Source organism: Mycobacterium sp. (assembly GCF_040398885.1).
Taxonomy (GTDB): domain Bacteria; phylum Actinomycetota; class Actinomycetes; order Mycobacteriales; family Mycobacteriaceae; genus Mycobacterium.
In genome coordinates this window covers 1-45190 of the sequence record NZ_JBBATF010000004.1, presented here as the reverse complement: position 1 = coordinate 45190, position 45190 = coordinate 1, and the positions used below count along the sequence as shown (strand labels likewise).

The 45190-nt window shown below is 69.3% G+C and carries 46 protein-coding genes and 1 tRNA gene; 16 read left to right on the top strand and 31 right to left on the bottom strand.

What is annotated here, in order from left to right; translation table 11 throughout:
- The 3 genes from ADBZ5U_RS00975 to ADBZ5U_RS00965 all read right to left on the bottom strand — a co-directional run.
- On the bottom strand, window positions 1-754 hold a 754-nt coding region (locus tag ADBZ5U_RS00975; RefSeq protein WP_526261426.1), incomplete at its 3' end, for an acyl-CoA dehydrogenase family protein.
- A 42-nt stretch (window positions 755-796) separates the two neighbouring features.
- Entirely contained in the window at window positions 797-1078 is a 282-nt protein-coding gene (locus ADBZ5U_RS00970; protein WP_526261423.1) for a helix-turn-helix transcriptional regulator, read from the bottom strand.
- 58 nt (window positions 1079-1136) lie between these two features.
- Window positions 1137-2414: an ATP-binding protein gene (locus ADBZ5U_RS00965; protein WP_526261421.1), complete on the bottom strand. Its 1278-nt coding sequence runs from the start codon at window positions 2412-2414 to the stop codon at window positions 1137-1139.
- Between the two features lie 130 nt (window positions 2415-2544).
- Between ADBZ5U_RS00965 and ADBZ5U_RS00960 the strand changes: the two genes are divergently transcribed.
- Both ADBZ5U_RS00960 and ADBZ5U_RS00955 read left to right on the top strand, forming a co-directional pair.
- Window positions 2545-4824 carry a carbon starvation CstA family protein gene (locus ADBZ5U_RS00960; protein ID WP_526261419.1) on the top strand — a complete coding sequence of 760 codons (2280 nt, stop codon included), beginning with the start codon at window positions 2545-2547 and terminating at the stop codon, window positions 4822-4824.
- The gene (locus ADBZ5U_RS00955; RefSeq protein WP_526261417.1) at window positions 4824-4961 is read left to right on the top strand and encodes a CstA-like transporter-associated (seleno)protein; all 138 of its coding nucleotides are present in this window, start codon (window positions 4824-4826) and stop codon (window positions 4959-4961) included. The genes ADBZ5U_RS00960 and ADBZ5U_RS00955 overlap by 1 nt, the downstream gene beginning before the upstream one ends.
- Window positions 4962-5027: 66 nt before the next feature.
- Here the strand turns inward: ADBZ5U_RS00955 and ADBZ5U_RS00950 are convergent, their stop codons facing one another.
- Window positions 5028-5810: a bestrophin-like domain gene (locus ADBZ5U_RS00950; protein ID WP_526261415.1), complete on the bottom strand. Its 783-nt coding sequence runs from the start codon at window positions 5808-5810 to the stop codon at window positions 5028-5030.
- Window positions 5811-5902: 92 nt separating this feature from the next.
- Between ADBZ5U_RS00950 and ADBZ5U_RS00945 the strand changes: the two genes are divergently transcribed.
- From ADBZ5U_RS00945 to ADBZ5U_RS00935, 3 genes are all read left to right on the top strand, one after another.
- A complete protein-coding gene (locus tag ADBZ5U_RS00945) occupies window positions 5903-6544 on the top strand; it encodes a GyrI-like domain-containing protein (protein ID WP_526261413.1) in 642 nt (213 codons plus the stop codon).
- 1031 nt (window positions 6545-7575) lie between these two features.
- Window positions 7576-8466 (top strand): CPBP family glutamic-type intramembrane protease, encoded by an 891-nt coding sequence (locus tag ADBZ5U_RS00940; protein ID WP_526261411.1) that lies wholly within the window; start codon window positions 7576-7578, stop codon window positions 8464-8466.
- A 14-nt stretch (window positions 8467-8480) separates the two neighbouring features.
- Window positions 8481-9131 carry a M15 family metallopeptidase gene (locus tag ADBZ5U_RS00935; RefSeq protein ID WP_526261409.1) on the top strand — a complete coding sequence of 217 codons (651 nt, stop codon included), beginning with the start codon at window positions 8481-8483 and terminating at the stop codon, window positions 9129-9131.
- 27 nt (window positions 9132-9158) lie between these two features.
- On the opposite strand, the gene ADBZ5U_RS00930 is transcribed toward ADBZ5U_RS00935, so the two are convergent.
- Together ADBZ5U_RS00930 and ADBZ5U_RS00925 are read right to left on the bottom strand one after the other, a co-directional pair.
- Window positions 9159-11243: a hypothetical protein gene (locus ADBZ5U_RS00930; RefSeq protein ID WP_526261407.1), complete on the bottom strand. Its 2085-nt coding sequence runs from the start codon at window positions 11241-11243 to the stop codon at window positions 9159-9161.
- A gap of 88 nt (window positions 11244-11331) precedes the next feature.
- Window positions 11332-12858 (bottom strand): flavin-containing monooxygenase, encoded by a 1527-nt coding sequence (locus ADBZ5U_RS00925; RefSeq protein ID WP_526261405.1) that lies wholly within the window; start codon window positions 12856-12858, stop codon window positions 11332-11334.
- Between the two features lie 86 nt (window positions 12859-12944).
- Between ADBZ5U_RS00925 and ADBZ5U_RS00920 the strand changes: the two genes are divergently transcribed.
- Entirely contained in the window at window positions 12945-13577 is a 633-nt protein-coding gene (locus tag ADBZ5U_RS00920) for a TetR/AcrR family transcriptional regulator (protein ID WP_526261403.1), read from the top strand.
- Here ADBZ5U_RS00920 and ADBZ5U_RS00915 read toward each other — a convergent pair.
- Together ADBZ5U_RS00915 and ADBZ5U_RS00910 are read right to left on the bottom strand one after the other, a co-directional pair.
- A complete protein-coding gene (locus tag ADBZ5U_RS00915) occupies window positions 13522-15138 on the bottom strand; it encodes a WS/DGAT domain-containing protein (protein WP_526261401.1) in 1617 nt (538 codons plus the stop codon). The two genes, ADBZ5U_RS00920 and ADBZ5U_RS00915, sit on opposite strands and share 56 nt — an antisense overlap.
- Window positions 15138-15329, bottom strand: coding sequence for a hypothetical protein (locus tag ADBZ5U_RS00910; protein WP_526261399.1), 192 nt, complete (start codon window positions 15327-15329; stop codon window positions 15138-15140). Before ADBZ5U_RS00910 ends, ADBZ5U_RS00915 begins: the two co-directional genes overlap by 1 nt.
- Window positions 15330-15339: 10 nt before the next feature.
- Between ADBZ5U_RS00910 and bsh the strand changes: the two genes are divergently transcribed.
- On the top strand, window positions 15340-16737 hold the full coding sequence (bsh, locus tag ADBZ5U_RS00905) for a bile salt hydrolase (protein ID WP_526261397.1): 1398 nt from the start codon (window positions 15340-15342) through the stop codon (window positions 16735-16737).
- Window positions 16738-16749: 12 nt separating this feature from the next.
- Here the strand turns inward: bsh and ADBZ5U_RS00900 are convergent, their stop codons facing one another.
- From ADBZ5U_RS00900 to ADBZ5U_RS00875, 6 genes are all read right to left on the bottom strand, one after another.
- Window positions 16750-17430 (bottom strand): TPM domain-containing protein, encoded by a 681-nt coding sequence (locus ADBZ5U_RS00900; protein WP_526261395.1) that lies wholly within the window; start codon window positions 17428-17430, stop codon window positions 16750-16752.
- Window positions 17431-17555: 125 nt separating this feature from the next.
- On the bottom strand, window positions 17556-18275 hold the full coding sequence (locus ADBZ5U_RS00895; protein ID WP_526261393.1) for a M15 family metallopeptidase: 720 nt from the start codon (window positions 18273-18275) through the stop codon (window positions 17556-17558).
- A 37-nt stretch (window positions 18276-18312) separates the two neighbouring features.
- Entirely contained in the window at window positions 18313-19278 is a 966-nt protein-coding gene (locus tag ADBZ5U_RS00890) for a PE-PPE domain-containing protein (protein WP_526261391.1), read from the bottom strand.
- Window positions 19279-19355: 77 nt separating this feature from the next.
- Complete coding sequence (locus ADBZ5U_RS00885; RefSeq protein ID WP_526261389.1) at window positions 19356-20042, bottom strand: response regulator; 687 nt, start codon at window positions 20040-20042, stop codon at window positions 19356-19358.
- Entirely contained in the window at window positions 20039-21697 is a 1659-nt protein-coding gene (locus tag ADBZ5U_RS00880) for a sensor histidine kinase (protein ID WP_526261387.1), read from the bottom strand. The genes ADBZ5U_RS00885 and ADBZ5U_RS00880 overlap by 4 nt, the downstream gene beginning before the upstream one ends.
- A gap of 20 nt (window positions 21698-21717) precedes the next feature.
- Window positions 21718-23136, bottom strand: coding sequence for a condensation domain-containing protein (locus ADBZ5U_RS00875; RefSeq protein ID WP_526261385.1), 1419 nt, complete (start codon window positions 23134-23136; stop codon window positions 21718-21720).
- 282 nt (window positions 23137-23418) lie between these two features.
- Between ADBZ5U_RS00875 and ADBZ5U_RS00870 the strand changes: the two genes are divergently transcribed.
- Entirely contained in the window at window positions 23419-24240 is an 822-nt protein-coding gene (locus ADBZ5U_RS00870) for a hypothetical protein (RefSeq protein WP_526261383.1), read from the top strand.
- Here the strand turns inward: ADBZ5U_RS00870 and ADBZ5U_RS00865 are convergent, their stop codons facing one another.
- Window positions 24241-25116: an alpha/beta fold hydrolase gene (locus ADBZ5U_RS00865; RefSeq protein WP_526261381.1), complete on the bottom strand. Its 876-nt coding sequence runs from the start codon at window positions 25114-25116 to the stop codon at window positions 24241-24243.
- A gap of 72 nt (window positions 25117-25188) precedes the next feature.
- Between ADBZ5U_RS00865 and ADBZ5U_RS00860 the strand changes: the two genes are divergently transcribed.
- Window positions 25189-25572: a hypothetical protein gene (locus ADBZ5U_RS00860; RefSeq protein ID WP_526261379.1), complete on the top strand. Its 384-nt coding sequence runs from the start codon at window positions 25189-25191 to the stop codon at window positions 25570-25572.
- Between the two features lie 30 nt (window positions 25573-25602).
- On the opposite strand, the gene ADBZ5U_RS00855 is transcribed toward ADBZ5U_RS00860, so the two are convergent.
- The 4 genes from ADBZ5U_RS00855 to ADBZ5U_RS00840 all read right to left on the bottom strand — a co-directional run bounded on the left by ADBZ5U_RS00855 (window position 25603) and on the right by ADBZ5U_RS00840 (window position 28427).
- Window positions 25603-25860: a DUF3297 family protein gene (locus tag ADBZ5U_RS00855; protein ID WP_526261377.1), complete on the bottom strand. Its 258-nt coding sequence runs from the start codon at window positions 25858-25860 to the stop codon at window positions 25603-25605.
- Between the two features lie 51 nt (window positions 25861-25911).
- Window positions 25912-26268: a hypothetical protein gene (locus ADBZ5U_RS00850; protein WP_526261375.1), complete on the bottom strand. Its 357-nt coding sequence runs from the start codon at window positions 26266-26268 to the stop codon at window positions 25912-25914.
- A 638-nt stretch (window positions 26269-26906) separates the two neighbouring features.
- Window positions 26907-26979: transfer RNA gene (locus tag ADBZ5U_RS00845), tRNA-Ala, on the bottom strand.
- 188 nt (window positions 26980-27167) lie between these two features.
- Window positions 27168-28427 carry an MFS transporter gene (locus ADBZ5U_RS00840; protein WP_526261373.1) on the bottom strand — a complete coding sequence of 420 codons (1260 nt, stop codon included), beginning with the start codon at window positions 28425-28427 and terminating at the stop codon, window positions 27168-27170.
- 60 nt (window positions 28428-28487) lie between these two features.
- Here ADBZ5U_RS00840 and ADBZ5U_RS00835 point away from each other — a divergent pair, with 60 nt between their 5' ends.
- Window positions 28488-28865: a DoxX family protein gene (locus ADBZ5U_RS00835; protein WP_526261434.1), complete on the top strand. Its 378-nt coding sequence runs from the start codon at window positions 28488-28490 to the stop codon at window positions 28863-28865.
- Window positions 28866-29013: 148 nt separating this feature from the next.
- Here ADBZ5U_RS00835 and pgm read toward each other — a convergent pair whose 3' ends face one another.
- A complete protein-coding gene (gene pgm, locus ADBZ5U_RS00830) occupies window positions 29014-30648 on the bottom strand; it encodes a phosphoglucomutase (alpha-D-glucose-1,6-bisphosphate-dependent) (protein WP_526261371.1) in 1635 nt (544 codons plus the stop codon).
- Between the two features lie 60 nt (window positions 30649-30708).
- On the opposite strand from pgm, the gene crcB (ADBZ5U_RS00825) reads away from it, so the two are divergent.
- A complete protein-coding gene (gene crcB / locus ADBZ5U_RS00825) occupies window positions 30709-31080 on the top strand; it encodes a fluoride efflux transporter CrcB (protein WP_526261432.1) in 372 nt (123 codons plus the stop codon).
- A complete protein-coding gene (gene crcB / locus ADBZ5U_RS00820; RefSeq protein ID WP_526261369.1) occupies window positions 31077-31448 on the top strand; it encodes a fluoride efflux transporter CrcB in 372 nt (123 codons plus the stop codon). The genes crcB (ADBZ5U_RS00825) and crcB (ADBZ5U_RS00820) overlap by 4 nt, the downstream gene beginning before the upstream one ends.
- Window positions 31449-31484: 36 nt before the next feature.
- On the opposite strand, the gene ADBZ5U_RS00815 is transcribed toward crcB (ADBZ5U_RS00820), so the two are convergent.
- Entirely contained in the window at window positions 31485-31916 is a 432-nt protein-coding gene (locus tag ADBZ5U_RS00815) for a hypothetical protein (RefSeq protein WP_526261367.1), read from the bottom strand.
- A 204-nt stretch (window positions 31917-32120) separates the two neighbouring features.
- Here ADBZ5U_RS00815 and ADBZ5U_RS00810 point away from each other — a divergent pair, with 204 nt between their 5' ends.
- Complete coding sequence (locus tag ADBZ5U_RS00810; protein WP_526261430.1) at window positions 32121-32651, top strand: hypothetical protein; 531 nt, start codon at window positions 32121-32123, stop codon at window positions 32649-32651.
- Here ADBZ5U_RS00810 and ADBZ5U_RS00805 read toward each other — a convergent pair.
- The 3 genes from ADBZ5U_RS00805 to ADBZ5U_RS00795 are packed head-to-tail and all read right to left on the bottom strand — an operon-like array spanning window position 32593 to window position 34452.
- The gene (locus tag ADBZ5U_RS00805; protein WP_526261365.1) at window positions 32593-33621 is read right to left on the bottom strand and encodes a cation diffusion facilitator family transporter; all 1029 of its coding nucleotides are present in this window, start codon (window positions 33619-33621) and stop codon (window positions 32593-32595) included. The two genes, ADBZ5U_RS00810 and ADBZ5U_RS00805, sit on opposite strands and share 59 nt — an antisense overlap.
- On the bottom strand, window positions 33618-34016 hold the full coding sequence (locus ADBZ5U_RS00800) for an ArsR/SmtB family transcription factor (RefSeq protein ID WP_526261363.1): 399 nt from the start codon (window positions 34014-34016) through the stop codon (window positions 33618-33620). Before ADBZ5U_RS00800 ends, ADBZ5U_RS00805 begins: the two co-directional genes overlap by 4 nt.
- A 49-nt stretch (window positions 34017-34065) precedes the next feature.
- The gene (locus tag ADBZ5U_RS00795; RefSeq protein ID WP_526261428.1) at window positions 34066-34452 is read right to left on the bottom strand and encodes a DUF2237 family protein; all 387 of its coding nucleotides are present in this window, start codon (window positions 34450-34452) and stop codon (window positions 34066-34068) included.
- A gap of 53 nt (window positions 34453-34505) precedes the next feature.
- Here ADBZ5U_RS00795 and ADBZ5U_RS00790 point away from each other — a divergent pair, with 53 nt between their 5' ends.
- Both ADBZ5U_RS00790 and ADBZ5U_RS00785 read left to right on the top strand, forming a co-directional pair.
- Window positions 34506-36095 (top strand): S53 family peptidase, encoded by a 1590-nt coding sequence (locus ADBZ5U_RS00790; protein ID WP_526261361.1) that lies wholly within the window; start codon window positions 34506-34508, stop codon window positions 36093-36095.
- Window positions 36092-36808: a hypothetical protein gene (locus ADBZ5U_RS00785; protein ID WP_526261359.1), complete on the top strand. Its 717-nt coding sequence runs from the start codon at window positions 36092-36094 to the stop codon at window positions 36806-36808. Before ADBZ5U_RS00790 ends, ADBZ5U_RS00785 begins: the two co-directional genes overlap by 4 nt.
- 26 nt (window positions 36809-36834) lie before the next feature.
- Here ADBZ5U_RS00785 and ADBZ5U_RS00780 read toward each other — a convergent pair whose 3' ends face one another.
- From ADBZ5U_RS00780 to ADBZ5U_RS00755, 6 genes are all read right to left on the bottom strand, one after another.
- A complete protein-coding gene (locus ADBZ5U_RS00780; RefSeq protein WP_526261357.1) occupies window positions 36835-37068 on the bottom strand; it encodes a hypothetical protein in 234 nt (77 codons plus the stop codon).
- Window positions 37069-37124: 56 nt separating this feature from the next.
- Entirely contained in the window at window positions 37125-38294 is a 1170-nt protein-coding gene (locus ADBZ5U_RS00775; RefSeq protein ID WP_526261355.1) for a zinc ribbon domain-containing protein, read from the bottom strand.
- 5 nt (window positions 38295-38299) lie between these two features.
- Entirely contained in the window at window positions 38300-39013 is a 714-nt protein-coding gene (locus ADBZ5U_RS00770) for a DUF305 domain-containing protein (protein WP_526261353.1), read from the bottom strand.
- 124 nt (window positions 39014-39137) lie between these two features.
- The gene (locus tag ADBZ5U_RS00765; protein ID WP_526261351.1) at window positions 39138-39827 is read right to left on the bottom strand and encodes a hypothetical protein; all 690 of its coding nucleotides are present in this window, start codon (window positions 39825-39827) and stop codon (window positions 39138-39140) included.
- Window positions 39828-39932: 105 nt separating this feature from the next.
- Window positions 39933-40988, bottom strand: coding sequence for an esterase/lipase family protein (locus ADBZ5U_RS00760; RefSeq protein ID WP_526261349.1), 1056 nt, complete (start codon window positions 40986-40988; stop codon window positions 39933-39935).
- A gap of 158 nt (window positions 40989-41146) precedes the next feature.
- Window positions 41147-43306, bottom strand: a complete 2160-nt coding sequence (locus ADBZ5U_RS00755; RefSeq protein ID WP_526261347.1) for a glycoside hydrolase family 3 protein — start codon at window positions 43304-43306, stop codon at window positions 41147-41149.
- A 198-nt stretch (window positions 43307-43504) separates the two neighbouring features.
- Here ADBZ5U_RS00755 and ADBZ5U_RS00750 point away from each other — a divergent pair, with 198 nt between their 5' ends.
- A complete protein-coding gene (locus ADBZ5U_RS00750; RefSeq protein WP_526261345.1) occupies window positions 43505-43711 on the top strand; it encodes a hypothetical protein in 207 nt (68 codons plus the stop codon).
- Window positions 43712-43947: 236 nt separating this feature from the next.
- Here ADBZ5U_RS00750 and ADBZ5U_RS00745 read toward each other — a convergent pair whose 3' ends face one another.
- The gene (locus ADBZ5U_RS00745) at window positions 43948-44952 is read right to left on the bottom strand and encodes an alpha/beta hydrolase (RefSeq protein ID WP_526261343.1); all 1005 of its coding nucleotides are present in this window, start codon (window positions 44950-44952) and stop codon (window positions 43948-43950) included.
- Between the last annotated feature and the right edge of the window lie 238 nt (window positions 44953-45190).

The following is a 45190-nucleotide window of genomic DNA, read 5'->3' as shown; positions in this document are numbered from 1 at the left end:
TGGCGCAGTGGTGCTTGACGGCCTGGAAGGTGGCGATGGTGCGGCCGAATTGCTCGCGCACCTTGGCGTATTCGACGGCGGCGTCAACGCAGTCCGAGGCCCCGCCGGCGGACTCGGCGGCCAACAGCGTGCGGGCCCGGGCCAGCGCGGCGTCACGCGCGCCGGGCAGCACGTCGACGACAGCCCCGGAGAGCGCGACGGTGCCCGAACGGCGGCCGCGGTCGAGGTTTCTCGGGACCTGAACCGTCACGCCGTCCGCGGCGCGCTCGACCAGCAGCATGTCCCGCCCGGCCGCGAGCAGCAGCACATCGGCCAGTCCGGCGCCGAGCACCACTCCGGCTTCTCCGGATCCCAGGCCGTCGGAGACCGTCACAGCGCCGCCGAAACCCACTGCGCCGGTTCGGGATCCGTCCACCAGACCGGGCAGCAGCCGGGCCTTCTGCTCATCGGTGCCGACCGCGTCGATGACCGCCGAGACCACCACGGTCGGCACGAACGGCCCGGGCGCCACCGCACGGCCCAGTTCGTCGACGACGACGACCAGTTCGGGCAGCCCGAAACCCGAGCCGCCGTAGGCCTCGTCGACGTGCAGTCCCAGCCAGCCCAGTCCGGCCAGCTCCCGCCAGAACGGCGGCCGGGTCTCCTCGTCGGCGTCCAGCAGTTCGCGCCCGGCCCATCGGGCCTTCTGCGCCGTCAGGAAGGAACGGGCGACCTCGCCGAGTTCGCGGTGGTCGTCGGTCAGTGCAATCGGCATGATCGGACGTTACCGCCCGCCGGCGGCGGCCGGTCGGCAGGGCTAATCCAGAGCGGTGATGAGCTGACCGACGGTGTGGTGCGCCTCCAACGGATGGCGCAGCCGCCCTTCGGTGTTGACGGTGTAGAGGTTGCGCCGGCCTTCCCTCTTCTTGTTCAGGTAACCACTCTCGGTGAGGTCGGCGAGGATCGCCTGAACGGCGCGTTCGGTGATGCCGATACGCAGGCCGAGCTCGCGGGCGGTCAGCGACTCGCCCCGCGACAGGCACAGCAGCACATGTGCGTGATTGGTCAGGAACGTCCATCCGCGTCCCTCGGCAGCCATGCGTCTGTTGTATCACTCAGATGATTCACGTATGGCGAATCGTGACTGGAGATGTCCTCTACAGGCGCGCGAATTCGGCCTTGCCGCGTTCGAACTCCTCGAGCATCGCCGGGGTCAGGGTCGGCCGGACCTCCCCGATCGCCCGCAGGTAGTCCTCGGTGACCGCCGGCATGCCCTTCCGGTCCCGCATCTCGCGCTCGAAGGCGGCCTGGGAACCCTTGCGCGCGGCGAACTCGATGTCGGCCGGGGTGAACAGTTCCGAGGCGCTGACCAACCGGTCGACGTCGACCCCGCCGTTGGCCGCCCCGAGGTAGCGCCGCCACACCGCGTGGCGGGCCGGCTGGTCGGGCGGGCCGACCGGGATGACGTAGTCGAAGCGGCCCGGCCGCAGGAACGCCGAATCCAGCGAGTGCACCGCGTTGGTGGCGCACACCAGAAGCCGGCTGTCGTGCTGGCGGAACGCCGGGATCAGCTTGAGCAGTTCGTTGGTGACGCCGAGTTCGGCGGTGGAGGCTCCGGCGCGGGCGGTGGCGATCTCCTCCACCTCGTCGATGAACAACACCAATTCGTCGAGTTCGGCCAGATCCGCGAAGGCCTCCCGCAGCGAGGCCGCCAGGCCGCCGGTGCCGGTGGCCGCCAGCCGGGACGGGAACAGCTCGACGAACGGCCAGCCCAGCCGCGACGCGATCGCTTTGGCGAAGCTGGTCTTCCCGGTCCCCGGCGGGCCGAACAGGATGACGGCCTTGGGCGGACTGACGCCGTAGCGTTCGGCCACCTCGGGGTGGCCCAGCGGGTCGACGATGCGCCGCTCGATGATCTGCTTCTCGGTCTCCATGCCGGCCATGTCGCCCCACAGTCCCGGTGGCAGCATCAGGCCGCCGAGTTCGTCGAGCAGGTTGGCCTGTTCGGGTCCGAGGTGCTCGAGCAACTCGAAGTACGCCAGCCCGTCGTGGCGGCCGTACCCCGAGTTCTCAAGCGCCGCGACGCCCGTCGCGCCATCAGGCAGCACCGCACAGATCCGGCGCACCCCCGCCGACCGCAACCGCCGCTCCAGGTCGGCCAGCAACGCCGAGCCGATCCCCCGGTCTCGCCACCGCGAACCGATGGCCAGCAGCAGGATCCACGCCCGCTCGCCCTGGATCTGGGCCACCGCCAGGCCGACCACCTCGTCGCCCACCTCCGCCACCACCGCCGGCTCGCCGGACTGGGCGGCGGCCATCACCTCGGCGACGCTGAACACCGGTTCGGCCGAGCCCGCCCCACGACTCTGGTCCCATACGCCGATGGCCTGGTCGAGGTCCTCGTCGTGGTAGTCGCGCAGGCGCCACACCGGCATCGGACTCACCTCCTCGCGGTCTGCCCCGAAAACCCGGGAAAGCAGATCCTGCCGGGATCGACCCCTAAAGCATCCCCCATCCAGTGGATGTCGGCGGGGGATTCCGGCCGGGGTGGGAGGATTCCCGTCTATGACATGCATCGAGGAGGTCCGCGGCGACGTCACCCTCGTCCGCACCGACCCGGACCTGCCGCCGGTGGCGATCATCGACCGCTCGCCGATCACCACCCGGCACAAACTCGTGTTCGGCGCCGTCGCGGTTCTGGGGGCCGTCGCCTGGGCGGTCATCGCGTTCCTGCGCGGTGAGACGGTCAACGCGGTGTGGTTCGTGATCGCGGCGATCTGCACCTACGTCATCGGGTTCCGGTTCTACGCCCGCCTGATCGAGATGAAGATCGTGCGTCCCCGCGACGACCACGCCACCCCGGCGGAGATCTACGAGAACGGCACCGACTACATGCCCACCGACCGGCGGGTGCTGTTCGGCCACCACTTCGCCGCGATCGCCGGGGCCGGACCGTTGGTGGGCCCGGTGCTGGCCACCCAGATGGGCTACCTGCCGGGCGCCATCTGGATCATCATCGGCGCGGTGCTGGCCGGGTGCGTGCAGGACTATCTGGTGCTGACCATCTCGACGCGGCGGCGGGGACGCTCGCTGGGCCAGATGGCGCGCGACGAACTCGGCCCGGTGGGCGGGGCGGCGGCGATCATCGGGGTCCTGGTGATCATGGTGATCCTGCTGGCCGTGCTGGGCCTGGTGGTGGTCAACGCCCTGGCCGAAAGCCCCTGGGGTGTCTTCTCCATCGCGATGACGATCCCCATCGCCATCTTCATGGGCCTGTATCTGCGCTACCTGCGGCCCGGCCGGGTCTCGGAGGTGTCGCTGATCGGGGTGGCACTGCTGCTGCTGGCGGTGGTCGCCGGCGGCTGGGTCGGCCACAGCGACTGGGGTCAGCAGTGGTTCACCCTGTCCAAGGTCACGCTGTCGTGGTGCCTGATCCTCTATGGCCTGGCCGCCTCGGTGCTGCCGGTGTGGCTGCTGCTGGCCCCGCGCGACTACCTGTCGACGTTCATGAAGATCGGCACCATCGCCCTGCTGGCCGTGGGGATCCTGTTGGCCCGGCCGGTGATGCAAGCTCCGGCCATCTCCCAGTTCGCCTCCTCCGGCGCGGGTCCGGTGTTCGCCGGGTCGCTCTTCCCGTTCTTGTTCATCACCATCGCTTGCGGGGCGCTGTCGGGCTTCCATTCGCTGATCGCATCCGGCACCACGCCGAAGCTGCTGGAGAAGGAAAGCCAGATGCGGCTGATCGGCTACGGCGGCATGATGACCGAGTCGTTCGTGGCGATCATGGCGCTGATCACCGCCTCAATCCTCAACCAGCACTTGTACTTTGTGATGAACGCGCCGACGGCGGCCACCGGCGGGACCGCTGAGACCGCGGCGGCCTACGTCAACAAACTCGGCCTTTCCGGGCCCCCGATCACGCCCGCGGAGATCACCGACGCTGCCTCCGGCGTGGGCGAGCAGTCCATCGTGTCGCGCACCGGTGGGGCGCCCACCCTGGCGTTCGGCATGGCCCAGGTGCTCTCGGTGTTCGGCGGCAGCGGCTTGAAGGCGTTCTGGTACCACTTCGCGATCATGTTCGAGGCGCTGTTCATCCTCACCACCATCGACGCCGGCACACGGGTGGCCCGCTTCATGCTGTCCGACGGACTGAGCAACCTCGGCGGCCCGCTGCGCCGACTGCACGATCCCAGTTGGAAGGTCGGGGCGTGGGTGTGCAGCGTCGTCGTCGTCGCGGCCTGGGGGTCCATCCTGCTGATGGGCGTCACCGATCCGCTCGGCGGCATCAACACCCTGTTCCCACTGTTCGGCATCGCCAACCAGCTGCTGGCGGCCATCGCCCTGACCGTGGTGACGGTGGTGGTGGTCAAGATGGGGTTGCTGAAATGGGCCTGGATCCCGGGCATTCCGCTGCTGTGGGATCTGGTCGTCACCCTGACCGCGTCGTGGCAGAAGATCTTCTCCGGCGACGCCAAGCTGGGCTACTGGACCCAGCATTTCTCCTACCGCGACGCCCGGGAGGCCGGCAAGACGGCGTTCGGCGCCGCCAAGAATCCCGCACAGCTGGACGACGTCATCCGCAACACGTTCATCCAGGGCACGCTGTCGATCATCTTCGCTTCGGTCGTGCTGATCGTGGTGGCGGCGGCCGTGGTCATGTCCGTCCGCTCGATCCGAGGCCGCGGGTCGCCACTGGCCACCGAGAATCCTGTTCCCTCAGGGATTTTCGGGCCGTCCCGGCTCTTCGCGACTCCACTGGAGAAGGAGGTGCAGAAGCAATGGGACGCCTTGGCCTCTCCGGGGGCCGATTCGCCCACCGGATCCGTTGGTACGTCGGCGCGCTGATGGGTGACAGCCACTACCAGCGCTACCTGGCGCACCGGCGCCGTCTGCATCCCGGCGAGCCGGTGCTCAGCGAGTCGCAGTACTGGCGGATGCGGCACCGGCAGGCCGAGCTCGATCCGGGGGCGCGCTGCTGCTGAGACTCCGCGGTGGCGCCTGACCGCGCGGTTCGAACTCGACCCTGACGATCGTCTCCAACCAACCTCTCAGGGCTGGGCCAACTGCTCCGCGACCGCCCGGATCGGCACCAGATTGCCGCCGGAGCGGGTGGCGAACGGGTAGGCCAGCGCCAGCACCGTCGTGATCGACACCGCCGGGATCAGACACCAGACGAGGATCAGCGAGGGCCGGCTGTAGATGACCGTGGAGATGCCCATCAAGACCGACGTCAGCACACCGACCACCAGCAGCAGTGCGGCCAGCGGCCGGGGAAGGGACCGGTTGGCCACCACCGCGACGGCGGCCGAGGACGTGCTGAGGTTGGACGCCGCGGCGGTCAGCGCGGAGGCCTGCCGGTCGGGGGTTCCGGGGGCGTAAGCGTAGGCGTGCAGAGCGTTCTCGAAGGCGTCCAGCGGGACGGCCGACGGCATATCGCCGGTCTGCCCCTTTCGCAGAAAGTCGTCGTCCTGGTTGGCCGCGGTCGTCGCATAGGTCCGTAGCTTGTCCATCAGCGCCGCCGACGCCGCCTGGTCGGTGATGTTGTTGAGTTCCCAGGCCATCTGGTGCACGGCGGTCGCCTGCTGTTCGACGGCGTTCAGCGCGGCGGTCACCGCCCCCCAGCAGATCGAGATGGCGAAGCCGACGAAGAAGGCGAAGGTCGCCGCCACCCCGGTCAGCAGGTTGCCGGCCTGCTCGGCCAAGGCCTCGCGGGCGTCGGCGTCGCGCCATCGGAGCACGGCCTTGCGCGCGGCGGTGGTCACCGCCCAGAAGAAGAGCGTCATCAGGGCGGCGATCGCCCACAGCGGCAGAGTGACGATGAGAACCCTCACGCTGGGCAAACTAGCAGCAAGCCGGGCCGGGGAACCCGGTCTTCGCCGCCGCGCGTTGAATGATCGTCAACGAACACGGGACAGGAGTCGTCATGCTGAATAAGATCGCCGGCGCGCTGGGGCAGGTCGCCGAAGGGGCGGGCACCATCGTCGGAATCCGGCACGGGACCGAGGAACCGTCGTTCACGGTGGAGCGACGGGTGGGCGACGTCGAAATCCGCAGTTACGGCCCGCGGATCGCGGCCGAGACCACCATCAACGCCAACGAGGAGTCCGCCCGCAACGAAGGCTTCCGCAGACTGGCCGGCTACATCTTCGGCGGCAACCGGGGCAACACCAAGATCGCCATGACCGCACCGGTCGCCCAGGAGAGCGCGGCCGGCTCCGGAAAGGGCCGGAAGATCGCGATGACCGCACCGGTCGCCGCGCAACGCGGCGACGCCGGCCAGTGGGTGATCCGGTTCTTCATGCCGTCCGAACACACGCTGGACACGCTGCCCACCCCCAACGACGAACGGGTCCGGCTCGTCGAGGTCCCGGGCGAGCGGGTGGCGGTGCTGCGTTTCTCCGGGAACTACAGCCCCGAGGTGATCGCCGGTCGTACCGAGGAGCTACTGAAGACCCTGCAGGACAACGACATCCGGCCCGTGGGCCAACCCTTCTCGTGGTTTTACGACCCGCCGTGGACGATCCCGTTCCTGAGGCGCAATGAGGTCGTGGTCAGCCTGGGCTGAGCGGCTCAGCCTGCCGCCGAAGCCGGAGCGGCCGGAGCCGAAGCCGGAGCGGCCGGAGCCGAAGCCGGAGCGGCCGGAGCCGGAGCCGGAGCGGCAGGAGCCGGAGCCGGAGCGGCCGAAGCCGGAGCCGGAGCGGCAGGAGCCGGAGCGGCAGGAGCCGCGGGGGCCGGAGCCGCGGGTCGGCCCGCCGGCTGTGCATCCGGTGCCGACGCAGGGGCTGTCGCGGCCCGAGCGGGCGCCTCGCCGGGTTTAGCCGACCCGGCCGGAGCCGCGGCGGGTGCCGCGGCTCGGGCAGTGGCATTCGGCACGGCCGGAGCCGAGGGAGCGTTGCCGGGAACCGCGGCGGGAACCGGGCCCGCTTCCGGCGCCGGCGGGCGAGGCGCCACCCCGGCCGGCGGGCCCGCGGGGCCGGACTGGCTCAGCGGGACGCTGCCGGCGATCCTGGCGTCGTCCACCGGCCGCTGGGCCAGGAGCAGCAGGGCTTCGCTGGTCGACACCTCTTTGGTGCGCAGAGCGTTCCACACTTCCTTCAGGTACCCCACGGTGGGATTTTCGTCGGGGGCGGTCTGGGTGGTGCCCGGCGGCAGACTGTCCGGACTGGGCAGATGCGACATGCCGTCAGGCGGGGTGATCGGGGCCGGCGCGGCAGCCTGCGTCCCGCCGGCCGGGGCACCCGGTACGGCGGCCGGGGCGGCCGGAGCAGGGGCCGGGGCGGCCGGAGCAGGGGCAGCGGGGACGACGGGCACCGCCGGGACCACCGGATCCGCGGCCGCGATCGGGACGGCAGCGACCGCCAGCCCGACACCGAGGGCCGCAATTCCGGCAAGGGAGCCGGGGCCAACCATTACAAGACGCACGTCCCACCTCCGCGCAGATCACGCCTCCACACAACCTTTCCGATCATGCCGTTGAATCGTTACACGCGCCAGTCGGAACACGGATCAGGGGCGATCCGGCGATAAGCTCGGCGGCACCGGACCGTAACCGAGGTGGGGGTGCGAAATCGTCGCCATCGCGAAGCGTGAGCCCACGTGAGGGACCTGCTGCGAGCCCGTCCGCTGGCTTCCTTCTTCGTTCTGTCCTACGCGATCACATGGATGCTGTGGGCTCCGATGGTGGCCGCCGGCGTGCCCGCGTTCTCCCAGACCCGCCACGTTCCGTCGATCTACGCGCTGCCCGCCGTGGCCGTGGGCGTGACCGGCACGGCGTTTCTCATGACGGCCGTCACGCAGGGCCGCCCCGGGGTGCGCCGCCTGCTGCGGCGGCTGACGTTCTGGGACGTCGGCCTGCGCTGGTACCTGGTGGCGCTGTCGCTGATCCCGCTGGGCGCATGGCTGATCAGCGCGGCGTTCGCCGGCCCGCAGGTGCTGCCGGCACTGAGCGCCTCGGCGCTGGCGCTGTACCCCGCGGCGTTCCTGGCCCACTTCGTCTTCGGTCCGCTGTTCGAGGAGACCGGGTGGCGCGGCTTCGCGCTACCCCGCATGCAGCACCGCTTCGGCCCGCTGCGCGGCAGCCTGCTGCTCGGATTGCTCTGGGGCGGTTGGCATTTCTTCCTGTATGTGCCGGTCTGGATCCATGACGGCGCGCTCTCAGGGGTGGTCGACGCCGCGAGCTTCGTCGCGTTCACCGTCGCAATCTCGGTGGTCTTCACCTGGTTGTCGAACAACACCCGGGCCAGCCTGCTGCTGGCCATGCTGTTGCACGGATCGGTCGACGGAACCGCCACCTACGTCCAGGTCCTCGCCGACCGCGGCGTGATCCCCCGCGACGCCGCGGCGTTCACCGCCGGATTCGCGATCTTGTCGACCGCCGCACTGGCCGCGGCCGCCATCGTCGGGTTGACCCACCGGCGGCTGAGCTATCCGCGGTACCGCTACGAAGCCGAGCACCTGGACCTGGGCCGCCCGGTGGGTTCGCGGTAGCCGACAATGCAGGGATGCGACGAATTCCGGCTGCGGTGGTCCTCGCCGGCGCTCTGGCTTGGACCCCGGCGGTGAACGCCGCGCCCGGCGTTCCGCCGGTGAGCCCGCAGGCCCGCGCCGCCGGGCTGATCGACGTGCGCAGCGTCGTTCCCGACGCGATCGTGGACCTGCGCTACGCCACTGCCGACAACTTCGTCGGCGTGCCGTTGTATCCGGCCGACGCACGCTGCCTGGTGCACGAGTCGCTGGGGCCGGGGCTTGCCGCGGCGGCGGCGGAGCTGCGCCGGCAGGGCTACCTGCTGGTGTTCTGGGACTGCTACCGGCCGCACGAGGTGCAGGTGCGAATGTTCGACGCGGTGCCCGATCCGGCCTGGGTGGCCAGACCGAGCGGATACGCGCGCAGCCACGAGGCGGCCCGGTCGGTCGACGTCACCCTGGCCTCCGCGGGCCGTCTGGTGGACATGGGCACCGACTTCGACGAATTCTCGCCACGCGCCACCGCCTACGCCACCGAGGGGGTCAGCGCCGCGGCGCGGGCCAACCGGGCGGTACTGCGCGATGCCATGGCTGCCGGCGGTCTGGCCGTCTACCCCGGCGAATGGTGGCACTTCGACGGCCCCGGCGCCGCGCAGCCGCGCGCGATCCTGGACGTGCCGGTGAATTGAGCGCGCGGTTCCGCAGCCGCCGCCGACTCAGACGACGAGGAACGGGTTGAACAATGTGACGCTCTCCAACCCGGCGGAGGCGTCGTACCTCGACCAGGTCGGGATGTCGACGAGCGGTGTCAGGATCTTGTAGGCGATCTCGGTGCCGTCCGGCGAGGGCAGGGACCAGTAGGACGTTCCGAACCCGGCGTCGCCGAAGTAGACGTAGTTGAAGACCGAGCCGACCGGGGGGATCTCGCCGGGGGCGGTTCCAGCCGTGCCGTCGGAGACCCCGGTGACCATGATCGCGTGGCTGTGGAAACCCAGCAGGTCCCACTGGTCGGTGACGATGGCGTCGAAGCTTCCCCGCTGCACGCCGTCCGGGTCGTAGACGCCGAATTGCCGATAACCCTGGATCTGGACGTCCCGCGGCGGCAGTCCGTTGACACCGCTCGGGATCAGATCGGAGGTGGGAAGCAGGGCGTAACCGCCGGCGATCGGCAGCCGTCTGACGGGGGGCGGTGCCGCCGCATTGAGCCGATTCACCGGGAACGTAAGGACATTCGAGACCTTGCCGTCCTCGCCCTCAATCAGCGAGACCACGTCACCCGACGGTGACGGCATCGAGGTGGACAGAACATAACTGGCGTCCCTGCCGGCGTAGGAGACGTTGTACACCGTGCCGGTCGGGGGGACCTGCCCGACGCCGGTGCCCACGTTGTCTCCGTCGCTGTCGGTGACCAGGATCGCCTGGGTGTAGGCGCCGAGTGCGTCCCAGGTGGTGGTCACCTCGCCCTCGAAACTGCCCACGGTGCCGCCGGCCGAGTCGCGGACGTCGAAGACTTCCCGGGCCTGAACCGTTTGGAACAAGGGCAGGAATCCGCTTGTGCCGGTGAAGGTCTCGCCCTCCGGATCGGACGGCACGATGAAGTACCCGTTGCCGAGGTCCACCGGTCTGTTGTCCACGGTGCGGTCGGCGATGCCCAGGGCGGCGTCGAAGCGCTCGAAGAAGCGGATCGGGATGTCACCGAACGGCGTCGTCAGGGCTGCCGAGATCACGTCACCCGACGGCGACGGCGTCGCGGAGTAGGACCACCCGAACCGGCCGATCAGTTTCATGCCGGCGATCACCGAGCCGACCGGCGGGACCTGCCCGGCGGCCGTGCCGACGTCCCCGTCGGCGGAGGTGACGATGAGTTCGACATACTCGCCCAGGCCGAACGGGGTTCCCGTGGACACCAGGGCGCCGAAGGATCCCGCCGTCTGCTCGGTGACGGGGTCGACGACGTCGTACCGCTGCTGTCCCTGAACCATGTTCAGCCCACCGGGCCCGTACGTCCACGGGCCGTAGAAGGAGGTCACCAGTTCGGTGGAACCGGGCACCAGCCTGCTGCCGTTGAAGTCGACCGTCTGGTTCAACGTCGGCTTGGGGGCTCCGAGGTAGAAGGCGATCGAGAACTGCTGATACACCGAGGCCAGGAAGGTGACGGTGGTCGACAGCGCCGTGATCCCCAGCACCTGGGCGGACGGGTGCGGTGCCAGCGCGTCAGGGTTTGCCAGCGCCGACAGTGCCGCCGCCGGTGCGGTCGCCGCCGCCGGCCCCGGCGACGCGGTCCCGAACGGGCCCGGGTTGGGATTCGTCGCGACAGCAGCCGTCGGCGCGACAGGCGGGGACGCCGCCGCCGGAGACATCGGTTCCGCCCCGGGGGGGATCGCATCGGCCGCCCCGGACATCACCGCGTCGCGGCCGGGCGACCTCACCCGGTCAGCCGGTGCGCCCGATCGCCGCCGAGGGCCGTCGGCGCTCGGGACGGGAGTCGTGTCATCGGCCCCGAGGACCGCGGGGGACAGCGCCGAAGCCGCGGCGCGCGGCGTGGCAGGCCTCGCCACCGGACTCGACGGGGACTCGCCGGTGTTCCGGGCTTGCGCCGGAGGGGATTTCGCGGCCCGCGCCGGACCGGTCCGACCCGCGCCGCGCGCCGGCGGGTCGCCCGCCGACGAGTCCGCCGAACCGGTGCCGCCGGAGTCGGCGCGGTCGGCGGCGGCGACCGCACATCCGCTGAACAGGGCCGTACCGATCCCGAGCGCGACCGCGAGTCCGCCCACGCGGCCGACGAAGTGCGAACTGTCCATGATCTCCCCGGTGACGGCCCCGAAATTTTGGCTGCGCGGAAATCTAACACGGCCCGACGGGCGCTCTATTCGGCGCGGGGCGGGTGCCTCACTCGGCGGCTGACGCGGCGACGGCGACGGCCGGCTTGGCCGTGCCGAACCGCAGCGCCGAATCCTCCACCGGACCCTTGCGCAACCGCTGATGGTCGGCCCAGTAGTCCATCTCGATGGTCCACGGACCGCTGGTCCCCTGCCGCGGGAACGTGTCGATGGAACGTTGGAGGTAGCCGGCCGCGAAGTCCAGCATCGGAAGCCTGCCGATGTCCGGGTCGTCGCAGACCGGCACCACTGTGGTGTAGCCGTGGGCGTCCATGTAGTCCATCAGCTTGCACAGGTGCTCGCAGAGCAGGTCGATCTTCAGCGTCCACGACGCGTTGATGTAGCCGAACACGAACGCCATGTTGGGGATGCCGGAGAGCATGAAACTCTTGAACACCAACAGGTCGTTGGCCTTCTTCGGCTCGCCGTCCACCGACACCGTGATGCCGCCGAGGAGTTGCAGGTTAAGGCCGGTGGCGGTGACGACGATGTCGGCCTTGAGTTCCCTGCCGGAGGCCAGCAGGATGCCGTCGGAGGTGAACCGCACGATCTTGTCGGTGACCACCGAGGCCCTGCCCTTGCCGATGACCTTGAACAGATCGGCGTCGGGCACCGCGCACAGCCGCTGATCCCACGGGTTGTAGGTGGGATTGAAGTGGGTGGCGACGTCGAAGTCCTTGGGCAGGAACTTCACATTGGCCGAGCGGATGAGGCGACGGGCCAGTTCGGGACGCTTCTGGCACAGCCGGTAGATGAACCTGCCCTTGCCGATGTTGAACCGCCGGGTCGCCGCGTAGGCGGCCTTGGCGGGCAACACCTTCCGCAGATTGTTGGCGATCGGGTCCTTGCGCGGCAGCGGCATCACATAGGACGGCGAACGCTGCAGCATGGTGATGTGCCGGGCCTTGTCGGCCATCGCCGGAATCAGCGTGACAGCGGTGGCGCCGCTGCCGATGACGACGATCTCCCTGCCGGCGTAGTCCAGATCCTCCGGCCAGAACTGCGGGTGCACGATCTGGCCCCCGAAGTCCTCCTGGCCCTCGAAATGCGGGGCGTATCCGCTGGCGTAGTCGTAGTAGCCGGTCGCCCCGAGCAGCCAGTTGCAGGTGACGTCCCACCGCCGGCCATCGCGCTCCAGTGTCACCGTCCAGTGGCCGTTGTCGGTGGAGAAATCGGCCGCGATCACCTTGTGGCGGAAGTACATCCGCTTGCCCAGACCGTCCTCCTCGACCGCCTCGTGCAGGTAGTCCAGGATCTCGTGGGCGTCGGCGATGGCGTTGTCCGACGTCCACGGCTTGAACTCGTAGCCGAAGGTGTGCAGGTCCGAGTCCGACCGGATGCCCGGGTAGCGAAACAGGTCCCAGGTTCCGCCGATGGCGTCGCGACCGTCCACGATGGCGAAGGTGCTGCCCGGACGCCGCGTGACCAGGTAGTGCCCCACGCCGATTCCGGAGATGCCGGCGCCGACGACCAGGACGTCGACATGCCCGGTCAGCGCGTCCCGCGGGCGGACCTGGTTGAGCGAGGCTACGGACATGCGGACTCCCGATTCGGCGTGGCACTAAACGCTAACGATGTTATATTTTCCTCGACAGCTGTCAAGAGATGAGGGAAGTTGAACAGGTGACGGCCCACGTGTCCCGCCGGGAACCGGTCCAGGAGCGCGGTCGCCAGACTGTGGTCCGCATCCTCGAAGCCGCGGCCGCGATCGCCGACGAGGAGGGCGTCGATGCCGCCACCACCCGCGCCATCGCCGATCGCGCCGGAGTGTCCTACCCCTCGCTATACCGGTTCTTCGCCGACCGCGAGGCGATCCTCGACGAACTGCTCGAACGCCTTTGCGCCGAGTTGGACGCCCGGTGCGTCGAGGCCGAGAAGTCATGGCAGATCACCTCGGTGGCCGATCTGCTCAACAACGAACTCGACCTGCACGTGCACTACTACCGGCGCTACCCGAGTTCGGCGCGGCTGTGGATGGGTGGGCGCACTTCGGCCACCGTCGCCAGGCACGTCCGTGCCCGCATGCAGAATCTGGCCGTCCGGATCCACGCCATCCTGGTCAGCAGGCAACTGATCCCGCCGGACACCGATCCCCGGGCCCTGCTGGTGGCCGTCGAGATCGCCGACCGCGTGCTCGAGCTGGCCTTCCGCGGCAACAACGACTTCGATCAGGATCTGCTCGACATCGGCCGGCGCGCTCTCATCTCCTTTGGCCGCGACCTTTCCGGGGACCTTTCCCGCCCCGGCCCCAACTGACCGGCATCAGCACCACTCCGGGAGTGGCGTCGGCCAGTCGCTCAAAGGCGTCGACGAACCCCTCGGTGATCATCTCGTGGTCGGGCACCAGCGCTGTGTCGCAGGCGATTCCGACGACGACCCGGCCGTTGTAGCTGGCGATGGTGAAGCTCATCGGCTGGTCCCCCGACACCGGAGCCCAGCCGACGATGCCCTCCACCTGGCTGCCGGCCAGATACACCGTCGCGGGCGGGCCGGGCACATTGGTCAGGGTGCCCAGGGTGCGACTGGCGAACAGGTCGACCGACGCCTCGTAGAGGCCCCGGCTGAATCCGGCGATGGTCTCCTGGAACCGGAACGCCACCGCCGCCTCGTGGCCGTGCTTGATCCGGTCCATCCGCCGCTTGGCGGTGGCCAGCACCTTGTGCGGGTCGGGTTCGTCGGTCGGCAGTTCCAGTTGCACCAGGGCGAAGTCGTTGCCCAGCGAGTCGGGCAACGTCGGGTCCAGCGGCTTGAGATTCACCGGGACCATGAAGGTCACCGACGAACACAACGCCTCGTGCATCCGCAGATAGTCGTGCAGCGTCAACGCGATGCAGGCCACCAGGACGTCGTTGACGGTGGCGCGGTTGGCCCGGCCCACCGCCCTGATCGCCGCGACCGGCAACGGATCCGACCACGCCACACTCTTCTTGGCGGCGGCGGTCCCGGTCCACAGGGTGGCGTCGTTGCGGGTGCCGATCAGCAGTTTGCGGACGGTGTCGACGTCACCGGGCACCGCGGAGAAGATGTCCACCAGCGTCCCGCCGCCCGGGACGGCGGCGCGCACGGTCCCGCCGATGTCCGCGGCACCCGCGCGCATCGCGGTCAGCAGCGTCGCGCCCGCGCCCACCGGGTTGCGCAACGCGAATCCGCCGAATTGCGCGGCCCGCCTGAGCAGGTTGGACTCCGACGCCCGGGAGACGGCGTCGGTGGCGGTGCGGGCGACCCCCGCCACGCCCGAGCGCACCCGGACCGGCAGCGGACGGCCGGGCGGATGCGGATGCGCGCCGGACTGGATGACCGCCGGCGCCAGGATCGGCCCGCCCTGCGGGGTGGAGTCGAAAAGCGTCATCGCCAGTTCGACCATCCGCACGCCGTCGGCGATGGCGTGGTGGCTGCGCAGCACCATCGCGCTGCCTTCGCCGTAACGCCGGATCCAGATGGACTGCCAGAGCGGGTGTTCGCGGTCGAGGCTGTCGGTGCGGTGCGCGGCGACCAGTTCCTGCAGCGCCCGCTCATCGTCGGGGTTATGCAACGACACCAGTGACACGTGGTTGTCCAGGTCGAAGTTCGGATCGGGCTCCCACCACCAGGAGCCGTCCTCGTCGCGGACCGCCCTGCTGCGAAACACCGGATAGCGATCGATCAGACGTTGTTTGAAGATCCGGCGCAATTCGGTGAAGTCCAACGGCTCGGAGGTCCAGATCACCGAGTCGACGACCATCAGATTGTTCGGCCGGTCCATCTCCAGCCAGAGCGCGTCCTGAAAGCCGAGTTTCCGGCGTGAGTCTTCGATCGCGGGCTTGCGTCGCTCGCCCATCACACCTCCGCGTCGGCTTCTGCCTGGTTTTCGGGGATTCCCTGGCGCACATTGTCGCCGATCGGCGCGCCGTTGTTCACGGTACTTCGCAGGACGGGGTTGACCTGCCAGAATGGCCGAACACCGAGCGAAGGGACGATCGTCATGCCGAAATCAGCTTTCTCCCGCCTGACCGCGGCCTTCACGGCCACGGGGGCCGTCGTGGCGCTGTTGGGATCCGCACCGGCCGCCGAGGCCTGCAGTCGGGTCACCTGGCTCGGACCCGATGACATGGTGATCACCGGCCGCTCGATGGACTGGCCGTACTCCTTCCATTCCCACCTTTACGCCGTCCCGGCGGGCAGCACCCAGGACGGCGGCGGCGGGGCCAACTCGCTGACCTGGACCCGCAAGTACGGCGCGATCCAGGTGGCCGGAACCACCGACCCGAACGGGCCGATCGACGGGGTGTTCGACGGGATGAACACCACCGGCCTGGTGGCGAATCTGCTGTATCTCGGCGAGTCCGACTTCGGGCCGGCGCCAACCGACAACCGGCCGCGGCTGTCCTTCGTCGCCTGGGTGGACTACGTGCTGACCAATTTCGCCACCGTCAAAGAGGTGGTGGACGCCTTCACCGACCCGTCGATCTACATCGTACCCATCAACTTCGGCCCGGGCGGCGCCGCGCATCCGACCGTGCACCTGTCGGTGACCGACGCCTCCGGCGACTCGGCGATCATCGAGTACCTAGACGGCAAGCCGGTGATCCACCACGGACGGCAGTACCAGGTGATGACCAACAGTCCCACCTACGACGAACAGCTGAAACTCAACGCCAAGTGGGACGACGTCGACAAGAACCAGGACCTGCCGGGCTCCATCCAGTCCCAGGACCGGTTCGTGCGGGCGTCGTACTACCTGAGCAAGCTGCCGCAGACCAGCGACGAACGGCAGGCTGTCGCAGGAGTTTTCAGCGTCATGCGCAATGTCTCGGTTCCGTGGGGCGTGGGCGATCCGGAGCATCCGAACCTCTCCCCGACCTATTGGCGGTCGGCGGCCGACTCCACCAACAAGGTGTACTACTTCGAGTCGGCGTTGAGCCCGAACATCGTGTGGGTCAACCTGAACAAGGTGAACCTGGGCCCCGGTTCGGGAACCCGGGCGGTGGCGGTCGAGGAGAACTACTCGATCATCGGCAACATCGACGACAAGCTGGCCCCGGCGAAGCCGATCTCCTACCTGGCGCCCACGGCCGCGAATACACCGAAGCCGAAGGACATGACCCCGCCGGCAGCCCCCGCCGCGCCGTCGGCCCCCGCGGTGGAGCACAAGGGCGGTTTCAAGGCGTGGTGGCTGCTCCCGATCCTCGCACTGCTGGGCCTGCTGGCGTTCCTGCCGCGGCTGTTCCGCAAGCCGAAAGTCGCCGATCCGGTGAAGATCACCCCGGCCGCACCGAAGCCGGTTCAGCGGCCGGCGCAACGCCTGGTTGAGCATCCCGTGGAGAAGGTCGGCACCCCGGCGGAGACCGAGACCGACATCGAGATCACCTACGAGAACAACGCTCTCGGGGATCACCTGGAGGGCCGGGCGGACCGCAGCGATCTGACCCCGGATTAACTCAGGACCGACTCAGCCCAGCGCTTCCAATCCGGTCGCGGCGGCGACGGCCGCCCCGGCGAAGTCGCTGTCGCGTAGTTTCGGTTCGATCGTGTTGCGCCGCAAGTCATTTACGGACTGTTCCGACCCGTTTGCGGCGGTCGGCGAGACCAGGAATGCGTACTTCCGTTGCTTGGTGGCGACGGCGATGATCGCATCCCGGTCACCCATCTTGGTCAGTGAGCTGGTCTTGCGAGCCCACTCCACCGGAGGGCTGTCGAAGGCGTCGACGTAGACCACCCACAACCGGACGTCGCGGCTCGCCTGGAGGCTCTTGACGGCCGACTTCACCGCGGCGTTCTGCTTGCTGGTGAGCGCCCCCGCGGAATCGGTGACGGCCTGCTGAAGTCTCATCGGCGCGGTCTGCGCCGCCGGGGCCTGCGAGGCCTGCGGGGCCGGGGACGCCCCGGGCGTCGGGAGTGCGGACTGAACCGTCTCCTGGCTCGCGACGGTCGTGTCGGCCCTGTCGTCCTTGGTCAATAGGGACTTCACCCCCAAGCCGATCCCGCCAACCAACGCCAGCCCGGCGAGGATGACGGCGATGCGTTTCGGCCAGATGTACTTGATAGGCGGGCGCGTCCCGGTGGGCCGGCCGTCGGGGGTGCCGAAGGAATTGGCCTCGGGGTAGGGCCCGGGATAAGGCGGGGTGCCCACCTGTGTACTCCGATCGTCGGGTGGGAATCGGCTCCCCACCGAATGGCGTCACTATGGCACACCCCGCCCGGGTCCGGTTCAGCGCCGGCCACCCGCCGGCCACCCGCCGGCCACCCTCCATGGCATCAGCCGATCTCGAAGTGTTGGTAGTCAATCGGATTGCGCCACGCCCCGCCCCACCGCCAGCCGCGGTCGGTGAAGGCGCGCACCGCGGCGGACCCGGCCTTCAGCATGGCCGGGTCCGGCGACGCCCGGTCCAGGTAGCGCCGGGCGGTCTTGGGTTGAAGATCGCCGGTGTTGTCGATGTAGGGGTTGATGAGCGGGTTGACGTCGATGGCGCGGCCGTATGCGTGCAGGGACCAACCGTTGCCCAGCGGCCGGCAATTGAACGCAGAGGTGTTGTTGTCCCGCATGGACAGCTCGTCGTCGGCGCCCGGGTAGTGGTCGACGGTCTGCATCTTGGCGATCGGATACCTCAGCCGGCGCAACTCGGCGAAGATCGCGATGACGTCGTCGGCGTAATCCTTGTGCACCACCAGTGAGCCGCGAGCCGTGCCGCCGTCCGGGCCGATGTAGTCGAGGTCGACGCGGCGCAATCCCTGCGGTGGAACCGGGCAGCCCGGCCGCCAGGTGTCGCCGAGTTCGGCGGCGGTGACCTCGTGCACGGCCGGACCGGCCGGCGGATCGGTCGACGGCGAGACCGGAGCCGGCGACGGCGTCGGCGCGGCTTCCGCCGGGGCGGGGGGCGGGGGCGGCGACGCGAGCGCGTAGGCCACCCCGGTCGCGGCGAAGGCGGTCACCGCGGCCGTCGCCGCGGTCCGCCTGGAGATCAGCGAACGTCGCACCCGAAAGATCCCATCACAGGGGTGCGACGAATCGCCGTCACGCCGCGGACCGCCCCGCCGATCGGCTCCGGGATTGCCCGGTCCCCCGGCGCTCCGGTTGCCGGATCTGGCGCGGCGCGGCCCGCACGGCCGCCGCGGCCCCCGGTTGGGCCGGCGCCGGGTCATTGCGCGCGTAACCTCTGTCGACCGCCTTCTTCAGCGGCTTCTCGATCGCGGTGACGATCTCTTCGGAGACGCCGACGTCGCGAAGCGGTTGGACCAGTGGAAGCTTCGCGGTCGGGATGAGGTAGGTCGTGGTGGTGCCGCCGAGGTTGTTGACGGTGGTGGTGACGTCGGCGGGCGGGCCGGTAGAGAGGTCGGTAGAGAGGTCTAGGCCGCCCGGGACGGTCTCGTAGCGGCCATGGACGTAGACGATGCCCAGCACGGCGTTGGCCAGGCTCGCCGGATTCCACGGCCGGTCGGGGAAATCGGCCCAGCCGTCGTACTCGCCGTTGACGATGACGGTGTCGTAGGGGGTGTCCGGCGGGATGATCGGTGTGAGGCCGATCAGCGGAACCCGCATCCGGATGGTCCTGAGGATCCCCCCGGGCCCCGAGGGGTCGCCGATGGTGAGGAAGCTGAGTCGATCCGGGGCAGGTCGCAGATCGGCGGGCAGTGCCATCAAGTCCTTCTTGGCGTAGGCCACCGCGAGCGCGCCCTGGCTGAACCCGGCGGCGATCACGGGTTCCGCGGTGTTCAGCACACCGCGCCCGATGGCCTCCGCCGCGATCGCGATCGAGCGGTCCATGCCGGTCACCGTCGCCGGGTAGTCGACGCGCGAGATCGTGGTGCCGGCGAAGAAGGCCGGCAGTAGTTCTTCGGGGAAGGGCGGCGGGTGGAACCAGGTTCCGGTGCCGCTGACGGTGAAGGCCGTGACAGCCGTCGCCGGGGTGACGAAGGTCGGACAGACCAGGCCGACGAGCATGGCCGTGACGAATGCCGGCACAGTGCGCAGCAGCGTCATGAACAGACGCTAGCCCACCGGAAGCCCCCGCTTGTGCTGTTCGGTCCGAGAAGTCGACTGTCCCGCGCCGGTGGCGGTCAGGTGAGCAGATCCTCCCGGCTCCCCGTGGCCTTGACGATGAACTCCTGCTCAGGACGGCCGGTGGTGCCGTAGCGCAGGCCGACTTTGACCTCGTTGGTCGAGACCAGGCCGGCCAGATAACGCTGGGCGGTCGCGCGCGACACGCCGATCTCGGCAGCCACCTCGGCTGCGGAGAGGGGTGCATCGTTTTTGGTGAGCGCCTGCAGCACAAGCTGTTTGGTGGGTGAGGCCGCGGCAGCGGGCGCCAGCGGCGCGGCGGCGCGGGGCCGCAACGCGTCCAGGGCGGAGTCGATCTCGCCCGGTCCCAGGTTGCTGCCGGACAGGATTCGCCGGTAGCGGGCATAGCCGGCAAGCCGCGCGGCCAGTTCGGCGGGCGCGAAAGGCTTGACCAGGTAGCTCAACGCCCCGGCGGAGATGGCCGCCCGGATGGTCTCGGCCTCGGTGGCAGCGCTCAGCACGATCTTCTCGCACCGAAGCTCCCGGAGCAGATCGAGACCGGATCCGTCGGGCAGGTAGATGTCGACAAGAGCCAGGTCGACGGGACCGGCTTGGCGGGCCGCGGCCACCGTGTTGGCCTTGCAGGTCACGGTGAAACCGGCCATCGCCTCGACGATGCCGGCGTGCATCTCGGCGACGCGGAAGTCGTCGTCGACCACCAGCACGGTCAGATCGGTGTTGCTCACGCCGCCGCCTCCGCCATCACGCCCGGAATTGTGGCGATGAACTCCGCGCCGGGCAACTCGGCGCCGGGGTCACCGGCGCTGGACAGCCGGATGTCGCCCCCCAGCGTCCGGGCGATCTGCCGGGACAGCGTCAGCCCGATACCGCGACCGCCGGGCAGGTCGGACTCCGGTTTGGTCGAGGTGCCCTCGTCGAAGATCTCGTCGGCAAGACCGGGTTCCACGCCGTCGCCGCTGTCGCCGACGGTGATGTGCAATGTCGAATTGACTTGCAGCAGCTCCACTTCCACCAGCCTGGCGGGGCCGCTGCCGGTCCGCGCCGCGTCGATGGCGTTGTCGACCAGGTTGCCCAGCACCGTCGTCACCTCGACCGGCAGCACCAGCCGACCGGGAACCCAGGTGTTCTCCCCGATCCGCAGCGTCACTCCGGCTTCCCTCACTCCGGCCGCCTTGGCCGCCAGGAACGCCTGCAGATAGGCGTCCCGGATGGTGTCTATCCCGGGCAGCGCCGAGCCCAGGGGCCCGGATCCGAGGAGTTCCCCGAGGTACTCGGTGGCCTCATCGGAGCGGCCGGTGTGCAGCAGCCCGTCGAGCAGATGCAGACGGTTGGCGTATTCATGGCGCTGCGCCCGCAGCACGGTGCTCATCAGCTGCACCGCGTCGAGCTGTCGAGTCAGTGACTCGACGTCGGTGCGGTCACGCACGATGAGCACGCTGCCCAGCTCGCGGCCGTCCCGCGACACCGGCCTGGCCGAGACGACCAGGATCCGCTCGCCCACGGTGGCCAGGGTCGGCGTGGGATCGCAGGAGCGCAACACTCCCAGCACCCGAGGGGTCAGGCCGATCGCGTCGACGGGACGCCCGGTGGCCGAGCTGATCTCGAGCAGTCGGCAGGCCTCGTCGTTGACGAAACTGACGTTGCCGTCGGAATCCGCCGCCAGCACCCCCTCGCCGATGCCGTGCAACACCGCCTCCTGGGTGCGCACCAACTCGGTCATCTCCACCGGCTGCAGGTCCAGCGTCTGCTCCCGCCAACGCCGGGCCAGCAGAGCCGACAGCACCGCCCCGAGCAGAAGCGCCGGGCCGGCGGTGAGGGCGGCGAGGCGACGTTCGCGGCGGAGCACGCCGGAGACCGACGAGGCCGACATCCCGACACTGACCTCGCCGACCACGGCGCTGGTCGATTCAGGGGCGAACACGGGGACCTTCGCGCGCACCGACGGGCCCAAGGTGCCGGTCTGCTGGACGATCTCTTCCCGCCCGGCCAGGGCGACGGAGGGATCCGTGCTGACCGGCTTACCCAACTCGGCGGGGTTGGGATGGGTCAGCCGGATACCGCCGTCGTCGGTGATCACCACGAACAGCGCCTGGGTGCGCTGCTCAACCTGGGTGGCGACTCGCTGAAGGTAGCCCCCGGCCAGCTGATCCACCGGTGGAAGGTCGCGACTGGCGCGGGCGACCTCCTCGCGCACCGCCTGGTCGGAGGCGACGACCCGGGCGATGTCGAGGGAACGGAGGCCGTATTCCTGGAGCAACCGGCGGTTGTAGATCCCGGCCAGCAGGGCGAACGCGACGCCCAGGGTCAGCGCCACCACCGCAAGCTGCAACAACAGGATCTGCGTCGCCAGCCTCAAGTCGACTCGGCGCTTGGCTGGCACCGGGGCAGCTTAACCGGCGATTAAGCAGAATGCACAAAAGCTGTGTCCGCAGTCGGATCCACCCAACCCCGGGCGGCCTGCGCGGCGTCGGCGAACACCGAGCGCAGCACCGCCAGGTACAGGTGCACCGAGTGGCGGGCCTCCGCGGTGTCCGGGAAGGACACCGTGACGGTGGTCTGGTCGGCGTGCCGGGCGATCCAGATGTTGATGCCGCCCTCGGAGAGGTTGTCGATGTAGACCCCGAGGCGATTGGCGTCGGCGTCCGGCATGTTCCGGAAGTCCATCAGCGACACCATCATCGACGGCCGGGTCGCCGGCGACACGCCCAACTCCTCGAGGGAGACCAGTTCCAGCACCCGCTGGAAGGGAACCGCGGCAAGGTACTTGTTCGCGTCGAACGACTTCTGCGCCGCCCGAGCGGTGCTCGCGAAGTCCCCCCCGGTGACGGGGACCGACACCGGAAAGATGCTGGCGTACCAACCGGCGCTCGTCGAGTGCCCGGTCCCGATCCGGGTGTCCGACGGGGTGAAGGTGTGGAACATGCCGGTGCCGGTGAAGTGGTGATCGGCCAACGCCGCGCACGCCATGACCCCGCCGCTGAAACGCGCCCCCGCGGCACGGCAGGCGGTGTCGAAAGCCTCGCTCTCCGCGTCGTCGAGCAGTTCGGCGGTGATCGCCGCGCCCCCGTTGCCCGGCGCCTCTCCCAGTTCCAGCGGGAAGCTGGGCCAGTCGCCGTCGGTGTCACGAGCGAAGTCGACCCAGTCCCTGATCGGCCGGGAGTCCGCCGTCAGCGCCGACACCTGCAGGCCCTGCCGCGCGGTGAAGTCGCGGTAGCCGGCGCTGCGCGGCAACGGGCTGGGGATTCCGTGCATCAGCGACTGGTAGGTCAGGAAGATGTCGCGGTGGATCAGCCCGGCCGACATTCCGTCGGTGTGCAGGTGGTCGATGCTGGCGTACACGGTGAAGTGGTCGGCCTTCTGGACGACGCCGAAGATGAAGCAGTCCCATTCCAGGGTGCCCGGGGTCGCGGTCAGCACGTGGGTGCGGATCTCGTCGTCCTCGAGGAAACCCAGCGCGGCGGGGACGAACTCGATGCGTTCGGGGTCGTCGATGCTGCGGCGGACGATGGCGTCGCCGTCTACCCCGAAGACGCTGTGGTAGGTGTCGTGGCGACGGACGTGGGAGTTGATCGCCTCGGTCATCGCGGCGACGTCGCACCAGCCGTCCATGTCCCAACTCACCATGATCAGCCGCGGGCACTCCCGCTTGAGCGCCCTGGCCTGATCAGCCTTGCGCACGTGCTGAGCCTGCTGCGACGTCGGCGGCAGTGGATCCCGCGCGGCCCGCGCCATGATCTCGCGACTGGCCGGTGACGCGGTCCACGCGGTCACCGGCCCGCGCCCTGGCTGCCAGAGATTGATCGAACCGATGGCGACCATCTCAAACTCCTTACGTTCGCAGAAAGTTTCTGCCGACCGCCAAGGTACGCGACGGCCGGGGAGAGTGTCGCGATTGTGCTCGCTACTGACGAACTGCACGATCTGCTTGGTTCTGCTCATTATGCGCAACGTTCTGAGCTGCGGAGATCCTCTGGAATGCGTTTGTGGGGAGGTATCGGTATCGTCGAAGAAAAGTTAACTGGGGGGCGGTTCATGGCCGAGAGACAGCCTGCCGGGGATAGTCGCCGGATTGCACCGAGAGACGTATTCGGGCGCTGCAACATGCCCTCGCGGTGGGAGCGCCTGACCGGTGTCGCCCCCAAGATCCCCGAGGACACGAGGTTCCTGTCCTTTGTCGCCGCCCGTTACCGCGGCGAGGAGCGCCTGCCCCACCCCGACGCCCTCGCGGTGCCCGGGGAGGTTCTGCTCAGGCAGCGGACCGGGTTCCTGTGCGGGTGGGTGTCCGTCTTCGCCGTCCTGGTGGGGGTCGTCGGCATGGCCGCCGGGCGGCCGCTCCTGGCCGGCTTGGGGGCCGTCGCGCTGCTCGGTGCGGTGGCGGCCGTGGTGGTGGTCTCGATCTCGACCGAGCGGGCGGTCCTGGACTTCCACGCGCTGAGGTCCCGATGCGAGGCCGCGCAGGCCCGACTCAGCGGGGACTGCCTGGACCCGGAATACCGGTCGACCTTGACCGAGATGATCACCTGCGACGAGGGGACACTGGCCTACTGCGCGGCCAAGGTCGCCTCGGAGATCCAGCGGGCCGCCGGCTGGGGGTCCACCCGCCTGGACGTGGCGGCGATCGACTTGTGGGACGAGTTGGCCGAGATCGGCGCGAGTGCCCGCCAGATCGCCGAAGACCGCGAGATGACCGAGGAACTCAAACGCGGCAGGCTCCGAGACGACGCCGAGGTCCGGCAGACCATCGAGGCCGACACCCGGATGCGCACCGAAAGGATCGCTCTGCTGGCCGCCCGGGTTTCGGCGCTGGCCGACTATCGCGATCGGGTGCACCGCCGCGGCGCGGTGGCGGTTCGGGACAGCAGGCTGACCGAGCGCGCCATCAGCATCGCCGCCGACGAACTGGCCGCCAGGAAGCTGCCCTGACTACTTCGTTTCGTCGGCCAGTGCGATCAGTCGCGCCCGAACCAGGTCGGGCCGCTCGTCGATGACGAAGTGGCCGGCGTCGACCGGTTCGAAGGTGTAGTCGTCGGCGTTGGCGGTGTCCGGCGACGCCAGTGAGTGATGCACGGCGAAATCGTGCATGCCGAACAGGGCGCGGATCGGACGGGTCGCGCGTCGCTGCTCGGGATTCCTTGCCGCCGAGGGCAATTCGTGCAGCAGGAAGGTTCGGTAGGTGTCGGTGGCGGTTCGTGCGCACACCGGGTCGCGGAACCTCCCGGCATACGCCCTCGCCACGGCGCGATCGACGCGGTGGGCCCTGGGTCCGGAGCCGAAGATGACCCTCTCCAGGTAGCGGGTGCGCCGCTGCAAGGGCACGCCGACGCCGGCGACGAAGGGTTGGTAGGCCAGGAACCGCCACAAGTGCGGCAGCGTGGTGCGCGGCGTCTGCCAGGGGTGGGCCATGTTGCACACAAGGTAGCCGTCGAAACGTTCCGGGGCGCCCAGCAGCATCCGGTAGGCCACGAAGCCGCCCCAGTCGTGCCCGACCAGCAGCGCGCGGCCCAGGCCGAGGGCGTCCATCAGGGCCAGCACGTCGTCGGCCACGTCCTGTTTGGCCCACTTGTGCGGCGGGGGCCCCGACCAGCCGTATCCGGGTAGGTCGGGGGCAATGATCCGCAGCCCCGGAGGTGGGTCGGCGAGCAGGTCGCGGTAGACCCAGTGGTGTTGCGGCCATCCGTGCAGGGCGATCACCGGCCGGCCGTCGACCGGCCCGGCCTCGGTGACGTGGAACCGCACCCCGCGCGCTTCGACGAAGGAACGGCGGGCGCCCGGGACGGCGGGAGGTTCGCTGTTGGTCATCCCTGGACTATAGGAATCCCTGGACTACCGAAGACAGGACACCGCCGGGTCGGGCACCTTAGGATCCCCGGCATGAGCGAAACGAGCAAGGGTGTGCGCGGGCTTTCCACATTGGGCACGGCGGCCGGCCTGGCCTGCCTTGCCCTCGCGCTGGCAGGACCGGCCCATGCCGACGATTTGAACTCCACGAACTGCTCCGAGCAGCAGATCATGTCCTCGATGCAGCGAAACGACCCCGTCGTCTGGGGGAAGATCAACGGGGATCCGAAGCTGGAGCAGCAGTTGCGGGTCGGGCTTGCGGTGCTCCTGGCCGCCCCTCCGGGGCAGCGTCAGCAGCAGGTGAACACGCTGGAGGGGATCCTCGGCTACGAGCGGTGGGCCGGTGTCAGCAACGACATCATGGACTCGTCCAACGGCCCGATCGGCAGAGCCGTCAACAACTGCCACAGCTTCTGAGCCACCGCCCCCGCCATCCGGCGGTACCCGCTATTCCGCCCCGCGGAAATAGGGCTCAACCGTCCCGCTCAGCTTGATGACCATCGGGTTTCCCCGGCGGTCCCGGGCGGTGGGAACTTCAACGCGCACCCAGCCCTCGTCCACGTCGTATTCGTGGACATTGGTCTTCTCGACGCCGTTGAAGCGAACACCCACGTCGCGGCGGAGCACCTCCTCGCTGTAGAAGGGGCTGCGCGGGTCGATGGAGAGGTGCCTCGGTGGGGCGTCTGCGATCTGCTCGTCGGGCATGGGGGCTTTCGTCGGGTGCTCGTCAGGTCATCGGGTTGGTTCCCCGAGAACCTACGCGGGGTAGCAGGGCGCGTTACCCGGGGTGAAGTACGGCTGCCCGGTGGGCATGTAGCAGACCGGCTGGCCGGGGAAAGTCGGCTCCGGGAGGAAACCGGGCGGCAGGGGCGGCCAAGCCGCAGGCGGCGGGGGTGGCGGGTAACCCCACGGATGGGCGATCGCATCCACGGCCGCTCCCGCGACCGCCGCGTCGGCGACACCGCCGACGATCCCGGGCGTGCAGCCGCCGACCTCGACGTGCCGTCCGCCCACGCCGCCGCAGATTTCGGCTTGCGCCGCCGTTGCGAACGTCAACGGGACGGCGGCCACGGCCAGCGAGGCCAGCAGCAGGGTGGTTGTCTTCTTCCTCATAACTCACAGTATCTCCCGCGCCGCCCACTCTGTTACGGGGAACGGGCGAAGGCACGTCGAGGCCGTCACCTCCACTGACCGGGCGCGCCCCAGTTGGGTCGTTCTAGAAGCTCATCGCCAGTTCAGGCTCCGCCCACGGGTCGTATAAAGCGAACACGACACCCCCGGATGCTGCGTTGGTTCCGGCGGACGCTACCGCCGATCTCCGACAAACCCAGCCACCGCTAATACAGTGCCTGCCAACCCACCCTGCAACGCGGGTTAGTCACAGTCGTCACACTGGCCGGTCACCGGCAGCGCGAGGCCGCAGCTACACCATTTCGCCTCGTGGGCCTTCTTATCCAAATATTCCTGGGCGGCGTCTGGCGGCGGCGCGGGCTCTCCGTAAACAATGCCGCGTACGGGGTCTGGTTGCGCACCGCGCTCGCCCAGTGTCCGCCGTGGCCGCTCCCCCATGTGAGTCCCACCTCCCCAGTAGTGCCGTCCTCCTCGTGGCCCGACAGTAACGACCACCACCGACACCGACGGCCAAACCAGCGGCAATTTCACTAGCGATAGGACATAGTTAGGACATTCGGCCCCGCAACGACCCGATCCAGCAAAAAACCCGAGGCCCCAAGGCCTCGGGTTTTCAAAAGTGGAGCTAAGGGGACTCGAACCCCTGACCCCCACACTGCCAGTGTGGTGCGCTACCAGCTGCGCCATAGCCCCAGGTGCGTGTCGAAACTACACCACCGCCGCAGCGGCCTCAAAACCCCACCAGGCCGCGGCCGCTGCCAACCACTAACCCGAGTGCCCGCCCGCGAGCGACAACAAACCGCCGCCGACCCACCCCGAAAGCCCCGAGCCGCGGGGCACTAGCCTTGCGCTCCCGCGGAGCCCGGGCATCCGCCCCCCGACTAGAGCAACTCCCCCGTCGCCTCCGGCCCCGGCGGCCGGGCCGGCGTGTGCTCCACCGGCGAGGCGTCCCGGGTCTCCGGAGCGAACACCCACCCGACCGCCGCCAGCACCAGGATCGCCCCGCTGAGCGCGAAGGCCCACTCGAACGAGAACCACTGGGCCAGCAACCCGACCCCGAACGAGCCGATGATCGACCCGAGATCCGACATCATCTGGAAGGTGGCGATCGCGGTTCCGCCGCGGGCTTTGCCGATGATGTCGGCGACCGCGGCCTGCTGCGGGGAGTTGTAGACCCCCGACGCCGCCCCGGCAAGAACCGCCCCGGCGAAGAACACCGGGACCGAGCCGGCCAGACCCAGCACCGCCGTGGAGATCCCCGCCAGCGCCAGACCCGCGATGAGCAGCGGCCGCCGCCCGATCCGGTCGGAGAGCCGGCCGCTGTACAGCACCACCGAGACGTTGCCGACCGCGAAGGCTGCCAGCGCCAGACCCGCCGCGCCCGGACTCTGACCGAGGGCCTCGGCGACGAAGAGTGGCACCAGGGCGAACCGCAGCCCGAACAGCGACCATCCGGTGGCGAAGTTGGACAGCAGCGCCGCGCGGTAGGCCCGGTGCCGCAACGCCACCCGCAGCGTCACCGTCAGTTCGTCGGGCTCGGCCGGCGCCGCCAAGGGCGAGTCACGCAGGCTGACCAGGACGACGGCCGCGGCGAAGAGCAGCAGGGCCCCGTAGATGAGGAACGGGGCGCTCAGACCCAGGCCCGCGGTCAGGCTGCCGACCACCGGGCCGGCCACCGAGCCGACCAGGAACGCACCGGAGAACATGCCCGCCACCCGGCCTCGGGCGTCGTGCGGGCTGATCCGGATCATCAGGCCCAGCGCCGAGACGAAGAACATCGTCGAGCCGATTCCGCCGAGCGCCCGGAACAGCAGCAACTGCCCGTAGCTGTGCGCGAACGCGCACGCCGCGGTGGACAGCGCCACGATCAGCACCCCGCTGACGTAGATCCGCCGCTCCCCCAGCCGCCGCACCAGGAACCCGGTCGGGGGCGCCGCGCACAGCCGCATGACCGCGAAGGCGGTGATCACCAACGTCGCCGCGCTGATGCTGACGCCGAACTGCCGGGCCAGTTGCGGCAGGACCGGGGCCACCACCCCGTAGCCCAGCGCGATGATGGCGTTGGCCACGATCAGCGACCAGACCTCGCGGGGCAGCGCGACCTTCGACTCCGAGGACGACTCCCGCGCGATGGAACTCACCCAATGACTGTATTCCGGCGCGAAATCACCAAGCTGTTCGGCGCGGATAGGATTTCCGCCATGGGCGCGTTGACCTCACCGAAGACTTATACCGCTCTGGCGGTGTTCCAAGCAGCGGACGCCGCCGCCTGCGCGGCCCAGGTACCGCCCATCAAGAAGAGCCTCGACACGGTCGGCTGCCCAGAGAACATTCGGCCGATACTGCCGGTTGTCAAGGTCTCCGCCGCCGTCGGGCTGCTGTCGGCGCGGTGGTTTCCCGGGCTGGCGAGGCTGACCACGGCGATGTTGACGCTGTACTTCACGCTGGCCGTCGGGGCGCACGTGCGTGTTCGCGACTCGGTGGCCAACACCGTTCCTGCCGCGGCTTTCCTGACCCTCTTCGCAGCCATGACGGCCAAGGGGCCCCTGCCTGGGGAGCGTCAGTTACGCACTCGATGACGAACGCTCATTGCGGCGGCCGAGGCGGTGGAAAAGCTGAACACTGCCTAATGCCAGACAATCCAGGCGAGGAGTAGCACAAGCAGCGGCAAGCCGAGGATCACCAGTCCATCCACAAGAAGTATTCGACCACGGCTGTCGAAATTAGTCAGGATATGACTGTATTCACCAGCTCGCGGGCGGCTTGCTGCACCTCCGCCAGGTGCTCGGGGCCCTTGAAGGATTCGGCGTAGATCTTGTAGACGTCCTCAGTGCCCGACGGACGCGCGGCGAACCATCCGCTGGCGGTGGTGACCTTCAGTCCGCCGATGGGAGCGCCGTTGCCCGGGGCGTTGGTGAGCTTGGCGACGATCGGCTCGCCGGCCAGTTCGGTGGCCGTGACCTGTTCCGGCGACAGCTTGGACAGCCGCGCCTTCTGCTCGCGGTCGGCCGGGGCGTCCATCCGCGCGTACACCGGGGCGCCGTAGGTCTCGGCGAGTTCGGTGTAACGCTGCGACGGGGTCTTGCCGGTGACGGCCAGGATCTCCGAGGCCAGCAGGCACAGGATGATGCCGTCCTTGTCGGTGGTCCAAACCGCGCCGTCCTGGCGCAGGAACGACGCCCCCGCGGACTCCTCACCGCCGAATCCGATTGTGCCGCTGACCAACCCGTCGACGAACCACTTGAAACCGACGGGGACCTCGAGCAGGGTGCGGTCAAGTCCGGCGACCACCCGGTCGATGATCGACGAGCTCACCGCGGTCTTGCCGACGGCGACGCCGGCCGGCCAGCCGGGGCGGTGGCGGTAGAGGTAGTCGATCGCCACGGCCAGATAGTGGTTGGGGTTGAGCAGCCCGGCGTCGGGGGTGACGATGCCGTGTCGGTCGGCGTCGGCGTCGTTGCCGGTGGCGATCTGGTAGCTGTCCCGGTTGGCGATCAGGGAGGCCATCGCATTCGGCGAACTGCAGTCCATCCGGATCTTGCCGTCGGTGTCCAGCGTCATGAACCGCCAGGTGGCGTCGACCAGTGGATTGACCACCGTCAGGTCGAGGTTGTGCCGCTCGGCGATCGCACCCCAGTAGTCCACGCTGGCCCCGCCCAGCGGGTCGGCGCCGATGCGGATCCCCTGGGCGCGGATGGCGTGGACGTCCACCACGTTGGGCAGGTCGGCGACGTAGGCGTCCATGTAGTCGTGCCGCTGGGCGCGCTGCAGGGCGGTGGCCAGCGGCACCCGCTTCACCTCGCGCAGGCCGCCGCGCAGAATCTCGTTGGCGCGCTTGGCGATAGCGCTGGTGGCCTCGGTGTCGGCAGGACCGCCGTTAGGCGGGTTGTACTTGAATCCGCCGTCCCGGGGCGGGTTGTGCGACGGCGTGACGACGATCCCGTCGGCGACACCGGAAGTCCGGCCCCGGTTGTGGGTCAGGATGGCGTGGCTCACCGCGGGCGTCGGGGTGTAGCGGTCCGCCGAGTCGATCCGCACCGCAACCTCATTGGCGGCCAGCACCTCCAGTGCCGACACCCACGCCGGTTCGGAGAGCCCGTGGGTGTCGCGGCCGATGAACAGCGGACCGGTGGTGCCCTGCGCCGCCCGGTATTCGGCGATGGCCTGCGTGGTGGCCAGGATGTGCGCCTCGTTGAACGCCCCGTCCAGGCTGGACCCGCGGTGCCCGGAGGTGCCGAACGCCACCTGCTGAGCGACGTCGTCGGGGTCGGGTTGCACGGTGTAGTAGGCCGTCACCACGCGGGACAGGTCGATGAGGTCTTCGGGCAGCGCCGGCTTGCCGGCGCGGGGGTTGGCCGCCATGACCGCAATTGTGCCCGTCGGCCCGCCATACTGTGCCCTTGTCGACGGAAGGGGACACCGCTGCTCGGACATGACGCGAAAACGCTGGCCGTGGTCTTCGTCGGCGGCGCGGCCGGAACGCTGGCGCGCGCGGCACTGGCTTCGGCTGCCGTCCCAGATCCCGGACGCTGGCCGTGGCCGACCTTCGTGGCCAACGTCGTCGGCACGGTCCTGCTGGGTTTCCTCGGCACTCGCCTGGCAACCTCCGATCTTCGCCGGCCGCTGTGGGGCACCGGATTCTGCGGTGGGCTGACCACGTTCTCCACGGTTCAGGTGGAGACCCTGCTGATGATTCAGCAGGGGCACTACCTGTTGGCCGGGGCCTACACCACGGCCGGCCTCGTCGTGGGCTTGCTCGCCGTCTACCTGGCCCGCGGACGGGTGCGACGGTGACCCCGGCCCTGTGGGTGGGCGTGGCCGTCTTCGGCGGCCTGGGCGCGGTGGCGCGACTGGTGATGGAGAAGGGCGTAAGCCGCCAACTCGCCATGACCTTCCCCATCGGCACGGTGACGGTGAACGTCACCGGAGCCTTCCTGCTCGGCGTCGTGTCGGGCTTCGCGCCGAGCCATCAGACCGCCGTCCTGGTCGGCACCGGCTTTCTGGGCGCCTACACGACCTTCTCCGGCTGGATGCTCGAAAGCCGTTCGCTCGCGGAGCAAAAACAGTGGCGGACCGCGGCGTCCAACATCGCGGTCAGCGTGGCGCTCGGCCTGGCCGCCGCTCTGGCCGGCCACTGGCTCGGTGGCCTTCGGACTCACTGAGCCTCGCGGCTGTCGGCGAGCATAGTTCCCTCCCCATCACGCGAGCAGCAGCGCGCCGCTCACCAACAGTGCGATCACCTTGACCGCCTCAAACCCCACGTAGACGAAATGCGCGCGGGATCGCCCGGATTCGGCGACCGCCGCGTCGGCCAGCACGGCATCCGAGCGCCGGCTCAGAGCCGGCCGCACGCCCAGCACCTGGGCGCCCAAGGAGACCACCGCCAGACCCAGTGCGAGGTACACCCCCGTCGAAGGTCGACCCAGAACCACAGCCACGAGTGCCAGCGCGGCCAGCACCACCTCACAGATATTGAGCGCGCGGAACACCAGCCGCCCGATGCCCAGGCCGAGTTGGATCGTCACACCCGGTGCCCGGAACTTCAGCGGGGCCTCCAGGAACGAGATGGCCAGCACCATCCCGAGCCATACGAACACCACCGCGGCCGCAACTGCCGACCAGTGATTCACCGTTGCTCCTCCCCTCCTCGATCATTCGACTGCCGCGAGAGTGCGCCCAGATCGACAAAATCACAGCTCGGCCCTCGAAACATCGACCTGGGCGCACTTTCGAATCAGGCGAAGGGGGCTGCATGCGCGAGATGGAGGAATGAGCGACGGGCTATAAAGGAATCCGCGATCGCCGAGGCGGCAGAAAGGTTGAGTGCGGACATCATGGGTGTGCAGCGAATCGCGGCCGGTCTCACCGTCGCGCTGGCGACCGCCTGGACGGCCGGTTGCGCCGCGACGAAGCCGGCCGACACCGGGGCGTCGCCGTCGGCCCAGAACCCGGCATCCGCACAGTCCGGCAGCACGTCGGCCGCCCCGACCCCGGCGCCCACGCAGCCACCGCGCACCGTGAAGTGGATAGAACTGCAGCCCGGGGACTGTCTGGCCGAACTCCCGTCGAGCGACCCGGCGGTGGTCACGGTCACGCTGGTCGACTGCTCGCAACCGCATCTGGCCGAGACGTTCCTGCGCGCGCCGATCCCGGTCGACGCCGCGCTGGAAGGCACCGCCAACGCCCAGTGCGAGGCCGGGTTGCTGCAGTACACCGGCCGCGCTTCGGCCGGAAGCCCGTTCACCGTGTCCTATCTGATCGACTCCGATCAGGACCGCACCGCGAACAACCCGTTGCCCAGCACCGTCATCTGCCTCCTGCAGGGCGCCCAGGGCCAGGCACTCGAGGGCTCGGCGCGGGGTTAGAACCGTGCCACCGGGGGGCCGGGTAGGCGTGGATCAACGCCGAGGACAGCTTCGGCACGGCGTGGGTGAGACTGTGTTCGGCCCTGTGTGCCAACGCGTGGGCCTCGCCGAGGCTGATGTCGGGGTCGATGTCGAGTTCGGCGTCGGCGTGCAGGCGATGGCCGATCCAGCGCATCCTCAGTCGGCGCACCGCGCGCACGCCCGGTTCGGCCGCCAGTGCGTCTTCGGCGGATTCCACCAGATGCGGGTCGACGCCGTCGAGTAGGCGGGAGAGCACATCGCGCGCGGCGGTGCGCAGCACGACCAGGATCGCCGCGGTGATGAGTAACCCGACGATCGGGTCGGCCAGCGGAAAGCCAAGCCAGACCCCGAGAGCGCCGAGGACCACCGCCAGCGAGGTGAAACCGTCTGTGCGGGCATGCAATCCGTCAGCCACCAGCGCCGCCGAGCCGATCTGCCGGCCCACCCGGATCCGGTAGAGCGCCACCAGTTCGTTGCCGAGGAAACCGATCACCCCGGCGACGGCGACCCACCCGAGATGGTCGACGGCGATCGGGTGAACGAGACGGCGAACGGCTTGACACCCGGCGACGACCGCTGACAGCGCGATCATCATCACGACGAACAGCCCGGCGAGATCCTCCATCCGGCCCAGGCCGTAGGTGTAGCGCTTGGTGGCCGCCCGTCTGCCCAGAACGAAGGCGATCCACAGCGGGATGGCGGTCAGGGCGTCGGAGAAGTTGTGGACGGTGTCGGCGGCCAGCGCCACCGATCCCGACATCGCGACGACGACCAGTTGGAACAGCGCGGTGAGCACCAGGGCGACCAGGCTGACCTTGACCGCGCGAACTCCCAGCGCGCTGTGCTCCAGTGCGTCGTCGACGCTGTCGGCGTGGTCGTGGCTGTGCGGGGTGAGGAAGCCGCCGCCATGGTGATGGCCGTTGCGGTGGCCGTGGCGGTGCTCGCTCATCCGGCCCCGGCCTCTCGATGCTCGCCGTGCAGTCGCGCCAGTTCGTGCTCGCCGCGGTGATGGCCCGGGATGCCCGGCCCGGCGTGTTCGGCGTTGTACACCGCGTCGGTCACCAGTTGGCGCACGTGGTCGTTCTCCAGGCTGTAGAAGATGGTGGTGCCCTCCCGACGGGTGCGAACCAGACGCGCCATCCGCAGCTTGGCCAGGTGCTGCGACACTGCAGGCCCGGGCTTGGCGACCGTCTCCGCGAGATCGCTGACCGACAGTTCGCGATCCGCCAGGGCCCACAACAACCGCACCCGGGTGGCGTCCGAGAGCATCCGGAACACCTCGACGATCAGGCCGACCTGGTCGTCGTCGAGCCGGCGCCGGCAAACCTGCTTATCTGCATGCATACGCATATAGTAGCGCTCGGCGCCGCCGGGCATGGCGGGCTGACCCGTCTCACAACCCGGCGAGGTCGTCGGGCACGTCGACCGCGTACTCCCGGAGCACCTCCAGTGGCACGACGTCGAGGGTGCGCTCGTGGGTGGCCGCCAGCACCACCGGCGCCGCGCACCCGTCCTGGTGCGCCCGCAGCCAGTTACGTGCGGTCACACACCACCGGTCCCCGGGCGCCAGGCCGGGGAATCGGTACTGCGGCAACGGTGTTGAGAGGTCGTTTCCGATGGAGCGCTGATGCTCCAGGAACTGCGCGGTGACCACCGCACAGATGGTGTGCAGGCCGCGGTCCTCCGGGCCGGTCGAGCAGCACCCGTCGCGGTGGAAACCGGTGAGCGGGTCGGTGCCGCATTCATGAAGGGGGCCGCCCAGGACGTTGCGATCAGGCATGCGATCAGGCACTGCACCAGTATGGCCGCGCGCAATCCGCTTAGATCGGTGGAATGACCAGACGTGGCCTGGCCGCGGCGGCTGCGGTGGTGACCCTGGCCGTGTCGGCCCTGTCCCGCGCCGAGGGGCCCACCGGGCCCGTGCGCGCCGACGTCATAGGCGGCCCCTATGCCCGCATGCTCGCCGAGTCCACCGACCTGGGCCCGGCCCGTTTCGACCGTGTGCAGATGACGGCCGCCCTGCGCCGTCCGGCCGAACCCGTCCGGTTCGCGGCCTGGGCCCGCACCCGCGGCCTGTCGGTGCGGTGGCGCGACGGCGACGATTGGGCGGTGATCGAGGGCCCCCCGGCCGCCGTCTCCGCCGCGTTCGGAGTCGCGGTGCGCGACTACCGGATCAAAGACCGCGTCTTCTACGCCTCGCCCCAACAGCCCGGCGTCCCTCGGCAGGCCGGCGCCGAGGTCACCGGGCTGGGCCGGATCCTGGGACACGTTCCCACCCGGGAGTCGATGCCCATGCCGCCGCGCGATGTACCCGACGGCGGACTGCTACCCGCTCAGCTGTTGCAGGCCTACAACGCAACGCCTTTGGTGAAGGACGGCATCACCGGCAAGGGCCAAACGGTGGTGGTGTTCGCCTTCGACGGCTTCCTGCAGCAGGACATGGACACCTTCGCCGACATGTTCGGCCTGCCGCGGTTCGCGCCGCAGGTGGTCGGCGGCATGCCGGATCGCCGCAGCGGCGAGGCGAACATGAACCTGCAGGTGATTCACGCCATCGCGCCCGACGCGAAACTCGTTCTGGTCAATGCCCGCACTACCGTCGACAACGAGGGCGGCGGAGCCTTCGAGAAACTAGGCCGGCTGATGGAGTCGGTCGATCGGCAGTTCCCCGCGGCGATCTGGAGCCTTTCCATCGGCTGGGGATGCGACCGGATGTTCACCGGCGCGGACCTCGCCCCGGTGCGCGCCGCACTGGCGGCAGCAGTGCGCAACGGCACCACCGCGTTCGACGCCAGCGGCAACCTCGCCGGCCTGGAATGCAAAGGCGGGCTCAGGTGGTCGGATCCGCCCAACGCCGATGACATCGGGGTCGACGCGGTGGCCTCGCTACCGGAGATGACCTCCGTCGGCGGGACCAAGTTGTCCACCGACGCCGAAGGGGTCTGGCTGGACGAGCAGGCCTGGTACGACGTCCCGCTCACGCAGGGGACGGCCGGCGGGGCGTCGGCGCTGTTCCCGCGACCCGTGTGGCAGACCGTAGCCGCCGCCGGATCGTTGCCCGACCGGCGACTGGTGCCCGATGTCTCCGCGGTGGCCGACCCCTTCACCGGGGTTCGGGTGGTCTTCAACCAGCAGGTGCTTGTCGGAGGCGGAACCTCCCAGGCCGCGCCGATCTGGGCCGGGCTGGCGGCGCTGATGAACCAGAGGCTGGTCGCCCGCGGCGCCGAGCCACTGGGCCGGTTGAATCCGATTCTCTACCGGGTGGCCGCATCGTCGGTGTTCCCGGGGTTCCGCGACATCCGGTTGGGCGGCAATGCCATCACCCGTTCCAGCACGAACGGCTACGACATGGTCACCGGCCTGGGCACCCCCAACGTCGAGAATCTGGTGAAGAACATCATGCTGGTCAGGGCCGGCTCATGAGAACGGGGACATTCGACGGTGTGGCGGTGCCGCGGGAACGCTATACGGCCGCGGGGGCCGCTCGGCCGCGCTATCTGGCCACCCTGGGAGTCCTGGCACTGGTCTTGGGGATCGCGGCCGTCACCGTCACCCTCTGGGACAGGGCTGTTGCCAACGAATCCATCTACGCCTGCCCGCCCGACTGTGGCGCGCCGCCGAATTCGGTTCCGGTGGAATCACTTCCGCGGTTCACCGCTACGAGTGGGGAGTTCTCGGTGGCCCATCCCCCGCCCGGCGGTAAGTATCAGGTCACCACCGGGCAGGACGGTGTGACCGCACGACTCACCACCGGCGACGGTGGCGTACTGCGCCTGTTCGGCCTGACCGCGAACGACCGCGACGCCCGCGCGGTCGTCGAGCAGATACTGGCGGTTCAGTTCCCGATCGCGCGGATCGCCTACGAATTGCCCAACGCCACAGTCGGTTACGAAGCCGGATACGGTGTCGTCGCGGACTTCCAAACGCCCGGGTTGTCAAACCGCAACGACCAGCGGCTGATTGTCATCGCGGCGGTCAAGAACGGCCTGGCCCTGGTGGCCCTGGCCGAGGGGCCGTTCCGGCGGTTCTCCCCGCAATTCGGTCCGGGACCGCCCTCGGCGGCCAACACCGAGGTCGCCATCGACATGGGGAGGTACGTCGATAGTTTCAGTTGGCGCGGCGACCCACCCCGCTGAATGCGGAGCGGGCCATGCCGCCCTGATCAGTTACCGGAGATGACGTTGCCCGGCAGCGCGGTGGGCGCGGGACGGGCGGTGACCGACGGCGCGAAGGAGCCGACGTTGGCCTTCTCGGTGGGCGAGACGGCGGGCGCACTGCTCGACGGCTTGGTCTCGGCCGGCTTCTCCTTGGCGCAGGCGGTCAGGGCGCCCGACCCGAGGATGGCGGCGGCGCCGGCCACCAGTGCGATCTGACGGATCACGCGGGAAGAGGACATGATTCCCCAAACTTTCTGTTGGTTGAACTCGCCTCGAGTATAAACCTCAAGTCGCACTATGCGACTTCCGGGACTGGCGGCGACTCCCGGCGCAGGCGCCGCGAGGACCGCGAGGACGCCTTCCTCGAAGCCCCGCAGGACACGCAGAACGGCGTGTCCGGCACCACCTTCTCGCAGTGCACACACAGAATCGGCCTGCCGGTAGTCGGACCGGGCGTCTCGTGCAGCAACACGATCTGGATCGCGGCACGCAACGTGATCAAGGCCAACACGGCCAACACCAGGTTGACCGCAACTTGTACGACGTCCGGGAACGACTGCGCGTCGACCACCCACACCGACACGTACAGCACCGCGGTGATCGCCATGCAGGTGTTCAGGGCCCGCCGGGCGCGGGGGGCGTGGTCGCCGCGCGGCCGGAACCACAGGGCCATGCCGACCAGTCCGCCCAGTGCCGTCGAACACAGGGGGTCGATGATTCCGTAGGTCACCGCGTCGGCGAACATCCGCCACGGGCTCTGCGAATCGAGCAGGCCCGCGAAGATCTGCGGCAGCATCCAGGTCAGCGACGACGCCGCCATGTAGCAAAGGGCACCGAAGGCCCCGATGACGTATCCGTCGAGGGTCTCGCGCACCGGCACGCGCAACAACCGGACCAGGACGGGGGGAAGCACCATGACCAACGCCCCCCCGAGGGTGATGGTCAGCGCCAGGCCCTCGAAGATGTTCTGAATGGCCATGCCGGCGGCCGTGGAGACCCCGTACGTGCCCGCCAGCAGTCGCCCGGTGACGAGCCAGTACGGCACCGCCAGGCCGGCGCCGGTCACCGCGGTGATGATCAGCGCGCGCCCGGAGATGTCCCGGAAGTCGTCCGACTGCCACATGTAGATCACGAACAGCAGGGGACCGCCCAGGATCAAGACCGCCCCGTGCGGCCCGTTGGCCCCCAGTACCGACAGCACGAGCATCGACAGCAGCAACAGGATGAGCGCCACCTGGAAGGGCAATCGGGCCGGCTTGGCCAGTCGCGGGAACAACGAACCGGTCATCTCCGGCGCGAACAGCGGCTGGGGTGGTGCGGCGGCGAATACCCCGGGCCGCAGCAACGCGGTCCGGACGTTCACACCCGCGTCGAGATCGGCGCCGCAGGCGCCGCAGAACGCCCCGCCCGGCACCTGCCCACGGCAGGCCGGGCACTGCCGCGTCGTCTCGGCGTCGGGGGGCACGGCCGCTACAGCGAGCCGAGGATCTGGTTCATGGTGTCGATCTCCTTCTGCTGGCTTTCGACGATCGCCTTGGCCAGCGCGACGGCGTCGGGGAACTGGCCGTTCTTGATCTCGTCCTGCCCCATGGTGATCGCGCCCTGGTGGTGCTTGATCATCCCGGTCAGGAACAGCTTGGCGGCCTGGACACCCCCGGCGTTCTTCAGCGCGTCCATCTCGGCCGGCGACAACATGCCGTCCATTCCGGCCATGTCGCCCATCCCGGGCATCATCGAACCGCTCGGCATGTCGCCCATACCGCCGTGGCCGGGCATGTCGCCCATACCGCCGTGGCCGGGCATGTCGCCCATGTCCATGCCCCACTGCTTAAGCCAGCCCTGCATCTGCTCGATCTCCGGCCCCTGGGCGGCCTTGATCTGCTCGGCCAGATCGACCACCCTCGGGTCGATGCCCTGCTTGGCGAGGATGATGTCGCTCATCTCGATCGCCTGCCGGTGATGCGGGATCATCATGTGCGCGAACATCATGTCCGCGTGGTTATGCGCCGCCGCCTGTGCGGACGTCGGCGTCTGAGTCGCCCCAGATACCGAGGTCGGCGCGGACGCGGACGTGGACGTCGCCTCCTTGGTGGCGGTGTTGCCACACCCCGCGATTGCGGCCACCGCCGCCAGCGCGGCCACCCCGGTAATCACTGTCCTCGACTTGATCACGTTCACGTTCATCCCCTTCGTCGTACGGCGTTCTCCCCCAAGCTTGCCCGACTTGAATCAGAACATCGCAAGCCGTCCTGTGAAGGTTCGTAGAATAGGCTGTGGGTCGCCGGCGTCGACCGGCCCCGCGCCCGCGCTAGTCGTGGTGGTGTTGGTGACCGTCGGGCGAAGGCGTGACCGGCGTCGGCTCCACCGCAGCGCCGGTGTCCAGTCCCATATCGGTTACCGGCAGACCCTGTTCGGGTGGCGGGCTGGAAGACGGCCCGGACGTCGGGATCGCAGCGGGTGTTTCGGCCTGCATGACAGCCGGTCCCCCATGGTGGTGCCGATGGCCGACGAGGCTGGACGTCAGTCCCACGGCGACCGCACCGATCATCACGGCGTTGGCGCCGAGCAGCACCATCGCGCGGTTGAAGCCGGACACCTCCTCGGCCCGATAGCCCCGGAACCACGCCCAAGCCGCCCCCATGACGACGTAGCACTGGAGCAGTTGCACGCAGATTCCGGCGGGCTCGACCGCTTCGGGCTGACCGGCGTTCGGCCCGAACGGCGCCCCGGTGGTGTGCGAGGTGACCCACAACGCGATCAGTCCGAGATTGACCACGATCCCGGTGGCCAGCACCAGAACCGTCGGTCGGGACCAGGCGAAAAAGGTCCAGGTCAGCTGGACGATCGCGACTGCGGCGAAGAACAGTCCGGAGAGTAGCCAGTCCCGCCAGTGCGCCGGGGCGGCGGCGGAGTGGATCACCCCCGCCCCGAGGGAGGCGACCGCTGCGCAACGGGCGGCCAGCCGGCCGTCGGTCTTCTTCCATTCGGGTGTGACCACGGGTCGACGGTGTCACGGCAGGCCAACGGGAACGAGCATGAACCGGTAACGTTCGGATTTCAGATCCGCAGCGCCCGGCGAGCCGTCCGGACGGGGGAACGAAACTCAGCAGCCCTGCCGGTTCGGTTGGCCGAGTGCGGTGTCGCTGTCCTCGATCGCCTTGTTCACCCGTTGCAGCGCATCGGTATTCCATGTCATCGCGGTGGACCAGTCCAGCTTGGCGAAGTCGGAGACGAAGATGCTGTGGGTCAACGGCGCCGACCAGCAGGTGCGGTGCGGGATCACCGAATCCGGCAGCGAGGCCGCCCAGGCGCTGGTCTTGGAGGTGATTCCGTCGTAGGGCCAGACCGTCGGGTCGCCGCCGGGTTTGTCGAAGTAGGTGCCGCCGATCAGGGTCACCGGAATGCCCTGCAGGGCATCGCCTTGCGCGGCGTTCCAACCGTCCGGCCCGTTGAGGTAGCCGATGGTGTTCTCGCGGTTGATGCCCCTGTCGCCCTTCTCGGCGTAGGGCACCCACGACTTGTTGAACGCCTCGCAGAAGGCGTCGCCCTTACAGGCCTCGATCCCGATCTCCTTCCAGGTGAACCGGCCGGGAACCGACCCTTCGTGCGGGGTGCCCAGCGTGGTCAGGCTGCGCACCTTCATCGGCGAGCCGGTGTGCTTGAGCACCCAGATCGCGGCTCGACTCCACAACCCGCCGTTGGAGTGCCCGACCAGATCGACGTCGGTGACCCCGTAGTGGCTGTACAGGTGTCCGAGGAAGCGGGCCAGCCGTTCGCCGCCGGCGTTGATGTCACCGGTGGCCATGATGGTCATCTCCTCGGGCAGCACCGTCGGGCACCCGGCGAACGGCCCGAACGATTTCGCGTCGGGTTCGGCGACGGTCCCCCAGCCGGCCATCGCCGGGGCGGTGTAGACCTGCTTGCCCTCGTTGAGCAGGTGGTCGCGCAGAGCGGTCGCGCTGTTACCGGCCGAAAGGAACCCGTCCCCGCTGGCGCAGGCCTGCGTCGGCGTGGTGAACGGAGTCGTCGCCCCGCCGCCGGAGACGATGACCACGGCCCGGGATGCCCCGGGTACCGGTTTGTTCGTCGCGGACGGCGGCGTGCAGCCTGCGGCCAGCAATGCGACGGCCAGCGCCGCAGCGATCTTCCTGAAACTCATCGGGGCCCTTCGGTCGGTGGCGGGCGCCAAGCCCGCGTGCCGACCGATGGTATGCAATGGCCGCCCCCGTCGGCGAGCAGACGTAAACTGCCCCGGCCCGTCGGCGTTTCGTGGAATTCAACGTCTGCTCGCGCCGGGGCCGGACTGGGTGGGACTCCTCACAGTCGCGTTCGTGCGCGCGCGGCATCCGGGTCGCCGCAGTAGCTTCCCGCCTCGACGGTCACCGCACCGGCGTCGAGGACGAATCCTCCCGGGGCCCAGCGCTGCAGCGGCCGGGTCGAGCAGGTCACGGTCACCGGCACCGCCTCCCCGGCCGCGACCGGGACCGTTGCGAACCCGACCAGATGGCGCACCGGTCGCTGATCGAGCGTCCGGACCGCATACACCTGCACCACATGCCGGCCGTCGCGCCCGCCGGTGTTGGTCACCCGCACCGAAACCCCGAACGCCTCCCCGACGACGGGCCCCACGATCAGATCCGTGACGGCGAAGGTGGTGTAGCCGAGGCCGAAACCCAGCGGATAGGCCGCGACCACCCCGTCGTGGTCCAGTTTGCGCTGGCCCCACCAGCGGCCGTAAGTGACCGAATTGGCCCGCCAATCTAATTGCGGCACATGGGATTGCTCCCGCGGGACGGCCACCGGCATCCGTCCCGCGGGCTCCGCGTCGCCCAGGAGCACATCGGCGATCGCGTGGCCGCCTTCCATGCCCGGGTACCACGCCATCAGAACTGCGGCGACCTCGCGGACCCAGGGGTCGACGATGATCGTCCCGCCCCCGATGACGACGACGACGGTCCGCGGGTTCACCGCCGCGACCGCTCTGATGAGCGCGACGTCCTCGGCGCTGAGACCCAGCTCGCGCCGGTCGCCACCGAAGGGCTTCCAGCGCTGGGCGATTCGCGATGCGGCACTGGCGATTTCAGCCACGGGCGCCCACCTCATCGGGCCGCCGAGCAACCTCAGCGCAGCGCTGTCGAGGGCCACCAGCGACTCGCCCTCGTCCGCCGGGGTAAGACCGGCGACCACGACGGCGACATCGGCGCCGCGCGCGAGGCCGACGTCGGCGACGGCGCTCACCACGTGGTCGCCGAGGCGTTCCCGCAAGCCCTCCAGAACCGAGACGGTCGCGGGCGGCGTGGCGTTGGAGGATCCGGTGTCACCCAGGTTCGGCTGATCGGCAAGCCGGCCCAGGACGGCCACGCGCCCGCGGTTCCGATCGGTGAGAGGCAACAGCTTCTCGTTGCGCAGCAGGACCATCGAGCGGTGGGCGACCTCACGGGCCAGCGCGCGGTGCTCAGGACCGGCGACCACCTCGCACGGCGGGGTGGGCTCGGCGCGCACCGCGAAGCGGATCTGGGTCTCCACCAGGCGGCGGGCCGCGGCGAGAACGTCGGTGCGAGAGAGACTTCCGGACCGCAGCGCCGCCGGGAGTGTTGCGGCGCGCTGCTGACGGAACGGCATCTCCAGGTCCTGGCCGGCCGACACCGAGTCGACCGGGTCGCGCAGTCCCCAGATCCAGTCGGTGTGGACGAAGCCGGTGAAACCCCAGTGCCCGCGCAGGATGTCGGTCAGCAGGGTGCGGTTCTGTCCGGCCCACTGGCCGTTGACGGAGTTGTAGGCACTCATCACCGAGTCGACCCCGGCGTCGACGGCGCGGCGGAAGTGCGGCAGATACCGCTCGTGCAGGACGTCGTCGGATACCCGGACGTCGACACGGAACCTGGCCTCTTCCATCGAGTTGAGCGCGAAGTGCTTGACGCTGGTGATCACCCACGGCCGGGCGCCCTCGACCGCCGCGGCGCCCATTTCGCCGATCAGATGCGGGTCCTCGCCGTAGGACTCCTGGGCTCTTCCCCATCCCGGCGACGGTGCGACGTTGACGCACAGCCCGCCCCAGAAGTTCGCCCCGATCGCCCGCGCCTCCTTCCCGATGGCCGCCGCGACGCGCCGTTCGATGTCGACATCCCAGGTCGCGGCGCGGGCGATGGCCACCGGGAAACTGGTCGCCTCGCCGACGGTCACGCCGCGGGGGCCGTCGGTGAATCGCACACCGGGAATCCCGACACGGTCGATCCGCCCGGCCGTGACGACCGGCACCGCGAACGGCCGGCCGGCCCGGCGGAGGGTCTCGCGAATCGACCGGTCGCCGTCGAGGATCCACAGCAACTCGCCGTCGGTCAGCTTCTCCAGCAGGCCGGCGGCGGCCCCGGCGAAGTCCGTCGCGCCCGAGCGAACGGCGGCGACGGCGTCGGTGAACGGTGTCGGCGGCGGGCACCCAGGGTCGACTCGCCGGATGTCGCCCGCGCGCCGAGCCATCACGCCACCTTAGAGCAGCCGAATCCGGCCCGAGGTCTCCGCCGAGACAAACGGGGAGTTTTCTGGTTTTGTCGGAGGTGCGGCATAAATCGCCGCAAAACGGCAATCGGTACTCAGGCAGGATCGCGTCCGCTTGAGCGTTCGTGTCGATCTCAGGGGAGGGTTTCCGGGGGGAAGGGGAGATCAGTGGATACCAAGTTGGCGCTGGCGATCACCGGTATGCGGCTGAATCAGACCAGGGGGATGCTGCGCCAGTTGATACGCGAGCACCCCGATGATCACGAAGGGCAGCTCGGCCGGGTAGCAGATCTGGTCGGCGAGGCCCACTGCATCGTGACGGCGTTGAACGGGTCGGCGACAGCCGACATCGACGCGACGGCCGACGTTCGACGCGCCACAGGGTGAAGCTGCCGGGCTGAATTTCGTCGAAACACCTTTCAGGAGCCGATGACCCGGGAGTAACGTCGCTCGCCGTTACTTCGGGTGGCAGGGGCGTTCGATGGCGGTTCATCCCGGTGTTCGGTTCGGTGTGGTCGCGTGGGCGGCCGGGCTGGCGGTGGCTGGGCCGCATGTCGCGGTCGAGCGACCCCGGGGGGACCGGGGCGTGCGGCACACCCCCGCACCGCGCCGACCGGAAAGTGCTAGGCGGCCCCCAGAGCCGGCCCGATGGTGGTGAACCAGGACTCCTGCATCTCGGACTCGAACAGACCCCAGGTGTGCGTACCTTCGGGACGCACAACGTAATTGACCGGAACACCGGCTGCCCGTGCCGCATCGGCAAACCGCTTGGTGTTCTCCGCGACGATGCCTTCGATGAACCCGCCGGCGAAGTTGTTACCGAATCCGGGCGGCAGTCGGTCGACCGCCCCCTGGCCGCCGGCGGAGGCTGCGGCGTAGACCGCGACCCCGCGCAGCTTCTCGACATTCTTCGACGGGTCGTGGGCGATCCACAGCGGGCCGCCCTGCGGGCCCCACATGGCCTCGGCGCTGGCGCCGCCGGACATCAGCGTGATCCCGATCTGCTGGGCCGCCTGCGGGTCCGAACTGGCGGGGAACCCGCTGTAGGACGCCACCGCCTGGAACAGCCCGGGCGCCTGCACGGCGTAGTCGATCGCGGTGCCCCCGGTGCTGGAGAGCCCACCGACGGCGTTGCGGCCGTTGGCGTTGTAGGTGGCGTTGATCAGCGGTGGCAACTCGCGGGTCATGTAGGTCTGGTACTGCTTGGCGGGGTCGGCGATCCAGTCGGTCCACCAACTGAACTGCCCACCCAGCGGGGAGACGACGTTGACGTACTTGTCGGCGAAGAAGCCCTGGATGTCGGTCATCCCGAACCAGCTCTTGGTGCCCGGGGCGAAGCTGGCCCCCGGGTCGAGGTTGTCCCCGCCGTCGATGCCGGGCAGCAGATACAGCGTCGGCGCCCCGCCGCCGGGAGCCTTGTAGACGTCGTTGACGATCACCTTGTTCATCGCCGGGGAGAACACCGACACCTTGTCCCAGCGGTCGGTCACGGGCCTGATCTCGGTGATGTGGGCGCCCTGGGCCGGGTCGGCCGGCGCCGGCGGGGTCCCCAGCAGCGCCGAAACCATCATCAGCAGACAAACCAGGACGGCCCCCGGTCTGCGACGCGCGAACAGGCGTGAACCCACCAAAGCCTCCCCTCGGGCGACGCCGGCGAAACTCGGCGCACAAAGACATTAACGCGCAGGTCACGCCGATGGGACCGGTTGGCGGTATGCGGACCCGGGCCGGGGGCCGGCAAGGATACGGCGGGGCCGGCCGGGCCGGCCGGAAACAAGACGGGCCAGGCCTTTCGGCCTGGCCCGTCTGAAGTGGAGCTGCCGGGAATCGAACCCGGGTCCTACGGCATTCCCTCAAGACTTCTCC

What these genes read in the sequence shown, in the direction of transcription:
- ADBZ5U_RS00970 (WP_526261423.1), bottom strand. Translation starts at nt 1,078, where the DNA reads ATGGCTGCCGAGGGACGCGGATGGACGTTCCTGACCAATCACGCACAT.
- ADBZ5U_RS00965 (WP_526261421.1), bottom strand. Translation starts at nt 2,414, where the DNA reads ATGCCGGTGTGGCGCCTGCGCGACTACCACGACGAGGACCTCGACCAG.
- ADBZ5U_RS00960 (WP_526261419.1), top strand. Translation starts at nt 2,545, where the DNA reads ATGACATGCATCGAGGAGGTCCGCGGCGACGTCACCCTCGTCCGCACC.
- ADBZ5U_RS00955 (WP_526261417.1), top strand. Translation starts at nt 4,824, where the DNA reads ATGGGTGACAGCCACTACCAGCGCTACCTGGCGCACCGGCGCCGTCTG.
- ADBZ5U_RS00945 (WP_526261413.1), top strand. Translation starts at nt 5,903, where the DNA reads ATGCTGAATAAGATCGCCGGCGCGCTGGGGCAGGTCGCCGAAGGGGCG.
- ADBZ5U_RS00935 (WP_526261409.1), top strand. Translation starts at nt 8,481, where the DNA reads ATGCGACGAATTCCGGCTGCGGTGGTCCTCGCCGGCGCTCTGGCTTGG.
- ADBZ5U_RS00930 (WP_526261407.1), bottom strand. Translation starts at nt 11,243, where the DNA reads ATGGACAGTTCGCACTTCGTCGGCCGCGTGGGCGGACTCGCGGTCGCG.
- ADBZ5U_RS00925 (WP_526261405.1), bottom strand. Translation starts at nt 12,858, where the DNA reads ATGTCCGTAGCCTCGCTCAACCAGGTCCGCCCGCGGGACGCGCTGACC.
- ADBZ5U_RS00915 (WP_526261401.1), bottom strand. Translation starts at nt 15,138, where the DNA reads ATGGGCGAGCGACGCAAGCCCGCGATCGAAGACTCACGCCGGAAACTC.
- ADBZ5U_RS00890 (WP_526261391.1), bottom strand. Translation starts at nt 19,278, where the DNA reads ATGACGCTGCTGCGCACTGTGCCGGCATTCGTCACGGCCATGCTCGTC.
- ADBZ5U_RS00875 (WP_526261385.1), bottom strand. Translation starts at nt 23,136, where the DNA reads ATGGTCGCCATCGGTTCGATCAATCTCTGGCAGCCAGGGCGCGGGCCG.
- ADBZ5U_RS00870 (WP_526261383.1), top strand. Translation starts at nt 23,419, where the DNA reads ATGCCCTCGCGGTGGGAGCGCCTGACCGGTGTCGCCCCCAAGATCCCC.
- ADBZ5U_RS00865 (WP_526261381.1), bottom strand. Translation starts at nt 25,116, where the DNA reads ATGACCAACAGCGAACCTCCCGCCGTCCCGGGCGCCCGCCGTTCCTTC.
- ADBZ5U_RS00860 (WP_526261379.1), top strand. Translation starts at nt 25,189, where the DNA reads ATGAGCGAAACGAGCAAGGGTGTGCGCGGGCTTTCCACATTGGGCACG.
- ADBZ5U_RS00855 (WP_526261377.1), bottom strand. Translation starts at nt 25,860, where the DNA reads ATGCCCGACGAGCAGATCGCAGACGCCCCACCGAGGCACCTCTCCATC.
- ADBZ5U_RS00850 (WP_526261375.1), bottom strand. Translation starts at nt 26,268, where the DNA reads ATGAGGAAGAAGACAACCACCCTGCTGCTGGCCTCGCTGGCCGTGGCC.
- ADBZ5U_RS00835 (WP_526261434.1), top strand. Translation starts at nt 28,488, where the DNA reads ATGGGCGCGTTGACCTCACCGAAGACTTATACCGCTCTGGCGGTGTTC.
- pgm (WP_526261371.1), bottom strand. Translation starts at nt 30,648, where the DNA reads ATGGCGGCCAACCCCCGCGCCGGCAAGCCGGCGCTGCCCGAAGACCTC.
- ADBZ5U_RS00810 (WP_526261430.1), top strand. Translation starts at nt 32,121, where the DNA reads ATGGGTGTGCAGCGAATCGCGGCCGGTCTCACCGTCGCGCTGGCGACC.
- ADBZ5U_RS00805 (WP_526261365.1), bottom strand. Translation starts at nt 33,621, where the DNA reads ATGAGCGAGCACCGCCACGGCCACCGCAACGGCCATCACCATGGCGGC.
- ADBZ5U_RS00800 (WP_526261363.1), bottom strand. Translation starts at nt 34,016, where the DNA reads ATGCATGCAGATAAGCAGGTTTGCCGGCGCCGGCTCGACGACGACCAG.
- ADBZ5U_RS00795 (WP_526261428.1), bottom strand. Translation starts at nt 34,452, where the DNA reads ATGCCTGATCGCAACGTCCTGGGCGGCCCCCTTCATGAATGCGGCACC.
- ADBZ5U_RS00790 (WP_526261361.1), top strand. Translation starts at nt 34,506, where the DNA reads ATGACCAGACGTGGCCTGGCCGCGGCGGCTGCGGTGGTGACCCTGGCC.
- ADBZ5U_RS00785 (WP_526261359.1), top strand. Translation starts at nt 36,092, where the DNA reads ATGAGAACGGGGACATTCGACGGTGTGGCGGTGCCGCGGGAACGCTAT.
- ADBZ5U_RS00780 (WP_526261357.1), bottom strand. Translation starts at nt 37,068, where the DNA reads ATGTCCTCTTCCCGCGTGATCCGTCAGATCGCACTGGTGGCCGGCGCC.
- ADBZ5U_RS00770 (WP_526261353.1), bottom strand. Translation starts at nt 39,013, where the DNA reads ATGAACGTGAACGTGATCAAGTCGAGGACAGTGATTACCGGGGTGGCC.
- ADBZ5U_RS00760 (WP_526261349.1), bottom strand. Translation starts at nt 40,988, where the DNA reads ATGAGTTTCAGGAAGATCGCTGCGGCGCTGGCCGTCGCATTGCTGGCC.
- ADBZ5U_RS00755 (WP_526261347.1), bottom strand. Translation starts at nt 43,306, where the DNA reads ATGGCTCGGCGCGCGGGCGACATCCGGCGAGTCGACCCTGGGTGCCCG.